Below are 41,317 nucleotides of genomic sequence, written 5' to 3'. Positions count from 1 at the left end.
TCAGCCCGGTCGAGATGGAGCTAAAATCGGCTTGATCCATGTCCACTTTTTTGGGGGAAGATCAGGATTGCTTCGCTTCGCTCGCAATGACGGGGTGGAGGCAGCTTACGCCGCCAGCGCCTTCCCGAGGTTCTCGGCGACCTTGTCGAGGAAGCCGGTGGTCGAGAGCCAGCGCTGGTCGGCGCCGACCAGGAGCGCGAGGTCCTTGGTCATGTAGCCTTCCTCGACTGTGTCGACGCAGACCTTCTCCAGGGTGTTCGCGAACTTGGCGAGCTCGGCATTGTTGTCGAGCTTGGCGCGGTGCGACAGGCCGCGGGTCCAGGCGAAGATCGACGCGATCGAGTTGGTCGAGGTCTCCTTGCCCTTCTGGTGCTCGCGGTAGTGGCGGGTCACCGTGCCGTGGGCGGCCTCGGCTTCCACCGTCTTGCCGTCGGGGGTGAGGAGGACCGAGGTCATCAGCCCGAGCGAGCCGTAGCCCTGTGCCACGGTGTCGGACTGCACGTCGCCGTCGTAGTTCTTGCAGGCCCAGACATAGCCGCCGGACCATTTCAGCGCCGAGGCCACCATGTCGTCGATCAGGCGGTGCTCGTAGGTCAGGCCCTTGGCCTCGAATTCCTTCTTGAACTCGCGGTCGTAGATGTCCTGGAAGATGTCCTTGAAGCGGCCGTCATAGACCTTGAGGATGGTGTTCTTGGTCGAGAGATAGACCGGGTAGTTGCGCAGCAGGCCGTAATTGAGCGAGGCGCGGGCGAAGTCGATGATGGAATCGTCGAGATTGTACATCTGCATGGCGACGCCGGCGCCGGGCGCCTTGAACACTTCCCGCTCGATCACGGTGCCGTCCTCGCCGACGAACTTCATCGACAGCGTGCCCTTGCCCGGGAACTTGATGTCGGTGGCGCGGTACTGGTCGCCATAGGCGTGGCGACCGATGATGATCGGCTTGCTCCAGCCCGGAACGAGGCGCGGCACGTTCTTGCAGATGATCGGCTCGCGGAAGATCACGCCGCCGAGGATGTTGCGGATGGTGCCGTTCGGCGACTTCCACATCTGCTTGAGGTTGAATTCCTTCACCCGGGCCTCGTCCGGGGTGATCGTGGCGCACTTGACGCCGACGCCGACCTTCTTGATGGCCTCGGCGGCGTCGATCGTCACCTGATCGTTGGTCTCGTCACGGTACTCCATCCCCAGGTCGAAATAGAGCAGCTCGACATCCAGGAATGGGTTAATCAGCTTGTCCTTGATGTACTGCCAGATGATCCGGGTCATCTCGTCGCCATCGAGTTCGACGACGGGGTTGGACACCTTGATTTTTGCCATGATCGGGGAAGCCTCTTGGGAACGGCGCTTTGGCGCGCCACGGGAATATCCGCCGCCTCTTAGCACCTGATAGCAGCGGGCGAAAGCCAAGGGATTATGCACTTTTAGCTCATCCAGCCCCCGCAGATGGGGGTTCGAGGAGCCCCGTCGCGAGGGCAGGGCTGAAGTTTCAGGCGAGATTCAAAAGTCGAATCCAACCCGTTATTTCCCTTGAGAATTTTGTCAGGACAGGCAAACGACAGGCGAACGGGCAGCCGGCCCGAGAGCAGGTCAAGACCGGGTCGAGACCAGGTCAGGACCGGCCTTGAATCATTTCATCAAGAGGGCCTGTCCAAGGCCTTGAGAACCAGTGTGAAAGCGAAGCGAGATGTCGGGGACTGACAAGAGCAAGGCGGGCCTTTCCCTCGACGGTCCCATCGTCATCCTGGTCGAGCCGCAGCTGGGCGAAAACATCGGCATGGCCGCGCGCGCCATGGGTAACTTCGCACTGAGCCGATTGCGCATCGTCAATCCGCGCGACGGCTGGCCGAACATCGCCGCCCAGCGCGCCGCGGCCGGGGCCGACTATATTCTGGACAAGGTCGAATTGTTCGACACGGTCGGTGAGGCCGTCGCCGACCTCGACTTGCTGTTCGCCACCACCGCGCGCCCCCACGACCAGGCCAAGCCGGTGGTGGGGCCGGAAGCCGCAGCTAGTGAGATTTCCGGGCACGTCGCCGCCGGCGGAAAGGCCGGTATCCTGTTCGGCCGGGAGCGCTGGGGCCTGACCAATGAGGAGGTCGGGCTCGCCAACCGCATCATTACCTTCCCGGTCAATCCGGGCTTTGCCTCGCTCAACCTCGCCCAGGCTGTGCTCCTGGTCGGCTACGAATGGTTCAAGCGGGCGACCTCCGGCCAGCTGCCGCACGCGATGCCGGAGCGCTCCGAGCGCGCCTCGCAGCACCAGATGCAGGCCTTCTTCGACAATTTGATCCGCGAGCTCGACCGGGTCGAATTTTTGCGCCCGGCCGAGAAGCGCGACACCATGCTGGTGAACCTGCGCAACATCTTCACTCGGATGGAGCCGACCAAGCAGGACATGCACACCCTGCACGGGGTGGTGATGGCCATTGCCGAGGGACGCAAGGGCCCGGCCAAGGGCGGCGTGCTCGACGGCGAGCAGGCCACGCGGCTGCGCGCGCTTTTGGCCGAGCACGGGCAGGGCGGCGGGGTGCCCGACAGCGGCTCCACCGTGCGCGGCCTCGCCCGCCTGCTCCGCCGCAACCCGACCGACGCCGAGCGCCTGCTGTGGCAGGCGCTCACACGCGACCGCCGTTTCGCAGGCGGGTTCAAGCGCCAGACCCCTGTGGGGCGGCATATCCCCGACTTCGTCTCGTTCCCGCACCGGATCGCGATCGAGCTGGTGAATGCGGGTGAGGGCGAGACGATCGCGGCTGATCGCGCGGCAAGGCGGGCATGGCTCGAGGCGAGGGATTATCGGGTGATCGAGATGCGGGCCGCAGATGTCGAGCGGGATATCGAGGCGGAGCTGGTGCGATTGCAGGGGATGCTCGAGCAGGGCGTGTAGGTCTCCTAGCGCGTAGGTCTCGTAGGGTGGGCAAAGCGAAGCGTGCCCACCATGTCCATCAATAGCGCTGAGACAGAAAGGTGGGCACGGCGCTGTGCGCCTTTGCCCACCCTACGAGACCGTCATCCACGCCCGAGCTGCACGTCGCGGTCGACCGCAATCCATGTCGCCTTCGCGACCGCCAGCCGCCTCCCGTCCTCATCATGCACCGCAGCCTCGGCGGTGCGTTTCCGGCCGTCGCGGGCGATCGGCCACGCCGTGATGATGCAGCGGTCGCCGGGGCGGGGGCGGGCTTCGATTCGGGCTGACATGCGGCCCAGCAGTAGCGGCGTCCGGTCGAAGCCGCCGGTCTGCTGATCGCAATTGCAGGCAAAACCGGTGGGGCAGTCGAGCGCCGACCAGAGAAATTCGGGGGCGATCAGGCCGTTCTCGGCGGCGAGATTCTTGTCCGGGGTCCAGCTCGCCGCGAGAACGGCATTGTGACCACGGAGCGAGCCGGCGAAAATGCGCAGGCCGTCGCCTTTTGCCCTTGCGGGACCGCACACGAAACATGTCGGCAGGGGATGCTCGTGCGGCTTCACGGGCGTCAATAGCTCGGCGGCGCAGGCGTCCTCGAAGCTGGCTGTCTCCAGCCGCTTGACCTCGACATTTGCCGGCCGCCCGGTGGCCACGACCTTGTCGCCGTCGCGAAGCTCCCATGTGCCGTCGTTCGTCGCGACCGCATCAAGCGGCGTGTCCAGCGGCGGCGGTGCGCGCAGCGTCACCTCCGCAGCCCCCGGGATGTGGCGGGCCAGCCGCCCACAGACATAGCCGCCGTTGCCGGAGTTGGGAGGACCGCAAAAGCGTTTGTCGATGATGATCTGTGTCATCGGTTTTGTTCTCTCTTCCCCGTGCACTTTACCTGATCTTGAGGACAATTCGCCCCTGAACCGTTCGGTTGGCCACGGCACGCATGGCTTCGCCGGCCTCCTCCAAAGGGAGGACGCGATCGATATGCGGGCGGATTTTTCCGCCGGCCAGCAATTGCATCAGCGTGGCATTCATACGCGCGGCGTCCGCGGGAAATTTCTCCGCCCAGGCGCCGACGAAGACTCCGAGGATGGAATAGTTCTTCAGCAGCGGAAGGTTCATCGGGAGCTGGGGAATCTCGCCGCTGGTGAAGCCGATGGGCATCAGCCGTCCGCCCCACTTCATCGAGCGGGCCATCTGCTCGAATATCGCGCCACCGACAGTGTCGAAGCCGATATCGATGCCGTCTGCCGTGATCGCCTTGATCCGGCCGCGCAGATCTTCGCTGCGATAGTTGACGACTTCGCTGGCGCCGTAACTCTGGACCAGGGCTGCCTTGTCGTCGGAGCCGACACCGGCGACGACACGCAGTCCCAGATGGCGGCCGAGGTCGACGGCGGCAAGGCCAACTCCGCCAGCAGCACCGGTGACGAACAGCGTTTCGCCGCGCTGCGCCCGGGCCCGTTCGACCAGCGCATAATAGGCCGTGCCGTAATTATGCAGGACCGTCGCCGCGGCTTCGAACGCGACGCCTTCAGGCAGACGCACGCACTTTGAGTCCTTCGCTATCATCCGCTCGGCGTAGCCGCCGGTCCAGGCGCTGCACGCCACGCGGTCGCCAGGCGCGAATCCCGTGACCTCGTCGCCGACCGCGACGACGACACCGGATGCTTCCGTGCCAGGCACGAAGGGCGTCGGCGGCCGCATCTGATAGAGCCCCGAGACCACCAACTGGTCCATGAAACTGACTGAAGCCGCGTGGACGTCGATCAGGATCTCGTCGCCGGCCGGCTTCGGCTCGTCGATCTCGCCGAGGCGCAAATCGCCGGGTCCGGTGAACGATGTGCACAGAATCGCTTTCATCGGGGCGCTCCGAAAGGACGCGGCAGCAGCATGGGAACGCGTCGGCGATAGTCCTGATAGGTCGCGCCGAATTCGGCGATCAGGTCGCGCTCCTCGAACTGAAGCGCGGCCAGGATGTAGGCGGTGTTTGCGAGCGCAAACAGAAGGTGGCCAATGGTCATCTCGGGCGTGGCCCAGAACGCGAGCAGGAAGCCGAGCATGATGGGATGCCGCACGATCTTGTAGAGCAGCGGCGTCCTGAACGATTGACCTGGTATCGCGCTCCCGCGGAACGCAACGAAGGCCTGGCGCAGGCCGAACAGATCGAAATGATCGAGCATGTGGGTCGAGGCGAACGCGATCAGCCAGCCGAGCCAATGTACGCCGATCAGCAACCAGGCCGCTATTCCGCTCGTTTGCCAGACCGGCGTCGGGATCGGACGCCACTGCCAAAACAGCAGCAGCAAGATCAGGCTGGAGAGCAGCACATAGGTGCTGCGCTGGCAGGCTGCGGGGAGGAATTTGACCAGCCATCGCTTGAAGCCCGGGCGCGCCATGACGCTGTGCTGGATTGCAAACAGGCTCATCAGCAGCAGGTTGACGACGATGGCCACGCTCAGGTCCGTCGGGCTGCCGACGCCGATCGGCATGTCGATCGACTTATCAATCGACTTGGGCACGACATAATTGCCGACGAAACCGAGCGCATAGAGAAATGAGACCGTGAAGATGACGTAGCTCACGATGGCGTAGAGCAGGATCAGGAGGCGCGAGATCATGTTTTTTCCTATTGTGCCTGATGCAGCCGTGCCGCATGCAGGAGCCTGAGTTGCTCGCCGGCGAGCAGGCTCGATCTGCCCCGACTGCTATCGCTGGACCGTCCCCTGTGCGTCCCCCGGGGGCGCCGCGAGGGGAGGGAGGACTTTCATGACGGTTTTTTCGCTGGGGACGTTCGGGTTCCCGGAGGTCCACGCCGACGGCCGCCCGATCAAGTTGGCCCTGCGCAAGGGCCTCGCGCTGCTGGTCTATCTCGCGGAAGCCAAGTGCGCTGCGGCCCGCGACGTGGTGGCCACGCTGCTGTGGCCGGAGGCCGACCGCGAGACCGGCCTTGCGCGATTGCGGCGGCTGCTTCACCGCATCGAGCTGACGCTCGGTCAGCAGGTGTTCGAGACCGATCGGACCAGTCTGCGGTGGTCTCCGGCAGTCGCGCTGCAAGTCGATGCACATCTGTTCGAGAGCGCCTGCGATCGCGGTGACTTTGACGAGGCCTGCCAGATTTATCGGGGAGATTTCCTCGCAGGCTTCTCGCCGGAGGACTGTCCGGAATTCGACGACTGGGCGTTCTTTCGCCGCGAGGCGCTGCGCGGGCGTCTCGTTCACGCGCTGGAGCGTCTGGTGCAGGACAAGACTGCTGCCGGAGACTACTTTGCCGCGACCGCACATGCGACCCGTCTGGCCGAGCTCGATCCTTTGAGCGAGGTCTACGGCCGGCATCTGATCCGCAGCCTGCTGCTGGCGGGCGACCGCAGCGCGGCAGAGCGGCACCACGCGGCACTGACGCAGCGGCTGCGTGACGAGCTTGGTGTTGCGCCCGAAGCCGAGACCGAGGCGCTAATGAGTCCTGCGGCGGCACATGCGATTCCAGCGACGCGCTATGTCAAGGGCGCCGGCGTGCATCTGGCGTATCAGACCTATGGCAGCGGTCCGGTCGACATCCTGGTCATGCCGGGCTTCGTGTCGCATGTGGAACGCGCCTGGGAGCATCCCGCGAGCCGGAGGTTTCTGGCCTCACTGATGAAGCTGGGGCGGCTGATCGTGTTTGATCGTCGCGGCATCGGGTTGTCCGACCGGGTTGGATCTGCGCCCGGTATCGACCTCACTGCGGAGGATATCGGTACCGTGTTGCGGGCGACGGATTCGCGCCGTGTCGTGCTGTTCGGCGCATCCGAGTGCGGGCCGGCCTGCATCAAATTTGCGGTCGACGAGCCGCGACTCGTGGCCGGACTCATTCTGTTCGGTGCATTGGCCAAGGGCTGCTGGTCGCAGGACTATCCGCACGCGTTGCGCGCCAGCCAGTACGACGCCTGGAGCAAGCACCTCATTGCGCAATGGGGAGGACCGGTAGAGATTGAAACCTTCGCGCCCAGCCTTGCCGGCGATCCCCAGGCCCGCGCCTGGTGGGCGGGGCTATTGCGCGCGGCCTCCAGTCCCGGCGGCATCTCGGCCGTGCTCGAGGCGTTTCGCGACGCCGACGTGCGGCAGCTTTTGCCGCAGATTGCCATGCCGACATTGGTGCTGCATCGTCGGGACGACAAGGCCGTACGGATTGCGGCCGGCCGCGATCTCGCGAGCCGGATCAAAGGTGCGCAATTCGTCGAGCTCGACGGCCATGATCACTGGTTCTTTGCAGGCGATCAGGGACCGGTGCTGGGGGCGATCAGGCGGTTCATTGCTGCGTTACCGCGCGAGCGGCTGCGAGTGCTGTAGCCCGGATGAGCGACGCGACATCCGGGGACGGTCGTCCCGCATCTCGCTGCGCTCATGCGGGCTACGGGATGGGAGCGATCACACCGCCTCGAGCTGATCCGCCGCGCGCGTCTTCTTTGCCTTGGACTGGCTGAGCAGGGGACCTGCCGTCAGCGCCGCCGTATCCGCCACACCCGGATCGCGCGACACCATCGCCGCGACGATCGCGCCGTCGATCAACAGGCCGAGCTGGTGCGCGAGCACGACGGGCTCGTTCGATCCGAGCTCGCCGGCGAGCTTCTCGATATGGCCGAGCACGATCTTCTTGTGCTTCAGCGCGATGTTGCGGAATTGCTTGGCGTCCTTGTCGTGCTCGCCGACCGCGTTGATGAAGGGGCAGCCGTAGAAGCGTTCTTCCGCGAACCAGCTCTTCAGGGCCGGGAAGATGCGCGTGAGTTTGGCTTGCGCGTCGCCGCCGCCTTCTTCCATGGCGCCGATGAACCATTCGCGCCACTGCTTGCCTTCGCTCTCCAGCACCGCGTTGACGAGATTGGTCTTGGAGCCGAACAATTTATAGAGCGTGGTCTTCGCGGTGCCGGCTTCCGCGATGATCGCGTCGATCCCGGTGGCATTGATGCCGTTCTTGCAGAACAGATGCGTCGCCGCGTTGAGCAGGCGCCCGCGCGCGGACTCGTCTTCGCTGGTGCCGCCGTGCGGCAAATGAGACATCTTCTTCGACGTCTTCTTGGGTAAGGGCTTGACCATGGATGCAACTTAATCGCAGCCGCGCTGCATCAGCAAGCCGCATCTGTCCGCGCTGAAAAGATTCGCACGGGAAAGCCGGTCTGCATCGCCTTTGAGCAAACGGCGGCTGATCAATCCGCAGGCAGCGTTCGCTAAGCGGCTCCAATGCTTCGCCTTTTGATTTTGGCCTGGTCTGGCACGCTCCATGCAAGGAAACAGACCGTTCGGTATCCTACCGATTTCCACTTCTGCCAGGGAGAAGATGATGACTGCCGTCGTTCAGAAGACAGTGCTGACGGGTTGCCTCGCACCCATCGACAAGAATGGCCTCGAGCAACTGATCGCCAACGGCAAGGCCAATCCGAAGGTCATCAAGACCTTGAAGTGCAAGACGGTCGCGGAAGGAAAATTCCGCCACGCCAACTATATCCGCAATCTGCCGCCCTACATCGTCGACGAGCCGCCGGGGCTTCTGGGCGACGACACTGCGCCCAATCCATCCGAAGCCTCGCTCGCCGCGCTCGGGTCCTGCCTCGCCGTCGGCCTGCACGCCAACGCCGTGCATCGCGGCTGGATCGTCAACAAGCTCGAGCTCGAGCTCGAGGGCGATCTCAACATTACCGCGGTCTGGGGCACCGGCGATGTCTCCGACAAACCCGTTGGATTTACGGATGTCCGCGTCAAGGTCGACATGGAATGTGAGGGGATCTCGCCGGACGAGATCAATGCGCTGGTGGCCCATGTGAAGCAATGGTCGCCGGTCGCCAACACCTTCACCCGCCCGGTCAATCTCGAGGTCGGCATCTGAGCTGACGGCAACAGGACAAGGTGCGGAGACGATCATGGGTTCACTGGCTTTATCACGGACCGAAGTTTTGGATCAGCCCGCACCGTCCATTGCAGGAGAGGTGGCGCGAATCGCGCGGGAGCAGCTCGCGCCGCTCGCCGCCGGCATCGACGACGGCTCGGTCTATCCGGCCGAAGTGCTGCGCAAACTTGGCGAGGTCGGTGCCTGGGGCAGTCACATGCCCCACGAAGGTCCCGCCGATTTGCGCTGTGCCATCCAGGCGATGTCGGCGATCGGCGAGGTCTGCGGCAGCACCGCCTTCATGGCGTGGTGCCAGAACACGCTAGTCTGGTACGCCGCCAACTCGACCAACATGAAGCTGGCAAAGCGCTTTGGCGATGCGTTCTCGACCGGCCGCGTGCTCGGCGGCACCGGGCTCTCCAATCCGATGAAGAGCTTTTTCGGCATCGAAAAGCTCAAGCTGAAGGGGCGCAAGGTCGATGGCGGCTACATCGTGCGCGGCGCGCTGCCCTGGGTCTCCAATCTCGGACCCGACCATTATTTCGGTACCATCTTCGAGCGCGAGGACGAGCCGGGCACTGTCATGTTCCTGGCCGACTGCGCCGATCCCGCGATCTCGCTGACGCCATGCAAGCCGTTCCTCGCCATGGACGGCACCGGCACCTATGGCGTGCAGTTCCGCGACGCCTTCGTGCCGGACGAGCTGATCCTGGCCGATCCCGCCGCGCCGTTCGTCAAGAAGATCCGCGCCGGGTTCATCCTGCTGCAGGCCGGCATGGCGCTCGGGCTCATCAAGGACTGCATCAACATCATGGACGAGGTCGACAACCCGCTCGGCCACATCAACCGCTATTTGCCGCAACAGCCGGTGCACTTCCGCGATCTCGCCGCCGAGCTCGAGGCCGAGACCATGGCGCTGGCGCGCGATCCCTACAATGAAGAGGAGACCTACTGGCGCAAGGTGATCGCGCTCAGGCTTCGCGCCGGCGAGGCCAGCGTCGCGGCGGCGCATGCGGCGATGCTGCATTGTGGCGCGCGCGGCTACCTCAAGTCCCACCGCGCGCAGCGCCGCCTGCGCGAGGCCTATTTCGTCGCGATCGTCACGCCTGCCACCAAGCAGTTGCGCAAGATGCTTGCCGATTCCTGAGTTTTACGAGCCCACCCACCATCTAACCTCAACGGAGAGGCTGCCAATGACGGACGTTCTGATCTCTGCCAGCGAACTTGCCGATCTCTTGAAGACCGAGCCCTGTGTCGTGATCGACACCCGCAACCCCGACGCCTATGGCGCCGGGCACCTTCCCAATGCCGTGAACGTGCATGAGATATTCACGTTTCTTGCGACCTCGACGCCGGAGGGCATGGCCGAGCTGAAGACCAAGTTCGCCGACGCCTTTGGCGGCGCGGGCCTGTCCGGCAAGGAGACCGCCGTGATCTACGAGCAGTCGATGAACTCCGGCTTCGGCCAGTCCTGCCGCGGCTACTACCTGCTCACCATGCTCGGCTATCCCAAGATCAAGGTGCTGCATGGCGGCTTCGATGCCTGGGCGGCCGCAGGTCTTCCGGTGACGAAGGATGTGCCGGCGCCGGCGAAGGCGTCGTTCGGAATCGTGCCTGAAGCGGGCGATATCCTGATCGACGCCAAGACCATGCTGGCGGCGGTCGGCAAGCCGGGCGTCGCCATTCTCGACGTGCGCGACGTCGACGAATGGATCGGCGACAGCTCGTCTCCGTACGGGAAGGATTACTGCCCGCGCAAGGGTCGCATCCCCGGTGCGGTGTGGCTGGAATGGTATCGCATGATGAAGCCAACCGCCGAGGGCCCGCGCTTCAAGTCCAAGGACGAGATTTTGGCGGAATGCGCCACTGTCGGCATCTCGCCCTCCACGCCGGTCTATCTCTACTGCTTCAAGGGCGCGCGCGCCTCGAACACGTTCCTGGCGCTGAAAAACGCCGGCGTGAAGGACGTGCGGATGTATTTCGGCTCCTGGAACGAATGGTCGCGCGATCCGTCGCTGCCGATCGAGCAGGGATTGCCGATCGCATCGGAGGTGACGACCAAGGCGGCGTGATCGCCGCTAACCGAGGGCACGCGGACGGGGCGCGATTCCCAGCGCCTTGATCCGCGAGGCCAGCGTGGTCGGCTTGATATCCAGCATCTCGGCCGCGCCACCGGGGCCGAACACTTTTCCGGCGCAGCCCTCGAGCGCGGCCAGGATGTTGGCGCGCTCGTGATCGCGCATTTCGGATGACGTCATCACAGCGGGCCGTGCGTCAGCCTTCTGCCGCGTGGCGCCAACCGGGGCCTGCGTGCCCGAGGGGTCGGGCAGATCGATCCGCAAACGGCCGTTCTGCGACAGGATCGCGGCGCGCTCGATCACGTTCTGCAGTTCGCGGACATTGCCCGGCCAGTCATAGCGCGTCAGCCGCCGCGCATCGCCTTCCGACAAGCGCAGATTCGATTTCAGCGCCTTGCTCTCGCGGGTCAGAAAATGCTGGGCGAGCAGCGCAATGTCCTCGCGCCGTTCGCGTAAGGGCACCGTCTCGATCGGAAACACGTTGAGCCGGAAATAGAGATCCTCGCGAAAACGCCCGCGCTGCACCTCCTGCTTGAGGTCGCGATTGGTAGCCGCGATGACGCGGACGTCGACCGCGCGGGTGCGTTCCTGGCCGACCCGCTCGAAATTGCCCTCCTGCAACACGCGCAGCAGCTTGCCTTGCAATTCGAGTGGAATCTCGCCGACCTCGTCGAGGAACAGCGTGCCGCCATCGGCGAGCTCGAAGCGGCCGATGCGGTCGCGCGTCGCGCCGGTGAAGGCGCCGCGGACATGGCCGAAGAACTCGCTTTCGAACAATTCGCGCGGGATCGCGGCGCAATTGACGCGGATCAGCGGCCGGTCGCTGCGGGTGGAATCCTCGTGAATGGCGCGCGCGATCAGCTCCTTGCCGGTGCCGGATTCCCCGGTGATCATTACCGCCGCGCTGGTCGGCGCCACCAGCTTGACCTGGCGCAGCGTCGTCTGGATCGCCTCGCTGCCACCGATGATGCCGCGCGGATTGGTCTCGATGCGGATTTCTTCCTGGAGATAGGCGTTTTCGAGCTCGAGACGTTCGCGCAGGCGATCGACCTCGGCGAGCGCGGCGTGCAGCTTCTCGTCGGCCTCGCGGCGCTGGCTGACGTCGCGAAACACCACGACGGCACCGACCACCACGCCGCGATCGCGGATCGGCGTGGAGGTGTATTCGACCCAGGCCGGCGAGCCGTCCTTGCGCCAGAATACCTCGCCATCGACCTGGTGCACGGCGCCGTCGCGGAACGCCGCGTAGATCGGGCAATCATGGTTGTGATAGTGCCGCCCGTCATGGTGGGTGTGGTGCATGATGGGATGGATTTCCTTGCCGACCAGCTCCTCGGCAGTCCAGCCCAGCATCCGCTCGGCGGCGGGGTTCACGAAGGTGGTCTTTCCTTCCGCGTTGACGCCGTAAATGCCTTCGCCGGCGGCGCGCAGGATCAGTTGGTTCTCGCGCTCGATGTCCTGGAACACGCGCTCGACCCGCTGCCAGGTCGAGATGCCGCTGCGCATGTGGTCTTCAGCGGCGGCATCGACATTGCGGCGGCGGCGTGCTTCGAGATCGGTCAGGGTGAGCTGGACCAGCGTGCGCCCGTCATGGGGCAGGACGCAGCCGGCATATTCGAGCCGGAGATTTTGCCCGGTGGCATGGCGCGGGTTGAGCGCCGTGGTCCAGTAGGCGCCCTTGTGCAGCACGGCCTGGGTGAACACGGTCAGCGCCGGAAGTTCGCCGGCATGCAGCGTGCTCGGCCTGGTCTGGCGCAGCAGCGCGCGGTCGTAGCCGAGCAGGGCGCAGGCGGCGGGATTGGCATCGACGATCAGGTCGCCGAAGGGGTCGATCAGCAGCGTCGCTTCGACCGAGGATTCGAAAGCCGCGACGCGCGGATCGATGGTCGGGGCCACGTCGTCGTGGGCGAGCATTGGCGTCGTTGCCATTACGAAATCTCGTTATTCAACTACGAAATCTCGTTTATCACGAATTTTCGTAATGACCAAGTGCAGGCGAAAGTGCTGCGTCATCAAGGCACTGGTGGGCGCGAAGGTGGTGGCATGCTCCTTGCGTAATTCTCCTCGCAACGACGCGCAGGAGGTCCGATGTCCACTTTCGACAATCCGTTTGATCCCAATCGCAACCTGCGAGCCGGCTGTGCCTGTGGTCAGCATCAATCCGCGGCGGAGCATGAGCAGGCCACCGCGTTGCGCTGTGATCCCGTCGAGAGCGAGGAGAAGCGCTACGAGGGCGTGGTCGCCTCTGCCGTGATGCGCGCGATGTTTCCGCAGGACGTGGCGCGGCGAGCATTCCTGAAGTCGGTCGGGGCCTCCACCGCGCTGGCCGCGCTGTCGCAGTTCTTCCCGCTTCAGACCGCGACCGAGGTTTTTGCGCAGGCCGGCACGCCGGAAAAGAAGGATCTCAAGGTCGGCTTCATCCCGATCACCTGCGCCACGCCAATCATCATGGCGGCGCCGCTGGGCTTCTATGCCAAGCACGGCCTCAACGTCGACGTGGTCAAGACCGCCGGCTGGGCCGTGATCCGCGACAAGACCATCAACAAGGAATACGACGCCGCGCACATGCTGGCGCCGATGCCGCTCGCGATCTCGCTTGGCCTAGGTGCCAACGCGATTCCGTTTGCCGTGCCCGCGATCGAGAACATCAACGGGCAGGGCATCGTGCTGGCGAGCAAGCACAAGGACAAGCGCGACCCGAAGGATTGGAAGGGCATGAAATTCGCCATCCCCTTCGACTATTCCATGCACAATTATCTGCTGCGCTACTATCTCGCCGAACACGGGATCGACCCCGACACCGATGTGCAGCTGCGTTCGGTACCGCCGCCGGAAATGGTGGCAAACCTGCGCGCCGACAACATCGACGGCTTCCTCGCGCCCGACAATATCTGCCAGCGCGCGATCTATGACGGCGTCGGCTTCATGCATCTCTTGTCCAAGGAAATCTGGGACGGCCATCCCTGCTGCAGCTTCGCGGCCAGCCGCGAGTTCATCACGACGGCGCCGAACAGCTTTGCCGCGCTGACGCGCGCGATCGTCGATGCCACGGCCTATGCGTCGAAGGCGGAGAACCGCAAGCAGATCGCGGAAGCCATCGCGCCGGCGAACTACATCAACGCGCCGGTCACGGTGCTGGAACAGGTCTTGACCGGCACCTATGCCGACGGCCTCGGCGGCGTGAAGACGGATGAAAAGCGCGTCGATTTCGACCCGTTCCCCTGGCAGTCCTTCGCGGTGTGGATGCTGACGCAGATGAAGCGCTGGGGCCAGATCAAGGGCGACGTCGACTACAAGGCGGTCGCCGAGCAGGTCTATCTCGCCACCGACACCAGGAAGCTGATGACCGAGATGGGCCTGGCGCCGCCGGCCGGCAGCTACAAATCGTTCGCGGTGATGGGCAAGACTTTCGATCCGGCCAAGCCCGAGGATTATTTGGCGGGCTTCAAGATCAGGAAGGCGTCGTGAGGGGCCGCGCTCTCTTTTCACCTCGCCCCGCTTGCGGGGAGAGATCGGATTGCATCGTTAGATGCAATCCGGGTGAGGGGGCCTCTCCGCGAGTTCGTCTCTCACCGAATATGTGGAAGCATGCCCCTCACCCCGACCCTCTCCCCGTAAGAACGGGGAGAGGGAGATGACCACCGCCTCCCTCCGTATCCGCGCCGGCCTGGTCTCGATCGTGCTGCTCGCCGCCTTCCTGGGCGTCTGGCATCTCGCCGTGCGCTCGACGGCGCCGGTGGCCACGATGAGCGCGGAATACGCCAAGCTGATGGGCCTGACCGCGACCCAGGGCAAATCTGCCATGCCCGGGCCGCTCGATGTCGGCGCAAAACTCTGGGAGCATGTGAGGAGGCCGTTCTACGACAACGGGCCGAACGACAAGGGGCTCGGCATCCAGCTCGGCTACTCGATCGCGCGCGTCGGCACCGGCTATCTGCTTGCCGTGCTCGTCGCCATCCCGCTCGGCTTCCTGATCGGCATGTCGCCGCTGCTCAGTCAGGCGCTCGATCCCTTCATCCAGGTGCTGAAGCCGATCTCCCCGCTCGCGTGGATGCCGCTCGCGCTCTACACCATCAAGGATTCCTCGATCTCCGCGATCTTCGTCATCTTCATCTGCTCGATCTGGCCGATGCTGCTCAACACCGTGTTCGGGGTCGCGAGCGTACGCAAGGAATGGATCAACGTCGCGCGAACGCTCGAGGTCGGAACGATCAGGCGCGCCTTCACGGTCATCCTGCCGGCAGCGGCACCGACGATCCTGACCGGCATGCGCATCTCGATCGGCATTGCGTGGCTGGTGATCGTTGCGGCCGAAATGCTGGTCGGCGGCACCGGCATTGGCTATTTCGTCTGGAACGAGTGGAACAACCTCTCGATCACCAACGTCATCATCGCGATCCTGCTGATCGGGGTCGTCGGCATGCTGCTCGACCAAATCCTTGCGCGTTTCACGCGCATGGTCACGTTTCCGGAGTAGGGCCGTGACCGAAAAATTCATCTCCATCGAAGCCATCGCAAAGCGCTATCCGGGCGCGGACGGCGCGACGACGGCGGTCTTCGAGAATCTCTGGCTGTCGATGGCGCGCGGCGAGTTCTGCTGTGTGATCGGCCATTCCGGCTGCGGCAAGACCACGGTGCTCAACATCCTCGCCGGCCTCGATGCGCCGAGCGAGGGCGCGGTGATCGTTGACGGGCAGGCCATTTCAGGCACCAGCCTCGATCGTGCCGTGATCTTCCAGAGCCATGCGCTATTGCCCTGGCGCACCGTGCTCGGCAACGTCGCTTACGCCGTGAGCTCGAAATGGCGAAAGTGGGATCGCGCCAAGGTGAAGGCGCATGCGCAGACATTTATCGATCTCGTCGGCCTGACGGGTTCGGAACACAAGCGACCTTCCGAGCTTTCCGGCGGCATGAAGCAGCGCGTCGGCATCGCGCGTGCGCTCTCCATTACGCCAAAGATGATGCTGATGGACGAGCCGTTCTCGGCACTCGACGCGCTGACGCGCGGCACGCTGCAGGACGAGGTGCGGCGCATCTGTCTGGAGACCGGGCAGACCGCGTTCATGATTACCCATGACGTCGACGAGGCGATCTACCTCGCCGACAAGATATTCCTGATGACCAACGGACCCGGCGCGGTGCTGGCCGAAGTGGTCGAGAACCCGTTGCCGAGGGACCGCGGCCGCACCGATCTGCACCGCCATCCGCTGTACTACGCGCTGCGCAACCACATCGTCGATTTCCTGGTGACGCGCAGCAAGACCTTTGCCGTCGAGACGCCCGCTCACGATCCGCGCAATGTGCCGGTGGTGCATATCGGCAAGCCCGGACTGACCGTCGCGTCCGGTGGCGACGAGCAACGACAGACCTGGATACCCGGGACGAGTCCCGGGCTGACTGCTTGAAAAAGGAGACCCTCACATGAAACGCGAAGACCTCACCGAGAAGCTGCTCGACATCAAGCGCGAGAAGGGCTGGACCTGGAAATACATCTGCGAGCAGATCGGCGGTTATTCCGAGGTGCTGATTACGGGCGCGATCCTCGGCCAGATGAAATTGACCAAGCCGCAGGCCGCGAACGCCGCTGAACTATTCGGCCTGACGAAGGCCGAGACCACGATGCTGAACGAGACGCCGATGCGCGGCATGCCGATGCCCCCGACCGATCCCCTGATCTATCGTTTCTACGAGCTGGTCATGGTCAACGGTCCGGCCTGGAAGGCGCTGATCGAGGAGGAGTACGGCGACGGCATCATGTCGGCGATCGATTTCGACATGGTGATGGAGCGCCTGCCCAATCCGAAGGGCGACCGCGTCAAGATCACCATGAGCGGCAAATTCCTGCCGTATAAATATTACGGCGCCAGCGGCAACGTGCCGGAATATGGGTTCAAGGAGGGGTGATCGATCCCTCCGTCATTCCGGACGCCGCGAGCGGCGATCCGGAATCTCGAGATTCCGGGTTCGGTCCTGCGGACTGCCCGGAATGACAGTGCGTGCGGATGCCTCTTCGCCTTATTTCCCGGCCTTCACCTCGGCCGCCGCCACCGCGATCAGTTCGCTCATCTTGGCCCGAATCGCCTGTTCGGTGACGGCGACGTTCTTGGCGGCGAAATCAGCTGCGACCTTGCGCAGGACGTCGGCGTCACCGGCTTCCTCGAAATCGGCCGCGACGACCTCCTTGGCATAGGCCGCGGCGGCATCGCCGGTGATGCCGAGCTTTTCGGCTGCCCACAGACCGAGCAGCCGGTTGCGGCGGGCTTCCGCCTTGAATTTCTGCTCCTCGTCGAGGGCGAACTTCTTCTCGAAGCCTTCCTCGCGCTTGTCCAACGTGCTCATGCCTTTTCCAATTCCCTGCTGACTGGACCCGGCTGGCCCTCGTTGCGAGAGCCCCGGTGCATGCCTAGATAGGGGGCACGAATCGGCAAAACAACGAGCCGTTAAGCCGCAGGCAAGGCGGTATAAGTTTGATGCCGGACGCCCGGATCGATTGTGCTTGGACAGCCAATCGGATAGGTTGCCTCAGGCTGGGTTCCCGTTCTGTTTCTAGGGGTTCCGGGCCGTTCACGGCAGCTCCGCTGTGGGTCGTAGTCTCGTCAACCGGAGCACACCAGATACATGGATTTCAACAAAACACGGTACATCCCCATGAGCCGTCGGCGTCGCATTTATGAAGGCAAGGCAAAGGTTCTTTACGAAGGCCCGGAGCCCGGTACCCTGATCCAGCACTTCAAGGACGACGCCACCGCGTTCAATGCGAAAAAGCATCAGGTGATCGAGGGCAAGGGTGTCCTCAACAACCGGATCTCGGAGTACCTGTTTCAGCACCTCAACGACATCGGGGTGCCGACCCATTTCATCCGCCGCCTCAACATGCGCGAGCAGTTGATTCGCGAAGTCGAGATCGTGCCGCTCGAAGTGGTGGTGCGGAACGTTGCCGCCGGTTCGCTGTCGCAGCGCCTCGGCATCGAGGAGGGCACGCAGCTGCCCCGTTCGATCATCGAGTTCTACTACAAGAACGACCAGCTCAACGACCCCATGGTGTCGGAAGAGCACATCACCGCTTTCGGCTGGGCGACACCGCAGGAGATCGACGACATCATGGCGCTTGCCATCCGTGTCAACGACTTCCTCACCGGTCTCTTCCTCGGCATCGGCATCCGCCTCGTCGACTTCAAGATGGAGTGCGGCCGACTGTTCGAGAACGACATGATGCGGATCATCGTCGCCGACGAGATCTCGCCGGATAGCTGCCGTCTGTGGGACATCAAGTCGAACGAGAAGCTCGACAAGGACCGTTTCCGCAGGGATCTCGGTGGGCTGCTCGAGGCCTATACCGAAGTCGCCAAGCGTCTCGGCATCCTCATGGAGAACGAGCGTCCGGCGGGCTCCGGCCCGGTGCTGGTGAAGAGCTAAGAGGAATCTGACGTGAAGGCACGTGTTACCGTGACGTTGAAAACGGGCATCCTCGATCCGCAGGGCAAGGCGATCGAGGGTGCGTTGAAGTCGCTCGGCGTCGACGGCGTCGCCAGCGTCCGCCAGGGCAAGGTGTTCGACATCGAGCTCGCCGGCGCGGACAAGGCGAAAGCGGAGGCGGCGTTGAAGGACGCCGCCGACAAGCTGCTGGCGAACACCGTGATCGAGAATTATCGGGTCGAGCTGATCGGGTGAACGGGATGGCTCACAGCCACCCGACCCGACGAAAACGCCAGTACAGCGCCCCGCACGAGACCAGCATCACGCCGAGCAGCGTGTAATAGCCGTACTCCCAGTCCAGCTCCGGCATGTGCTTGAAGTTCATGCCGTAGATGCCGGCGAGCGCGGTCGGGATCGCGATGATCGCGAGCCACGAGGCAAGCTTCTTGGAGACCGCCGTCTCCTGGGCCTGGCCGACCAGCAGGCTCGCTTCGAAGGCGAACGCCAGCACCTCGCGCATCGAATCGATCCGCTCCTGGATGTTGCGGACGTGGTCGGTGACGTCGCGGAACAGCGGCTGCATCGTCGCGCGCACCATCGCCAGCTCGTCGTGCTCGAGCCGGCGGCAGACCTCGACCAGAGGGCCGATCGCGGTCCGGAGCCGCAAGAGGTCGCGGCGCAGCATGTAGAGCCGTTCGATCTGCGCCTTGCTGATCGACTTGGAGAGCACGTCATCCTCGATGCTCTCGACCTCATCGTGAATGCTCTCGAGCACGGGCGAGTAGTTGTCGACGATGAAATCGAGAATGGCGTAGAGGATGTAGTCCTCGCCGCGCGCGAGCGCTCGCGGGCAGCTTTCGCAGCGTTCGCGCACCGGCGTGTAGGACGTCGACGCACCGTGGCGCACCGAGACCAGATAGCCTTCGCCGACGAAGATGTGCGTCTCGCCGAAGGCGATCCGGCCCTCGATCAGTTGCGCCGTGCGCGCCACGATGAACAGGGCCTCACCATATTGCTCGATCTTCGGTCGCTGATGGGCATGGTTGGCGTCCTCGATGGCGAGCTCGTGCAGGTCGAACTGCTTCTGCACCGCGCTGAGCAGCGCCATGTCGGGCTCGTGCAGCCCGATCCAGACCACGTGGCCGGGCTTCGCCCGCCAGCTCGAGGCTTCGCTAATGGCGATATTGGCGACGCGCCGGCCGTCGACATAGGCACCGGCGGCGATGACGCCCTCGGTGGACACCGGCTCGGAGAGGGATGCGGGCAGCGAGGGGACATTCATGGCTTTGATCCCGGGCGAATCGATCGGCCGAATGGCGGGCTATGGCCTGTGCACAACGCTCGCGGGCAAGGCTAGCACTGGTAAAATCCCCGTCAAATGGTTATGTCTGCTGCCGATTTGGCAGCCGTGCCAGCCCCATTCAATCCTCGTTCGGAACCTCTGCCATGAAAGCCGCCATCCTCGTCTTTCCCGGAATCAACCGCGAGCGCGACATGGCGCGTGCCTTGAGGCTGATCTCGGGCAGCGAGCCCACAATGGTCTGGCATGCCGAGACGTCGCTACCTGATGGTACCGACCTCGTGGTGGTGCCCGGCGGGTTCTCCTATGGCGATTACCTGCGCTGCGGCGCGATTGCGGCGCGGGCGCCGGTGATGGACGCGGTGCGCGATTATGCGGCCAAGGGCGGCCTCGTGCTCGGTGTCTGCAACGGATTTCAGATCCTCTGCGAATCCGGCCTCTTGCCTGGCGTCCTGATGCGCAATGCGCGGCTGAAATTCATCTGCCACGACGTGCATCTGCGCGTCGAGCGTTCCGACACGCCGTTCACGCGCGGCTACAATGCAGGGCAGGTGATCCGCGTGCCCATCGCGCATGGCGAGGGCAATTATGCGGCGGACGCCGAGACCATCAAGCGGCTCGAAGGCGAGGGTCGCGTGCTTTACCGCTATTGCTCGGCCGACGGCGCGATCGACGATATCAGCAACATCAATGGCGCCGCGCAATCCATCGCCGGCATCGTCAACGACAAAGGCAACGTGCTCGGCATGATGCCGCATCCGGAAAACCACGTCGAAGACATCATGGGCTGCACCGACGGCCGCGGCCTGTTCGCCGGCCTCACCGCGCATCTGGAAAAAGCCGCGTGATTGCGTTCGTGCTGAAGCGGCTGCCGGCCGCTGTCGCCGTCGTTGCGTTCGCGACGGCCGCGTTCGCGCAGGATTTTCCCAAGCGTCCCGTCACCATGATCGTGCCGTTCGCCGCCGGCGGCACTTCCGACGTGATCGCGCGCACCGTTGCCGAGCAGATGGGCATCGCGCTCGGCCAGACTATCGTGATCGAGAACGTCGCCGGCGCTGGCGGCTCGACCGCACTGGCGCGCGCCTCCCGCGCCGAGCCCGACGGTTACACCATTGCGATCGGCAATGCCGGCACCAACGCCGCGACCTATACGATCTATCCAAAACTGCCGTTCACGCCGGACTCCTTCGTGCCGATCGCCATGGTGGCGAAGACGTTCGGCATCATCGCCGTGCGCAAGGATTTTCCGGCAAAGGACCTGAAAGAGTTCATCGCCTATGCCAAGGCCAATCCCGGCAAGATCAATCTCGGCCATGCCGGCGTCGGCTCCTCGAACTATTTAATTTGCAAGAGCTTCGTCACCGCTGCGGGTATCGACGCGACGCTGGTCGGCTATCGCGGCGCCGCGCTCGCGCTCACCGATGCGATCGGCGGCCAGATCGACGGCGTCTGCGATGCGGCAGCCTCGGTCTCGCAGTCGATCAACGAGAAGTTGGCGCGCGGGCTCGTGGTCGGCTCGACCGTCCGGCTCGCCACAGTGCCCGACCTGCCGACGTCGGCCGAAGCCGGCCTGCCCGAATTCGAGGCGCAGGGCTGGAACGGCCTGTTCGCGCCCAAGGGCACGCCTACGGCAATCATCGCCAAGCTAAATGCAGCTGCTCGCACGGCGGTCGAAACCGACGCGGTGAAGAAACGGTTCGCCGATCTTTCGACCGTTGCACCCGATCCCGACGAGCACACGCCCGAGGTGCTGCAAAAGCTCGTGACGCGCGACGTCGAGAAGTATCGCAAGATGCTGGCGGACGACGCCAAGTAATAGCTAGCGTCGTTTCAGCCGTTCCGTCGGCACCGTCATCGCGGCGACGCCCGCCATGACCAGCACCAGGCCCAGCGCCAGGTTCGAGGGCACGCTCTCGCCGAGCAGCAGCACGGAGAGGCCGACGCCGATCGGGATGCGCAAATAGCCTTGCGCGTTGGTCGTCAGCGTGCCGAGCCTGCCGAGGCACATGTAGAACAGCATCAGCCCCAGCGCGCTGGAGACGATGCCCATGACGATGGTGGCTGTGATCGCGGTCGGTGTCGGGTGCAGCGTCCAGGGCTGATCGATGATCAGCGAAGGCGGCAGCAGCACGAGGCCGCCGAACAGCAGCGAGCCGGCTGCCACCACCATCGGATCGTATTCGGACAGCCGCAGGCCGAAGATGGTTGCGCAGGCGAACGAGATGGTGGCGAGCAGGATGGCGATCTCCGCCACGATCTCGCTGCCGACGCCGCGCAGTGCGTCGAGCCCAACGATGACGATGGTGCCGGCAAGGCCGAGGATCGCGCCCAAGAGCTTCAGCAGCGTTGCCGCTCGTGCCGCGTGATCAGCGAGGTGATCAGGAAGGCGAAGATCGGCGTGGTCGAGGCCAGCACCACCGTGTTCGACGCCGGCACATATTGCTGCGACCAGGTGATGATCAGGAACGGAAAGGTCGAGTTGATCAATTGCTGGGTCGCGAACAGCTTCCAGGCCTTCGCATCGGTCGGAATCCTGACGCCGCGCATCCACAGGATCGCGAACAGGAAGGCGGCCGCGATCAGCGAGCGCGCCGAGATGAAGGTCACAGGCGGGATCGTATCCAGCGCGAGCTTGGCCAGCGGATAGGTTGAGCTCCAGCAGCAGGCCAGCGCGACCAGCAGCGCATAGTCACGCCAGTTGCGCGCGCTGGTGGCGGGCATGGACGGCAGCGGCGAGGCCGAGGCGCGACCCGTCGGCGGTGTGCTCTGCGGCACCTTGGTGTTGCTCCCGGCGCGACAGCGCTGGACCCAAGTCTGGGCGACGGGGCGCCAAAAGGGAAGGCGGCGAGCTATGCGTTTGGCTGTGGTGCCGGCTTCCGCTTCACCCGCTTGATCGTGCCGGAGAAGGTGAACAGGGGCCGCCCGCCTGATGTCAGCTTGCCGCGCAGGAAGATCAACGAGCCGCCGGCGCGGGAGACCTCGCCGACGCATTCGATCAGCTCGCCTTCGCGTGCCGCGTCGAGGAAGTCGCAGGCGAAATTGGTGGTCACGGCCGGCCCATCCAGCTCGTGGGTGGCGATCGCGAACAGACAATAGTCGGAGAATGCCATGAAGCAGCCGCCATGGACGTTTCCGGAGCCGTTGAGGTGCTTCTTCTCGACCCGGAACGCCGAGCGGACGCTGCCGTCGTCCTCGATCCTGTGCCAGAACGGGCCGATATGGCTCTCAAAACTGTCGCGAATCCAGGTTCGCCAGCCCTGGAATTCCCCATCGGTGGCGACGTGGAGGTCGGGGCGGCGGGGCGGGGGCGCTTTGGTCAATTCGTGCAAGGAAATGGGCCTTCAATTGCGAGTCGTTTGCCCTTAAATCCGATCTGTCCACGCTGTGCAATTCCTGTTCCCGCAGCCCCCGGCCGCAAAACGTGGGACAGCGGGAAAATGCGCCATAAAGGGCTTTTCCAAGCCGTCCGATGTTCCTAAGAACGGCCCACCGCCGTCGAAAGCCTCGAATCCATGAAGAACGAACCCAAGATCACTCCCGAGCTTATTGCCGCCCACGGGCTCAAGGCGGACGAGTATGAGCGCATTCTGAAGCTGATCGGGCGGGATCCAACTTTCACCGAGCTCGGCATCTTCTCGGCGATGTGGAACGAGCACTGCTCGTACAAATCCTCGCGCCTCCATCTGAAGGGCTTGCCGACCAAGGCGCCCTGGGTGATCCAGGGCCCGGGCGAGAATGCCGGCGTGATCGACATCGGCGACGGCCAGGCCGTGGTCTTCAAGATGGAGAGCCACAACCACCCGAGCTACATCGAGCCTTACCAGGGCGCGACCACCGGCGTCGGCGGCATCTTGCGCGACGTCTTTACGATGGGCGCGCGCCCGATCGCCTGCCTCAATGCGCTGAGCTTTGGCGCACCGGAGCATGCCAGGACGCGGCATCTCGTCTCCGGCGTCGTCGCCGGGGTCGGCGGCTATGGCAATTCCTTCGGCGTGCCGACGGTCGGTGGTCAGGTCCGCTTCCACACCCGCTATGACGGCAACATTCTCGTCAACGCGATGGCGGTCGGCCTCGCCGATACCGACAAGATCTTCTATGCCGCCGCCTCCGGCGTGAACATGCCGATCGTCTATCTCGGCTCCAAGACCGGCCGCGACGGCATCCACGGCGCCTCGATGGCCTCGGCCGAGTTCGACGACAAGTCCGAAGAGAAGCGCCCGACCGTCCAGGTCGGCGATCCCTTTGCCGAAAAGCTGCTGTTAGAGGCCTGCCTCGAGATCATGGAGAAGGGCTGCGTCATCGCGATCCAGGACATGGGCGCGGCGGGTCTGACCTGTTCGGCGGTCGAGATGGGCGCCAAGGGCGATCTCGGCGTCGATCTCGATCTCGATGCGGTGCCGACGCGCGAGATCGGCATGAGCGCCTACGAGATGATGCTCTCGGAGAGTCAGGAGCGCATGCTCATGGTGCTCAAGCCCGAGAAGGAGAAAGAGGCCGAGGCGATCTTCAAGAAGTGGGGCCTCGATTTCGCCGTGGTCGGCTACACCACGCCGAGCAAGCGCTTTGTGGTCAAGCATGGCGGCGACGTCATGGCCGATTTGCCGATCAAGGAACTCGGCGACGAGGCGCCGCTCTATGACCGCCCGCATGTCCCCTCCGCCGCTTTGCCTGTCGTGCATGCGCGCGAAGTGGCGGCGCCGATGAATCTCGGTGCCGCGCTCGAAAAGCTGATCGGCACGCCCGACATGTGCAGCAAGCGCTGGGTCTGGGAGCAGTACGACCACGTCATTCTCGGCAACACCATGCAGCGTCCCGGCGGCGATGCCGCGGTGGTGCGCGTGCAGGACGGCCCGAAGGGCCTCGCGCTGACCGTCGACGTGACGCCGCGCTATTGCGAGGCCGATCCTTATCAAGGCGGCATGCAGGCCGTGGCGGAAGCCTGGCGCAACATCACTGCGGTCGGCGGCAAGCCGCTTGCGATCACCGACAATCTCAATTTCGGCAATCCCGAGCGGCCCGAGATCATGGGCCAGTTCGTCGGCTGCCTGAAGGGCATCTCGGAAGCCTGCCGCACGCTCGACTTCCCGGTCGTCTCCGGCAATGTCTCGCTCTACAACGAGACCAACGGCCGCGCGATCCTGCCGACGCCCTCCATCGGCGGCGTCGGCCTGCTCGACGACTTCACCAAGTCGGCCTCGCTCGCCTTCAAGGCCGAAGGCGAGGCGATCCTCCTGATCGGCGAAACTCACGGCTGGCTCGGTCAGTCCGTTTACCTGCGCGACATCTGCGGTCGCGAGGAGGGGGCGCCGCCGCCGGTCGATCTCGCAGCCGAGAAGCGCAACGGCGACTGCGTGCGCGGCATGATCCATGCGGGCACTGCGACCGCCGTGCACGATCTCTCCGACGGCGGTCTTCTGATCGCGCTGGCCGAGATGGCGATGGCGAGCGGCATCGGCGCAAAGCTGCTGGCGGCGCCGACCGCGTTGGTGCCTCAGGCCTATTGGTTCGGCGAGGACCAGGCGCGCTATCTCGTCACCGTGCCTGAGACGGAAGCCGGCCGCGTGCTCGCCAAGATGCGCGGCTGCGAGGTGCCCTGCGTGCGGATCGGTACCACCGGCGGCGACGCGATCGCGATCGCGGGCGAAGCGCCTGTTGCGATCGACACGCTCAGGGCATCGTTCGAGCGCTGGCTGCCGGAGTATATGGGCGGGAAAGCGGCCTGAGGCGCTGAACCGGTAGCCCGGATGAGCGAAGCGACATCCGGGTCTTTGTCGTGAGGTTTCCCGGATATCGCTACGCTCATCCGGGCTACGGGTATCGTGCCTCACAACACCTGTGACGCCCCCGGAATCTTCCGCAAGCCCGCCGTCAGTCCCCAGCTCAGGATCACCGTGAGCACGAAGCCGATCGTGGCTTTCACGATCGCAGGCCAGCTGTAGTCGTACAGCGCGTACTGGATCCACAACGCGATCGGGTAGTGCACCAGGAAGATGCCGTAGGCATCCGCCTGCATGCGGTCGAGCAGGTTCGAGCCCGGCGACTTCTGGTGCAGGAAGAAGGCGAGGATCGCGAGCAGGATCGAGCCTGAGAACAGCACGAAGAACGTGCCGTAGATCGCCTGATACCAGTGCGGCTGCGGGTCTGGATTGCCCAGAACTTCGCGCTTGATGTAGATCATGCCCCACATCAGGCAGTAGGGGATCAGCGTGGCGATCACCCAGAGCCAGCGTTGTTTCGGCAACTGGCCGCCGGCGCTGAGGATGCCGCGATCGAAGTTCGCCGCTCCAACGCTGACGCCGATGAAGAAATAGGCGAAGTAGAGCAGGATGCGGCTCGCCTGCACCGAGAACGGCCCGAGCTCGAACCATTTGCTTCCGCCGAAATAGAGCAGCGCCGGCACGTAGGCGATTGTCGTCACGACGACGAGCAGCAGCCAGAATACGGCCGGCTGGTCGAATCCGCGTAGCGACACGCGGTTGCCCGGGTCGACCAGATGCGCGGAGACCCGGTAGAGCAAGCTCGCGGTCAGGTCGAACGCCAGCAGCACCCACACGAACCAGATCGGGCCGCTCGGCCACGGGCCAACCGTGATCGTCTTCCACCAGAACGCCGTGAAGCTCAGCCCGGGATCGTGCCGCAGCGCGATCGCGTAATAGGCGAGGGGAATCACGGTGAACGCCGCGATCGCGAACGGCAGCCCGAGCCGCAACAGGCGGTCGCGGAGAAAAACTGACGGCGCCTTGCGCGCGATGCCCGGCCAGGTGAACAGTCCTGACAGGAAGAAGAACATGGCCATGAAGAAGCTGTCGGTGGCCAGCACGACGATGTCGAAGCCGATCCAGGACGCCGGATCGGTGTGCCCGAAATAGGTGTAGGGAATGACGGCGTGGTGCAGCAGCACCACCAGCGTGAGGAAGGTGCGGGCGCGATCGAGCGACAGATTGCGCGCCTTGGCCTTCGGCACCGCGTGCGCCTCTGCGCCGATCGTCGCTGAATGTGACATCGTCATCGTGGCCGCCCCGGTCGCGCTTTCCGTCCCGGCCGGACTTTGCCGCCGGGAACCGGATTCAGCAAGGGTCGTTTGGGACGCCCGCAGGTCTCGAGACCGCTAGGAACCAGTTCCCTGCGACGAAGTTAGCGTTCGCCAAAAGGGCTTGGGACCGCGGCAAGCGGTACAATTTCGGAGCTGGCGATGACGATCCTGAAATGGGCGCTGATCTTCCTACTTGTCTCGATCGTGGCCGGCGTGCTCGGCTTCACCGGCATCTCGGCCGCCTCCGCCGACATCGCCCGCTTCCTGTTCTACGTGTTCGTCGCGATTTTCCTGGTGCTACTGATCCTGGGGCTCACGATATTCAGGGCGTAGCGGGGCTCGCGTCAGCATTCCCAGTCGTCGTGCCCGCGCTTGTCCCGGGCATCCACGTCCTTTGTATCCGCGGCAGCCAAGAACGTGGATGGCCGGGACGAGCCCGGCCATGACAGCAGGCCCTATGTGGGCTTACCCCACTTCCTCGATCTTCACCTTGTCCGGATAGAAGGCGAGATGGCCCGAAATCTCGGTCATCGCGGGAAAGGGCGCCTCATAGGTCCAGATCGCGTTATCCAGCGTCTTGCCGTCGGCCTTGACGCTGTAATAGCTCGCATCCCCTTTGTAGGGGCAATGGGTGACACGGTCGGTGCGCTCCAGCAGCGCCATATTGGCGTCCTGTCGCGGCACATATTGCACCGCCGGATATTTCGCCTCTTTCAGCGTCAGCGCCTTGGTGGTCTCGGCGATCACGATATCGCCGGCCGTGACGCGGACGCGCCGGGGATTTGGGGTGATGGTGATGGGGTGGTCGGGCCCTGGAAGCTTCATGATTTCACGCCTTTTTCGATCGCTCTGCCGCGCGCGGCACTTTGTCGTGGCTTTATCCAGATCGGATCACCGATATAGTGCCGGAAGGCGTGACGTAGAAGGCCGTTCACGCTAAGTTTGGGCCCGCCGGCTTTGCATATCCGGACCCCGGCAGCGATTCGACGACAAGGCTGATTGCAGCCGAGACAGGAGCACGACCCGAATGCCAATGGACGCCCACGATATCGAGGCGATGATCAAGGCGGCGATCCCCGATGCCGAGGTGACCATCCGTGACCTCGCCGGGGACGGCGATCACTATGCCGCGACCGTGATCTCGGAAACCTTCCGCGGCAAGTCCCGCGTCCAGCAGCACCAGATCGTCTATCAGTCCCTGCGCGGCCAGATGGGCGGCGTGCTGCATGCGCTGGCGCTGCAAACCGGTGTGCCGGGCGCCTGATCTGCTCGTGACGGGGGGATGACGATGGCTGCGGACAATCCGCGCGGCGCGATGTTTCGCGTCATCCTGCCAAACCAGCACAGCCGCGTCACCAATGCCGAGCTGTTCTTCGACCTGGTCTTCGTCTTCGCGATCACGCAGGTCTCGCACACATTGCTGCACCATTTCACGCCGCTCGGTGCGGTGCATGTCGCGGTGCTGTTTCTCGCGGTATGGTGGGTGTGGGTCTACACCGCCTGGGTCACCAACTGGCTCGATCCCGAACTGACGCCGGTCCGGATCCTGATCTTCCTGATGATGCTGGGCGGTCTCGTGCTGTCCACGACGATCCCGACCGCGTTCGAGGGGCGGGGCCTGTGGTTCGCGATCGCCTACGCAACGATGCAGGTCGGGCGCACAGCCTTCTGGATGTTTGCAACGCCGCGGCATCGAACTGCGGTCCGGCACAATGCGATCCGCATCCTGACGTGGCTCTCGGTCTCCGCGATCTTCTGGATTCTCGGCGGCCTCGCCCATGACGAGGCGCGACTATGGTTCTGGATCGTGGCGCTGACGATCGAATACATCTCGCCGGCGGTCCGCTTCTGGGTGCCGAAGCTTGGCTTCTCGTCGGTCGAGGCCTGGGCCGTCGAAGGCGGCCACATGGCCGAGCGCTGCTCGCTGTTCGTCATCATCGCGCTTGGCGAGGCCGTCGTCGTCAACGGCGCGACCTTTGCCGAGCTGGACTGGACCGCGGACAACGTTTTGGCCTTCGTCTCCGCGCTGGTCGGCAGCATTGCGATGTGGTGGGTCTATTTCCACAAGGGCGCCGAGGCCGGCGCCGAGCGCATCTCGAAATCCGCCGAATCCGGCCGGTTGGCGCGGCTCGCCTACACCTATCTGCACATGCCGATCGTCGCTGGCATCATCCTGACCGCGGTCTCCGACGAGCTCGTGCTGAAGCATCCGTTCGGGCATTCAGATATCCGGACCATCGTGAGCACGATCGGCGGTCCCTTGCTGTTCCTGGTCGGCACCATCCTGTTCAAGCACGCGATCCGCGGCTTCCTCCAGCTCTCGCATGGGATTGGCATCATCGCGCTCGCGGCGCTGTCGTGGTTCGCCGCCGAGCTGTCCCCGCTATGGCTGTCGGTCGCCGCGACGGTGATCATGATCGTTGTTGCGGTATGGGAGTCGGTTTCGCTGGGATCGACGCCGGAAGAAGCCGAGGAGCATCAGAGCACGGACCGCGGTAGCGCCTGACTTGAACGCCTCGTCCTTCGAGACGACCGCCCCGCGGTCTCCTCAGGATGAGGCTAATCAGCGCCGGTGCCCGTCGAAACTGCTGCCACGGATACCGTCCTCATCCTGAGGAGCCCGCCTAAGGCGGGCGTCTCGAAGGATGCGCCGCAGGAAACGGAGGAATTTCTACTCCGCCGCCTCCAGCGCGTGCACCGAGAACATCTTCGCGGCATCGGTCCAGCTCTCACGCACACGCCAGCCCGCGCCCTGCGCCAGCGCGGCAAAACGCTCGAGGCTGTATTTGTAGCTGTTCTCGGTGTGGATGCTCTCGCCCGCGCGGAACGAAAAGCTGGTGCCGAGCAGGCGCACGGTCTGGCTCTTCTTGCTGATCAGGTGCATCTCGATGCGGTGCCGCTCGCGATTGTAGATCGCGCGATGGGTGAAGGCGGAGAGGTCGAAATTGCCGCCGAGCTCGCGGTTGATCCGCACCAGCACATTGAGGTTGAAGCGCGCGGTGACGCCGGCGGCATCGTTATAGGCGTCGTGGAGCAGACGCTCCTCCTTCTCGAGGTCGGCGCCGATGATCATCTGCGCACCCCGGCCCAGGATGGCGCGCGCGCTCTTCAGGAAGGCCTGCGCTTCATGCGGCTCGAAATTGCCGATGGTCGAGCCCGGGAAGAACCCGACCTTGGGCATCGTCGCCACCGCCTTGGGCAGCTCAAACGGCGTGGTGAAGTCGGCCGCCACCGGGTAGATGCCGAGTGACGGAAAATCCCGCTTCAGGCCGTTTGCCTGCGCCGTGAGGAAGTCGCCAGAGATGTCGACGGGCACATAGGCCGCGAACTTGCACTGGTTGAGCAGCAGGCGGACCTTTGTGGTCGCGCCTGCGCCGAATTCGACGAGGGCGGCGTGCTCCGGAATGATCTTTGCGATCTCGCTGCCCCGCTCCTTCAGGATCGCCAGCTCCGTGCGCGTCGGGTAATATTCCGGCAGCCGTGTGATCGCTTCGAACAATTCCGATCCGGCCGCATCATAGAAATACTTCGGCGACAGCTTTTTGGGCTGCTGCGAGAGGTCCTCAATGGCCTCGCGCGCGAAGGCGGTGGTTTGTTCGTCGGGAAGATGGGCTTCGGCCAAAGCGCTGGCGTGCACATTCATGATACTCTCCTGAACGCGCTGTCCGGCGCGCATTTGTCGTCGGATGAGAATTTTACTCGTAGTCGGCGAGCCGCAGTCCCGTGAATTGCCAGCGGTGGTGCGGATAAAAGAAGTTGCGATAGGTAATACGGCTGTGCCCCTCCGGGGTTGCAAGCGAAGAGCCGCGCAGCACCAGCTGGTTGACCATGAACTTGCCGTTGTATTCGCCGAGCGCGCCTTCGATGGCGCGATAGCCGGGGTAAGGCGAGTAGGACGATCGCGTCCACTGCCAGACGATGCCGAAGGCATCGTTGAGCTGGCCCGCGCGGGCCGCGACCTCCCACTCCATCTCGGTCGGCAGATGTTTTCCGGCCCAGCGCGCAAAGGCGTCAGCCTCGTAATAGCTGACGTGGCAGACGGGCGCGTCAGGATCGACCGGCTTGAGGCCGGCCAGCGTCATCACATGCCATTGGCCGTCGATCTCGCGCCAATGGCCGGGGGCGTCCCAGCCCTCGTTGTTGACGGCTGCAAAACCGTCCATCAGCCACAGCGTTGCGGTCCGGTAGCCGCCGTCGCGCATGAAGGCGAGCCATTCGCCATTGGTGACGAGATTGCGCGCGAGCTTGACCGGGCCGACGAGGGCGCGATGCGCCGGCTTCTCGTTGTCGAAATGAAAACTGTCATCCACGTGACCGACGGTGTGGATGCCTTCGTTCAGCGTCAGCCAATCCTCACTGGCCGGCGTCGCGGCCGGGAAGCGCCAGTCCGGATCATAGGCCGGCGGGATCGGGTTCTGCGCGAAAGCGTGCAGGATGTCAGTGACCATCAATTCCTGATGCTGCTGCTCGTGATTGAGGCCGACCTCGACCAGCGGCGCGATCTCGCGAAGCTTGTCCTCGCCGGCGTCGCGGAAGAATTTCACGACGGCAGCGTCGACATATTTTCGATAGGCGCCGACCTGATCGGCGCTCGGGCGGGTGATGTCGCCGCGGTGATTGCGGGAATGGCGCGGACCGGCGCTGACGTAATAGGAATTGAACAGGAAAGCGAAGTCAGGGTGAAAGGGCTGGTAGCCCGCACAGTGCTCGCCGAGCACGAACTGCTCCCAGAACCAGGTGGTGTGCGCCCGGTGCCATTTCGTCGGGCTCGCGTCCGGCATGGACTGGATCTGCTGGTCCTCCGGCGACAGCGGCGCGGCCCTGCGCTCGGTCTCGTCGCGGACGGTGAGAAACGCGTCCTCCAGCCTCTGGGCAAGGCCGCCCAAATCGGCCGACGGTGACGGGGCGGGGGCCGTAGCGGAGGCTTGTTTCGTCACGTTTTTCTCCAGACAGGACAAGAGAACGTTGTTGGCGTTGCCGGGTTCCAAAACGCCGGGTTCGTCCTAGATAGGGGCTCCGGGACGGTATGAAAGTCCTCCCTGACGATGATATTCGTGGCATCATGCAATGGGCCGGCGGTGCCGAGAGTGGTCCGCCCAGCGGCCGCTCGCCGCCATTTTACTTTGGATGCACAACGGTTTGGGCTACATATATACCCAGGTATCGGGTTAGATCGGTGGAGCCAGCCCGAAGCGATTGGAGTGGGCTCCGCCCCATAAGGACACGGATATGAGCATCGAGGAATTCATCGCCAACGAAGTGAAGTCGAACGACGTGGTTCTGTTCATGAAGGGCACACCGCAATTTCCGCAATGCGGGTTCTCCGGCCAGGTCGTCCAGATTCTCGACCACATCGGCGTCGGCTATAAGGGCCTCAACGTTCTCGAATCCGCCGAACTGCGCAACGGCATCAAGGACTATTCGAACTGGCCGACCATTCCGCAGCTCTATGTGAAGGGCGAGTTCGTCGGCGGCTGCGACATTGTCCGCGAGATGTTCCAGGCTGGTGAATTGCAGCAGCTCTTCTCCGAAAAGGGCGTCGCTGTCGCGGCCTGATACATGACCCAGCTGACGCGCCGGATCGGCGGCGCGGAGCTCAAGGTCATCGTTGCTGACATCACCACGCTGAGCGTTGACGCCATCGTCAACGCGGCCAACACGTCGCTCCTGGGTGGGGGCGGCGTGGATGGCGCGATCCATCGGGCGGCCGGGCCCGAGCTTCTCGCCGAGTGCCGGAAGCTCGGAGGATGCCCGACCGGCGATGCCAAGATCACCAAGGGCTACCTTCTCCCTGCGCGCCATGTGATCCATGCGGTCGGCCCGGTCTGGCACGGGGGCACTCGCGGCGAGGCAGAGGCGCTGGGCTCCTGTTATCGCCGTGCGCTCGAGCTCTGTGAGGCCAATCAGCTGACGTCCGTGGCGTTCTCCGCGATTTCGACCGGGGTTTACGGCTTTCCGGCCGACCAGGCCGCGAAGATTGCGGTCCATGCGACCATTGAAGCCCTGCAGGCCGCGCCGCTGGTCGTCGACGTCATATTTTGTTGTTTCTCGGAAAAGAGCGCGGCTCTGCACGCGGACGTTTTGGCGCGGTATGGCGGCCCTTGTGCCTGATGACGCGGTCGGTACACTCCGCCGGGCCATGTTCCGGGGAGGGGATATGATTTCACAGTCTGGACTGCGCGCGCTGGTCTGCGCCGCGCTTGTATCGTTGGGTACGATGTCGTTCGCGCGGGCGGAGGGCACCTACGAGATTCCGGCCGGCGCGCATTTCAACCAGGACAAGCTCGCCAAAGTCACCGAGTTCTTCAAGAACGAGGTCGCGACCGGCAAGATCGCCGGCGCAAATGTGCTCATCAAGCAACATGGCAAGCCGGTCTACCACGAAGTCTTCGGCGTGCAGGACGCGGTCAGCAAGGCGCCGATCACCGACAAGACGATCTTCCGCCTGTTCTCGATGAGCAAGGCGATCACGTCCGTCGTCGCAGTGAAGTTGATCGAGGAAGGTACGATCAAGCTCGACGATCCCGTCTCGAAATACATTCCGTCCTTTGCCAATGTGAAAGTCGGCGTCGAGAAGAAAGCCGAGGACGGCACCAAGTCGCTCGAGCTCGTGCCGCCGAACCGGCCGATGACGGTGCACGATTTGATGACGCACACCTCGGGCGTCACCTACGGCTTCTACGGCGACAGCCTGGTCCGCAAGGCCTATCGCGAAGCCAACATCTATGCCGGCGATTTCGACCTCGCCGAGTTCGCCGAGCGCATCGCAAAACTTCCGCTGCACAACCAGCCGGGCGCGCTGTGGCAATACGGCCATTCCACCGACATCCTGGCGCGGGTCATGGAAGTCGCGGCCGGCAAGCCGCTCATCGAGATCGAGCGGGAGAAGCTGCTCGACCCCCTCGGCATGGTCGACACCGGCTTCTTCGTCACCGATCCTGACAAGCAGAAGCTGCTGGCGCAGCCGGTGCCGAACGACAGTGATTTCCGGGTCGGGCGGATCAATGATCCGACGGTCGTCAAAAAGATCCAGTTCGCCAGCGGCGGTATGGTTACGACCATGGTGGATTATGAGCGCTTTACGCAGATGTTGCTCAACGGCGGCAGCCTCGACGGCAAGACCATTCTCAAACCCGAGACGTTCAAGCTGATGGCCACCGACCAGATTGGCCCCAAGTCGGGCGTCGATCGCGATTATTTCTACTTCCCCGGCGATGGCTTCGGCTTCGGTCTCGGACTTGCGGTCCGCACCGATCCCGGCAACGCAAAACCGCCGCCGCCCGGCGATCTCGGCGAATTGAAATGGGACGGCGCCTCCGGCTGCTATTTCGTGATCGATCCCAAGCAGGACATGTTCTTCGTGCTGCTGGAGCAGACCCCGACCGAGCGCCAGCGCGTGCAGCGGACATTGAAGCAGCTGGTCTATGAAGCGATGGAGAATTGACATGTTCGGGCGCCGCGCATTGATCGCGGCGCTCGTTCTTCTCGCCGGCGGCATCGTTGCGAAGGCGGGTTCCGAGAGACCTGCGGTCCGGACGCTCTCGCCCGCGGGGCTGGCGAAGGTTTCCGACTACATCCGCAACGAGGTCGCCACCGGCAAGATCCCCGGCGCCATCCTGCTGCTTCAGCAGCACGGCAAGCCGGTGTATTACCAGAATTTCGGCGTCCGCGACGTCGCGACCGAACTCTCGATGAGCGCGGACACGATCTTCCGCCTCTACTCGATGTCGAAGCCGGTCACCTCAGTCATGGCGATGATGCTGGTTGAGGAGGGCAAGCTGTCGCTCGACGATCCCGTCTCGAAATACATTCCGGCCTTCGCCGGCATGAAGGTCGGCATCGAGAAGAAGGCCGAGGACGGCAAAGTCGCCCTGGCGATGGAGCCGCCGGAGCGACCCATCACAATCACGGATCTGCTGCGCCACACCTCAGGGCTGCCTTACGGCTATTACGGCGGCGGCATGGTGCGCGAGCTCTATGCGGACGCCAATCTCTTCAACAGCAATCTGACCAACGCCGAATTCGCCGCCAAGGTCGCCACGCTGCCGCTGGTCGAGCAGCCCGGCACGGTGTGGGATTATGGCTATTCCACCGACGTGCTCGGCCGCGTCGTCGAAATCATTGCCGGAAAGACGCTGCTGCAATTCGAGAAGGAGCGGCTGCTCGATCCGCTGGGCATGACCGAGACGGCTTTCTTCGTCGCAGATCCTGCCAAATTCCCGCGCATCGCCGAGCCGATGCCGGAGGATCGCTACATCAATCCGACGACGCAGCTCCGCGACATCAGGCGGCCCGCGACCTGGGAATCGGGCGGCGGTGGCATGGTCGGCACGGTAGGCGACTACGCCCGCTTCGCCCAGATGCTGCTGAATGGCGGAATTTATGAGGGCCGACGCTATCTCAAGCCGGAGACCATCGCGCTGATGGCCTCGGATCATATCGGGCCGGAGACGAAGATCGCGCGCGACCAGAACTATTATCCGGGTGGATCTTCCGGCTTCGGACTCGGCTTCGCCGTGCGCACCTCGGTGCCCCCTGGGACGGCGTGGCCGCTCGGCGAATATCGCTGGGACGGCGTCGGCGGCACGTTCTTCTTCATCGATCCCGAGGACGACCTGTTCGGGATCTTCATGGTGCAGACCCCGACGCAGCGTGGCCGGATTCAGCTGGCGCTGAAGACGCTGATCTATCAGGCGATGGGGCGGTAGAGTCTTTTTGCGGTTTGCGTAGCCCGGATGAGCGCAGCGACATCCGGGACCCTGCGAGTGAAGTCCCGGGTATCGCTGCGCTCACCCGGGCTACGGGGCCTACGCTCCGCGCACGATCTCTCGGACGTAGCCGATCGTTTCCTCGACCTGGGCCGCATTGACGTCGAGATGGGTGCAGGCGCGGATGCGGCCGTCCATCATCGCAAGCGTGACGCCGCGCTGGCGCAGCGCCGCGACCATCTTGTCGCCGGGAATGCCGGCACCATCGGGCTTGAAGAACACCAGGTTGGTCTCGGGCTCCTGCACCTCGACGCCTGCGATCTGCGACAATCCGCGGGCGAGCGCGCGCGCATTGGCGTGATCGTCGGCAAGCCGCTCGACGTGATGGTCGAGCGCGTAGATGCAAGCCGCCGCGCAGATTCCGGCCTGTCGCATCGAGCCGCCGAGCCGCTGCTTCCATTGCCAGACCGCATCAATGAAAGCGCGCGAGCCCGCCAGCACGCCGCCGATCGGCGCGCCCAAGCCCTTCGAGAAGTCGATCCAGGCCGAATCCCAGCCCGCGGTCATGTCGCGCGGCGAGATGCCGCTCGCGACAGTGGCGTTGAGCAGGCGCGCGCCGTCCATGTGGGTGACGAGGCCATGTTGTTTCGCGATCGCGACGATCTCGTCGAGCGCGGCCTTCTTCCAGATCGTGCCGCCGCCGATATTGGCGGTCTGCTCGACGCTGACCACGGTCTGCGGCGGTTGGTAGCGGGTGCGCGGATGCAGCGCTTTGCGGAACGTCTCCGGCGTGAACTGGCCGTCGGGTCCCTTCAATTGCGTGACCTGGAAGCCGCCGATCGCGGCATGCGCCCCGCCTTCGCGCGCGATGATGTGCGCGCTTTCATGCGCGAGGATCTCGTCGCCGGGGCGGCAATGCACCAGCGTCGCGGTGACGTTGCACATCGTGCCTGACGGCATGTACACCGCGGCTTCCTTGCCGAGCAGCTCGGCGACGCGCGCACACAGGGCGTTCACGGTCGGATCGTCGCCGACCTGCTCGTCGCCGACCTCCGCCCGCGCCATCGCCTCGCGCATCGCAGGTGTCGGCTTGGTCTGTGTGTCCGAGAGCAAATTGATGCGCACCGGCGGCGCCTTGGGATCGATCGGGGAAGGGGTGTAGAGCATGGCTGGTCTCGTCATTTCACCTAGTCGAATCGTTGCGACGTATTGCGTGCGTTTCTCAAGGACCTGAACTAGCCACGAGAACGTTGAGTGACGCGCTGCCGCGCGGCGAGAAGGATTTCGCCTGGCGTGTCGGCCGTAAAGATATTGCAATCAGGCAGAGCGAGCAGCCCCTGATATCGGCAGATCTGCTCGTCGCGGGAGAGGGCCTCCCATGCTCGAAGCGCCGCTTTAGTCGGCGCTGCCGAAGGCAGAGTGTTGGCGAACTGGTCGGCCGTGCGAGACATCGAAGGCATGCTATCAAACAAAAAGGCCCCGGAGAACCGGGGCCTTTGAGCGATTGATCTGCCGACTATCAGCGCGAATAGAATTCGACGACCAGATGCGGCTCCATCTGCACCGGGAACGGCACGTCCGAGAGGTGCGGGATGCGAATGTATTTCGCGGTCATCTTGCCGTGGTCGACTTCGAGATAGTCGGGGGTGTCACGCTCGGAGAGCTGGCTGGCTTCGAGAACGTGAGCGAGCTGCTTGGAGGATTCCTTGACCTCGATCACATCGCCGAGCTTGACCAGATAGCTCGAGATGTTGACCTTGCGGCCGTTCACCTTGACGTGGCCGTGATTGATGAACTGGCGCGCGGCGAAGATCGTCGAGACGAACTTGGCGCGGTACACGACCGCGTCGAGACGGCGCTCGAGCAGGCCGATCAGGTTCTCGCCGGTATCACCCTTGAGGCGGCTGGCTTCGACATAGATGCTGTGGAACTGACGCTCGGAGATGTTGGCGTAGTAACCCTTCAGCTTCTGCTTGGCGCGCAGCTGCACGCCGAAGTCGGAGAGCTTGCCCTTGCGGCGCTGGCCGTGCTGGCCGGGGCCGTATTCGCGGCGGTTCACGGGGCTCTTCGGGCGGCCCCAGATGTTCTGGCCCATACGGCGATCGAGTTTGTACTTCGCCTCACTGCGCTTAGTCATCGCGTCCTCTTCAGGTACTTGGTTTGAGGAAACGCGCCCTCCTGTGTGACGGGCTAGCCCGGCACTGACAGGTCCGATCCCCAAAGCTTAAGGGACAGGACCACGGGTCGCGAAACGCTTCGCGGGCCGAAATCGGCCCGCGAGCAAGCGGCTTTTAGGGGGATTTGGGGCTCGCTGTCAATGCGAATGGCCTGGAATCACGTTCCGACCGCCCGGATCGGCTTCGACCCGGCCGCCCGCAATTCGGCAGCGATTTCAGTGTTCAGCACCTGTTCCAGCCGCGTCAGGACCCGGGCGATGGGGGCGGCGTCGGTGACCCGGTGATCCCAACGAATCACGACATGGATGGTCTGGTCAGGCCCGACCACCCCATAGCTGACGATGAAGGGTCCGGGCGTGATGGGGTGAAGCTCGCCACCGCCATAGGCGGCCACCGAGCTCACCGCGAAGCTGCCGAACCAGTTGCCGCGCTGCCGGCCGAAATTCAGTCCTATCGCCCAGGACAGCCGCCGCAGCGGCAGCGGCAGGCGGGTCGCCCGCATGATCTTGCGGAACATGGGAATTTCGTCGATGGGGGCGGTCTTGGCGTGCCGGATCTCGGCATCGACCGCAGCCAGCGTCATGGCCTCGGGAGCGACGATTCGCTGCGGGATCACGCATTCCTCGCCGCCCTCGACCCGGGCAATGGCCACCGACGCCACGCTCTTCGGCAGTTCGTAAAGCGACGGCCAGGGCCATTTGGCGTAGACGGTACGCAGGACCGGCTCGTCCCTGGCGACCAGGGCAAAAGCCTTGACGAACATGGCCGCCCAGCCGGCTGGCGCCATCGCGCCCGCGCGGGCCTCCAGCAGAGGGCCGATATCGAGCGAACGGGACAGGGACACGAAGGGCACGCCCATCGAGGCGTGCATGAGGTCGACAATCAGGCGACGCGGCAGCGAAATGGTCTTGGGCGTCCCGCGCATCGCTCTTTGGTTTCCCCTGATTAAAGTTTGTGCATCGAGCGGGGTTCCCGCTCGCCGCCTGCTCTAGCACGAACCAACCCGCGTGGGGCCCGTCGGTTCGCCGCATCAGGGTGCCGGCGAGGCCAGCGGCTTGGTCTTATCGACGATGTAAACCCCAAGCACTTTCATAGCCTTATCGCCGTGGGCTTTGGCGTCATGCACGACGCCTGCCGGGATCTGGTAGGAATCGCCAGCTTTCAGCGTCTTTTCCGGCTGCCCGTCGATAAGGAGATTGAGTTCGCCTTCGAGCACGTAACCGGTCTCGATGCCCGGATGGGTATGGCGACCGGCCGCGCCGCCCGCCGGGACCTCCGCGATGGCCGTGATGGTGTTGTAGCCATCCGCCTAGCAGCGCAGCAGTTCCCGGCAAGGTGGCAATCGGCTTTGCCGTCAGCGCTTGATCCCCTCGAACGCCGCCATGATGCCGCGCTGGAATAGCGACCAGTCGAAGCCGAGCGCGATCGCGCGGTAGCCGCGGTCGACCAAGGCGTTGGCCTGGTCTGCGGTGCGCGCCACGCCGCCGATCGGCACGCCGCTTCTGAGGATGCCGGCCTCGGCCCGCGCCACCAGCTCCAGCAATTCCGGATCGTCCATCTGGCCGCGCTTGTTGATGGAGGTGGCGAGATCGCCGGGGCCGATTACGGCGACGTCGATGCCGGGCGTGGCCATGATCTCGTCGATGCGGTTGACGGCGTCGACGTGCTCGATGGTGATCATGCAGATCATCTCGTCGTCGGCACTGGCCATGTAGTCCGGCATCGACTGGCCCCAGCGGAATGGCGCATGGAACGGACCCCAGAGCCGATCGCCGCGTGGCGGATAGCGCACGCTGCGCACCGCTTTCTCGGCTTCAGTGCGATTGGTAATCATCGGGAAATTGATGCCGAAGGCGCCGATGTCCATCGGTGCCTTCGCAAGCCATGGCTCGTTCGCCGCGATCCGCACCAGCGGTGTGCACGGTGTGCCGGTGGTGGCCGCGATCATCGCATGTGCTTCGGTCAATCCAATCGGCCCATGCTCGAGATCGACGATGATCCAGTCGAGTGAGCGCGCCATGATCTGCACGGTCTGCACGCTCGGGATCGTCGCGATCGCGCCGAAGGCGGGACGACCCTCGCGCCAGAGCTGGCGGAGACGGTTGAGCGGAGTTGCGGGGACCGACATGTTATGCCTGCGAAGGGATGACGACGGAGCCTAGCAGCGCGTCGCCGAGGCGCAAGGTCAGGCCGGAATGCGGCCGCCGAAGAACGGCGTCAGCACGGCCGAAAGGCCATGCACGCGATTCGAGGTGAAGATCATCTCGGCGCCGGATTGCGCGATGCCGCCGGTGTGCGGGCCGAGCAGATCCGAGACGCGGCGGGCGATCGCGGGCGCCGGATCGATCCAGTCGACCGGCCAGGGCGCGAGCTGTTTCAGCCGGTCGAGCAGCAGCGGGTAATGCGTGCAGGCGAGCACCACGGTGTCAGTGCGTGCGCCTGCGTCCCCGGCATCGCCGACGAAGCACGGGGCGAGCTCGGCGAGGATGGCGTCGTCGCTGACGGGAGAGCCGCTGAGCTCGGCTTCAGCCAGCGCGGCCAGCTCGGGCGAGCCGACCAGCGTCACCTCGCAGCCTTGCGCGAAATCGCGGATCAGTGCCTTGGTGTATTCGCGCTTCACCGTGCCCTTGGTGCCAAGCACCGACACCCGCCGGCTTCTCGACTGCGCGCAGGCCGGCTTGATCGCCGGCACCGTGCCGACGAAGGGCAAGGAATAAGCGGCGCGTAAGTGCGATAGGACCAGGGTAGACGCCGTGTTGCAGGCGATGACGACGAGGTCAGGATCGTGCGTGCCGATCAATTCCCCCATCAACGGCACCACGCGGGCGATGATCGCGTCCTCGCTGTGGTGGCCATAGGGGAAGAAGGCGTCGTCCGCGACGTAGACGTAATGCGCGTCGGAGCGCGCGGCCACGACCTCACGCAGGACCGTGAGCCCGCCAAGGCCGGAATCGAACACCAGAATCGTCGGAGAATTGGTCACGTGATCACTCTAGCCGGACATGGTTACCATTCGGTTTTTGGGGCGGTTTTGCGGCAGGGGCGCTGAGGGCCAATTTGGATGGATTCAATTTCGCGATTGCCGCATGGTCCCGGTATCAGCTGCCGTACTGCGGTGCGGATAGGGACAGGCCCGCAAAACTCCGGAGAGCCGACATGATCAGAAATACCAGCAACGGCTGGGGCAGCATTTCCCGATGGCTGCACTGGAGTCTGGCGCTGACCATCATCGGCATGATCGGCTTCGGGTGGTGGATGAACCACATGCCGGCGCGTCCCGACCGCTTCTTCTACCGTTCGATCCACGCCGATATCGGCTATGTGATCCTGCTGCTCACCGTGCTGCGCCTGGTCTGGCGCCTCCTCAACCCGACGCCCGCCATGCCGGCCGAGACCTCGCGCTGGCAGAAGGTCACGGCCCATGTCAGCCACGGCGCGCTCTATCTTGCCGTCATCGTCGTCACCATGCTCGGCTGGGCGCATTCCGGTGCGCACGCGCCTGATTATTCGGACTTCTTCGGCCTGTTTCACGTGCCGCAATTCACCGCTCCCGACCGCGCGGCAGCGGGCGTCTATGAAGACCGCCACATCCTCTTTGCCTATGTGCTGCTCGCCTTGATCGCGTTTCACGTGATCGCCGCCCTGTGGCACCATTTCATCCGCCGCGACCGCGTCGTGGCGCGGATGGTGACGGACGAGGCGGGGTAGGGCGGTCTCTCCACATCGTCATTGCGAGCGCAGCGAAGCAATCCAGAGTCCCTCCGCGGAAAGTTTCTGAGCCTCCCCTAAATCGGTGGACACCTATAGCTTAGACAGCAAGAGGTGTCAGATGACGAAACGGCAGCGACG

General features: G+C 64.1%; 40 protein-coding genes and 2 pseudogenes. 22 read left to right on the top strand and 20 right to left on the bottom strand.

Annotated elements, in window-relative coordinates; genetic code table 11:
• Positions 1-105: 105 nt before the first annotated feature.
• On the bottom strand, positions 106-1,320 hold the full coding sequence (locus tag AC0L3A_RS31460; protein WP_007602224.1) for an NADP-dependent isocitrate dehydrogenase: 1,215 nt from the start codon (positions 1,318-1,320) through the stop codon (positions 106-108).
• Positions 1,321-1,687: 367 nt separating this feature from the next.
• Between AC0L3A_RS31460 and AC0L3A_RS31455 the strand changes: the two genes are divergently transcribed.
• Positions 1,688-2,887 (top strand): TrmJ/YjtD family RNA methyltransferase, encoded by a 1,200-nt coding sequence (locus AC0L3A_RS31455; protein ID WP_473255832.1) that lies wholly within the window; start codon positions 1,688-1,690, stop codon positions 2,885-2,887.
• A gap of 122 nt (positions 2,888-3,009) precedes the next feature.
• Here AC0L3A_RS31455 and AC0L3A_RS31450 read toward each other — a convergent pair whose 3' ends face one another.
• Genes AC0L3A_RS31450 through mddA form a run of 3 tightly spaced genes read right to left on the bottom strand, consistent with a single transcriptional unit; the run spans position 3,010 to position 5,517 of the window.
• A complete protein-coding gene (locus AC0L3A_RS31450; protein ID WP_354128065.1) occupies positions 3,010-3,756 on the bottom strand; it encodes a hotdog family protein in 747 nt (248 codons plus the stop codon).
• A gap of 28 nt (positions 3,757-3,784) precedes the next feature.
• Positions 3,785-4,759 carry an NADPH:quinone oxidoreductase family protein gene (locus tag AC0L3A_RS31445; RefSeq protein WP_007602236.1) on the bottom strand — a complete coding sequence of 325 codons (975 nt, stop codon included), beginning with the start codon at positions 4,757-4,759 and terminating at the stop codon, positions 3,785-3,787.
• Entirely contained in the window at positions 4,756-5,517 is a 762-nt protein-coding gene (mddA, locus tag AC0L3A_RS31440) for a methanethiol S-methyltransferase (RefSeq protein WP_473255831.1), read from the bottom strand. Before mddA ends, AC0L3A_RS31445 begins: the two co-directional genes overlap by 4 nt.
• 148 nt (positions 5,518-5,665) lie before the next feature.
• On the opposite strand from mddA, the gene AC0L3A_RS31435 reads away from it, so the two are divergent.
• The gene (locus AC0L3A_RS31435; protein WP_473255830.1) at positions 5,666-7,225 is read left to right on the top strand and encodes a bifunctional AfsR/SARP family transcriptional regulator/alpha/beta hydrolase; all 1,560 of its coding nucleotides are present in this window, start codon (positions 5,666-5,668) and stop codon (positions 7,223-7,225) included.
• Between the two features lie 78 nt (positions 7,226-7,303).
• Here AC0L3A_RS31435 and AC0L3A_RS31430 read toward each other — a convergent pair whose 3' ends face one another.
• Complete coding sequence (locus tag AC0L3A_RS31430; RefSeq protein ID WP_473255829.1) at positions 7,304-7,969, bottom strand: TetR/AcrR family transcriptional regulator; 666 nt, start codon at positions 7,967-7,969, stop codon at positions 7,304-7,306.
• A gap of 244 nt (positions 7,970-8,213) precedes the next feature.
• On the opposite strand from AC0L3A_RS31430, the gene AC0L3A_RS31425 reads away from it, so the two are divergent.
• From AC0L3A_RS31425 to AC0L3A_RS31415, 3 genes are read left to right on the top strand one after another with little or no spacing between them, the layout of a single operon-like run.
• Complete coding sequence (locus tag AC0L3A_RS31425) at positions 8,214-8,756, top strand: OsmC family protein (RefSeq protein ID WP_473255828.1); 543 nt, start codon at positions 8,214-8,216, stop codon at positions 8,754-8,756.
• Positions 8,757-8,790: 34 nt separating this feature from the next.
• Positions 8,791-9,903, top strand: a complete 1,113-nt coding sequence (locus AC0L3A_RS31420) for an acyl-CoA dehydrogenase family protein (protein WP_007602246.1) — start codon at positions 8,791-8,793, stop codon at positions 9,901-9,903.
• A 46-nt stretch (positions 9,904-9,949) separates the two neighbouring features.
• Positions 9,950-10,828 (top strand): sulfurtransferase, encoded by an 879-nt coding sequence (locus AC0L3A_RS31415; RefSeq protein ID WP_007602248.1) that lies wholly within the window; start codon positions 9,950-9,952, stop codon positions 10,826-10,828.
• Between the two features lie 6 nt (positions 10,829-10,834).
• Here AC0L3A_RS31415 and AC0L3A_RS31410 read toward each other — a convergent pair whose 3' ends face one another.
• A complete protein-coding gene (locus tag AC0L3A_RS31410) occupies positions 10,835-12,763 on the bottom strand; it encodes a sigma-54 interaction domain-containing protein (protein WP_473255827.1) in 1,929 nt (642 codons plus the stop codon).
• Between the two features lie 159 nt (positions 12,764-12,922).
• On the opposite strand from AC0L3A_RS31410, the gene AC0L3A_RS31405 reads away from it, so the two are divergent.
• The 4 genes from AC0L3A_RS31405 (at position 12,923) to cynS (ending at position 16,738) form a co-directional block, all read left to right on the top strand.
• Entirely contained in the window at positions 12,923-14,302 is a 1,380-nt protein-coding gene (locus AC0L3A_RS31405; RefSeq protein ID WP_473255826.1) for a CmpA/NrtA family ABC transporter substrate-binding protein, read from the top strand.
• 166 nt (positions 14,303-14,468) lie between these two features.
• A complete protein-coding gene (gene ntrB, locus AC0L3A_RS31400) occupies positions 14,469-15,311 on the top strand; it encodes a nitrate ABC transporter permease (RefSeq protein ID WP_473255825.1) in 843 nt (280 codons plus the stop codon).
• Between the two features lie 4 nt (positions 15,312-15,315).
• Positions 15,316-16,239 (top strand): ABC transporter ATP-binding protein, encoded by a 924-nt coding sequence (locus tag AC0L3A_RS31395; protein ID WP_473255824.1) that lies wholly within the window; start codon positions 15,316-15,318, stop codon positions 16,237-16,239.
• Between the two features lie 16 nt (positions 16,240-16,255).
• The gene (gene cynS / locus AC0L3A_RS31390; protein ID WP_007612142.1) at positions 16,256-16,738 is read left to right on the top strand and encodes a cyanase; all 483 of its coding nucleotides are present in this window, start codon (positions 16,256-16,258) and stop codon (positions 16,736-16,738) included.
• Positions 16,739-16,849: 111 nt separating this feature from the next.
• On the opposite strand, the gene AC0L3A_RS31385 is transcribed toward cynS, so the two are convergent.
• The gene (locus AC0L3A_RS31385) at positions 16,850-17,173 is read right to left on the bottom strand and encodes a DUF1476 domain-containing protein (protein ID WP_473255823.1); all 324 of its coding nucleotides are present in this window, start codon (positions 17,171-17,173) and stop codon (positions 16,850-16,852) included.
• A 309-nt stretch (positions 17,174-17,482) separates the two neighbouring features.
• Between AC0L3A_RS31385 and purC the strand changes: the two genes are divergently transcribed.
• Both purC and purS read left to right on the top strand, forming a co-directional pair.
• A complete protein-coding gene (purC, locus tag AC0L3A_RS31380) occupies positions 17,483-18,250 on the top strand; it encodes a phosphoribosylaminoimidazolesuccinocarboxamide synthase (protein WP_171944915.1) in 768 nt (255 codons plus the stop codon).
• A 12-nt stretch (positions 18,251-18,262) separates the two neighbouring features.
• Complete coding sequence (purS, locus tag AC0L3A_RS31375) at positions 18,263-18,505, top strand: phosphoribosylformylglycinamidine synthase subunit PurS (RefSeq protein WP_007602264.1); 243 nt, start codon at positions 18,263-18,265, stop codon at positions 18,503-18,505.
• 10 nt (positions 18,506-18,515) lie between these two features.
• Here the strand turns inward: purS and AC0L3A_RS31370 are convergent, their stop codons facing one another.
• A complete protein-coding gene (locus AC0L3A_RS31370; protein ID WP_473255822.1) occupies positions 18,516-19,532 on the bottom strand; it encodes a magnesium and cobalt transport protein CorA in 1,017 nt (338 codons plus the stop codon).
• Positions 19,533-19,696: 164 nt separating this feature from the next.
• On the opposite strand from AC0L3A_RS31370, the gene purQ reads away from it, so the two are divergent.
• Entirely contained in the window at positions 19,697-20,398 is a 702-nt protein-coding gene (purQ, locus tag AC0L3A_RS31365) for a phosphoribosylformylglycinamidine synthase subunit PurQ (RefSeq protein ID WP_473255821.1), read from the top strand.
• Entirely contained in the window at positions 20,395-21,366 is a 972-nt protein-coding gene (locus AC0L3A_RS31360; RefSeq protein ID WP_473255820.1) for a tripartite tricarboxylate transporter substrate binding protein BugD, read from the top strand. Before purQ ends, AC0L3A_RS31360 begins: the two co-directional genes overlap by 4 nt.
• Before the next feature lie 3 nt (positions 21,367-21,369).
• On the opposite strand, the pseudogene AC0L3A_RS31355 reads toward AC0L3A_RS31360, so the two are convergent.
• Together AC0L3A_RS31355 and AC0L3A_RS31350 are read right to left on the bottom strand one after the other, a co-directional pair.
• A pseudogene (locus AC0L3A_RS31355) lies at positions 21,370-22,325 on the bottom strand (DMT family transporter).
• A gap of 74 nt (positions 22,326-22,399) precedes the next feature.
• Positions 22,400-22,879, bottom strand: a complete 480-nt coding sequence (locus AC0L3A_RS31350) for a PaaI family thioesterase (RefSeq protein WP_007602274.1) — start codon at positions 22,877-22,879, stop codon at positions 22,400-22,402.
• Between the two features lie 183 nt (positions 22,880-23,062).
• Between AC0L3A_RS31350 and purL the strand changes: the two genes are divergently transcribed.
• Positions 23,063-25,273, top strand: a complete 2,211-nt coding sequence (gene purL / locus AC0L3A_RS31345) for a phosphoribosylformylglycinamidine synthase subunit PurL (RefSeq protein ID WP_473255819.1) — start codon at positions 23,063-23,065, stop codon at positions 25,271-25,273.
• Between the two features lie 101 nt (positions 25,274-25,374).
• Here the strand turns inward: purL and AC0L3A_RS31340 are convergent, their stop codons facing one another.
• Positions 25,375-26,553 carry an acyltransferase family protein gene (locus AC0L3A_RS31340; RefSeq protein WP_473255834.1) on the bottom strand — a complete coding sequence of 393 codons (1,179 nt, stop codon included), beginning with the start codon at positions 26,551-26,553 and terminating at the stop codon, positions 25,375-25,377.
• Between the two features lie 189 nt (positions 26,554-26,742).
• Here AC0L3A_RS31340 and AC0L3A_RS31335 point away from each other — a divergent pair, with 189 nt between their 5' ends.
• Positions 26,743-26,916, top strand: a complete 174-nt coding sequence (locus AC0L3A_RS31335) for a DUF1328 domain-containing protein (protein WP_007602280.1) — start codon at positions 26,743-26,745, stop codon at positions 26,914-26,916.
• Positions 26,917-27,048: 132 nt separating this feature from the next.
• Here the strand turns inward: AC0L3A_RS31335 and AC0L3A_RS31330 are convergent, their stop codons facing one another.
• A complete protein-coding gene (locus tag AC0L3A_RS31330) occupies positions 27,049-27,408 on the bottom strand; it encodes a DUF427 domain-containing protein (RefSeq protein ID WP_027567668.1) in 360 nt (119 codons plus the stop codon).
• A 202-nt stretch (positions 27,409-27,610) separates the two neighbouring features.
• On the opposite strand from AC0L3A_RS31330, the gene AC0L3A_RS31325 reads away from it, so the two are divergent.
• Together AC0L3A_RS31325 and AC0L3A_RS31320 are read left to right on the top strand one after the other, a co-directional pair.
• Positions 27,611-27,847, top strand: coding sequence for a BolA/IbaG family iron-sulfur metabolism protein (locus AC0L3A_RS31325; protein ID WP_007602284.1), 237 nt, complete (start codon positions 27,611-27,613; stop codon positions 27,845-27,847).
• Positions 27,848-27,871: 24 nt separating this feature from the next.
• Positions 27,872-29,089 (top strand): low temperature requirement protein A, encoded by a 1,218-nt coding sequence (locus tag AC0L3A_RS31320; RefSeq protein WP_473255833.1) that lies wholly within the window; start codon positions 27,872-27,874, stop codon positions 29,087-29,089.
• Between the two features lie 165 nt (positions 29,090-29,254).
• Here AC0L3A_RS31320 and egtD read toward each other — a convergent pair whose 3' ends face one another.
• A complete protein-coding gene (gene egtD / locus AC0L3A_RS31315; RefSeq protein WP_007602290.1) occupies positions 29,255-30,226 on the bottom strand; it encodes an L-histidine N(alpha)-methyltransferase in 972 nt (323 codons plus the stop codon).
• 52 nt (positions 30,227-30,278) lie between these two features.
• Complete coding sequence (egtB, locus tag AC0L3A_RS31310) at positions 30,279-31,571, bottom strand: ergothioneine biosynthesis protein EgtB (protein ID WP_354128077.1); 1,293 nt, start codon at positions 31,569-31,571, stop codon at positions 30,279-30,281.
• 241 nt (positions 31,572-31,812) lie between these two features.
• Here egtB and grxD point away from each other — a divergent pair, with 241 nt between their 5' ends.
• The 4 genes from grxD to AC0L3A_RS31290 are packed head-to-tail and all read left to right on the top strand — an operon-like array spanning position 31,813 to position 35,291.
• Positions 31,813-32,139, top strand: a complete 327-nt coding sequence (gene grxD / locus AC0L3A_RS31305) for a Grx4 family monothiol glutaredoxin (RefSeq protein WP_007602294.1) — start codon at positions 31,813-31,815, stop codon at positions 32,137-32,139.
• A gap of 3 nt (positions 32,140-32,142) precedes the next feature.
• Positions 32,143-32,694, top strand: coding sequence for an O-acetyl-ADP-ribose deacetylase (locus tag AC0L3A_RS31300; RefSeq protein ID WP_354159124.1), 552 nt, complete (start codon positions 32,143-32,145; stop codon positions 32,692-32,694).
• Positions 32,695-32,740: 46 nt separating this feature from the next.
• Positions 32,741-34,027 (top strand): serine hydrolase domain-containing protein, encoded by a 1,287-nt coding sequence (locus tag AC0L3A_RS31295; protein WP_473255818.1) that lies wholly within the window; start codon positions 32,741-32,743, stop codon positions 34,025-34,027.
• Position 34,028: 1 nt separating this feature from the next.
• Positions 34,029-35,291, top strand: coding sequence for a serine hydrolase domain-containing protein (locus AC0L3A_RS31290; RefSeq protein WP_473255817.1), 1,263 nt, complete (start codon positions 34,029-34,031; stop codon positions 35,289-35,291).
• A 99-nt stretch (positions 35,292-35,390) separates the two neighbouring features.
• On the opposite strand, the gene AC0L3A_RS31285 is transcribed toward AC0L3A_RS31290, so the two are convergent.
• The 6 genes and pseudogenes from AC0L3A_RS31285 to murI all read right to left on the bottom strand — a co-directional run bounded on the left by AC0L3A_RS31285 (position 35,391) and on the right by murI (position 40,451).
• Positions 35,391-36,458 carry a threonine aldolase family protein gene (locus AC0L3A_RS31285; protein WP_354128081.1) on the bottom strand — a complete coding sequence of 356 codons (1,068 nt, stop codon included), beginning with the start codon at positions 36,456-36,458 and terminating at the stop codon, positions 35,391-35,393.
• Between the two features lie 352 nt (positions 36,459-36,810).
• Complete coding sequence (gene rpsD, locus AC0L3A_RS31280) at positions 36,811-37,428, bottom strand: 30S ribosomal protein S4 (RefSeq protein ID WP_007602315.1); 618 nt, start codon at positions 37,426-37,428, stop codon at positions 36,811-36,813.
• A gap of 197 nt (positions 37,429-37,625) precedes the next feature.
• Complete coding sequence (locus AC0L3A_RS31275) at positions 37,626-38,393, bottom strand: acyltransferase (protein ID WP_473255816.1); 768 nt, start codon at positions 38,391-38,393, stop codon at positions 37,626-37,628.
• Positions 38,394-38,498: 105 nt separating this feature from the next.
• Positions 38,499-38,774: pseudogene (locus AC0L3A_RS31270) on the bottom strand (cupin domain-containing protein); the annotation flags it as partial.
• A gap of 48 nt (positions 38,775-38,822) precedes the next feature.
• Positions 38,823-39,596 (bottom strand): HpcH/HpaI aldolase family protein, encoded by a 774-nt coding sequence (locus tag AC0L3A_RS31265; protein ID WP_473255815.1) that lies wholly within the window; start codon positions 39,594-39,596, stop codon positions 38,823-38,825.
• A gap of 57 nt (positions 39,597-39,653) precedes the next feature.
• Positions 39,654-40,451 (bottom strand): glutamate racemase, encoded by a 798-nt coding sequence (murI, locus tag AC0L3A_RS31260; RefSeq protein WP_219684976.1) that lies wholly within the window; start codon positions 40,449-40,451, stop codon positions 39,654-39,656.
• A gap of 173 nt (positions 40,452-40,624) precedes the next feature.
• Here murI and AC0L3A_RS31255 point away from each other — a divergent pair, with 173 nt between their 5' ends.
• Positions 40,625-41,176, top strand: a complete 552-nt coding sequence (locus AC0L3A_RS31255; protein ID WP_473255814.1) for a cytochrome b — start codon at positions 40,625-40,627, stop codon at positions 41,174-41,176.
• Positions 41,177-41,317: the final 141 nt, after the last annotated feature.

The organism is Bradyrhizobium sp. MI1.3 (assembly GCF_055811695.1).
The sequence above is the reverse complement of the archived record's forward strand: the minus strand, read 5'-3'. Positions and strand labels throughout refer to the sequence as shown.

Bases quoted from the DNA above. Each gene is read 5' to 3' on its own strand.
- AC0L3A_RS31325 (WP_007602284.1), top strand. From the start codon at position 27,611: ATGCCAATGGACGCCCACGATATCGAGGCGATGATCAAGGCGGCGATC.
- AC0L3A_RS31340 (WP_473255834.1), bottom strand. From the start codon at position 26,553: ATGTCACATTCAGCGACGATCGGCGCAGAGGCGCACGCGGTGCCGAAG.
- AC0L3A_RS31445 (WP_007602236.1), bottom strand. From the start codon at position 4,759: ATGAAAGCGATTCTGTGCACATCGTTCACCGGACCCGGCGATTTGCGC.
- AC0L3A_RS31385 (WP_473255823.1), bottom strand. From the start codon at position 17,173: ATGAGCACGTTGGACAAGCGCGAGGAAGGCTTCGAGAAGAAGTTCGCC.
- AC0L3A_RS31265 (WP_473255815.1), bottom strand. From the start codon at position 39,596: ATGTCGGTCCCCGCAACTCCGCTCAACCGTCTCCGCCAGCTCTGGCGC.
- AC0L3A_RS31285 (WP_354128081.1), bottom strand. From the start codon at position 36,458: ATGCTCTACACCCCTTCCCCGATCGATCCCAAGGCGCCGCCGGTGCGC.
- AC0L3A_RS31295 (WP_473255818.1), top strand. From the start codon at position 32,741: ATGATTTCACAGTCTGGACTGCGCGCGCTGGTCTGCGCCGCGCTTGTA.
- AC0L3A_RS31460 (WP_007602224.1), bottom strand. From the start codon at position 1,320: ATGGCAAAAATCAAGGTGTCCAACCCCGTCGTCGAACTCGATGGCGAC.
- AC0L3A_RS31430 (WP_473255829.1), bottom strand. From the start codon at position 7,969: ATGGTCAAGCCCTTACCCAAGAAGACGTCGAAGAAGATGTCTCATTTG.
- AC0L3A_RS31335 (WP_007602280.1), top strand. From the start codon at position 26,743: ATGACGATCCTGAAATGGGCGCTGATCTTCCTACTTGTCTCGATCGTG.
- purL (WP_473255819.1), top strand. From the start codon at position 23,063: ATGAAGAACGAACCCAAGATCACTCCCGAGCTTATTGCCGCCCACGGG.
- AC0L3A_RS31415 (WP_007602248.1), top strand. From the start codon at position 9,950: ATGACGGACGTTCTGATCTCTGCCAGCGAACTTGCCGATCTCTTGAAG.
- AC0L3A_RS31330 (WP_027567668.1), bottom strand. From the start codon at position 27,408: ATGAAGCTTCCAGGGCCCGACCACCCCATCACCATCACCCCAAATCCC.
- AC0L3A_RS31275 (WP_473255816.1), bottom strand. From the start codon at position 38,393: ATGCGCGGGACGCCCAAGACCATTTCGCTGCCGCGTCGCCTGATTGTC.
- AC0L3A_RS31410 (WP_473255827.1), bottom strand. From the start codon at position 12,763: ATGGCAACGACGCCAATGCTCGCCCACGACGACGTGGCCCCGACCATC.
- AC0L3A_RS31450 (WP_354128065.1), bottom strand. From the start codon at position 3,756: ATGACACAGATCATCATCGACAAACGCTTTTGCGGTCCTCCCAACTCC.
- purQ (WP_473255821.1), top strand. From the start codon at position 19,697: ATGAAAGCCGCCATCCTCGTCTTTCCCGGAATCAACCGCGAGCGCGAC.
- AC0L3A_RS31370 (WP_473255822.1), bottom strand. From the start codon at position 19,532: ATGAATGTCCCCTCGCTGCCCGCATCCCTCTCCGAGCCGGTGTCCACC.
- purC (WP_171944915.1), top strand. From the start codon at position 17,483: ATGAGCCGTCGGCGTCGCATTTATGAAGGCAAGGCAAAGGTTCTTTAC.
- AC0L3A_RS31420 (WP_007602246.1), top strand. From the start codon at position 8,791: ATGGGTTCACTGGCTTTATCACGGACCGAAGTTTTGGATCAGCCCGCA.
- ntrB (WP_473255825.1), top strand. From the start codon at position 14,469: ATGACCACCGCCTCCCTCCGTATCCGCGCCGGCCTGGTCTCGATCGTG.
- AC0L3A_RS31455 (WP_473255832.1), top strand. From the start codon at position 1,688: ATGTCGGGGACTGACAAGAGCAAGGCGGGCCTTTCCCTCGACGGTCCC.
- egtD (WP_007602290.1), bottom strand. From the start codon at position 30,226: ATGAATGTGCACGCCAGCGCTTTGGCCGAAGCCCATCTTCCCGACGAA.
- AC0L3A_RS31425 (WP_473255828.1), top strand. From the start codon at position 8,214: ATGACTGCCGTCGTTCAGAAGACAGTGCTGACGGGTTGCCTCGCACCC.
- rpsD (WP_007602315.1), bottom strand. From the start codon at position 37,428: ATGACTAAGCGCAGTGAGGCGAAGTACAAACTCGATCGCCGTATGGGC.
- AC0L3A_RS31405 (WP_473255826.1), top strand. From the start codon at position 12,923: ATGTCCACTTTCGACAATCCGTTTGATCCCAATCGCAACCTGCGAGCC.
- mddA (WP_473255831.1), bottom strand. From the start codon at position 5,517: ATGATCTCGCGCCTCCTGATCCTGCTCTACGCCATCGTGAGCTACGTC.
- cynS (WP_007612142.1), top strand. From the start codon at position 16,256: ATGAAACGCGAAGACCTCACCGAGAAGCTGCTCGACATCAAGCGCGAG.
- AC0L3A_RS31320 (WP_473255833.1), top strand. From the start codon at position 27,872: ATGGCTGCGGACAATCCGCGCGGCGCGATGTTTCGCGTCATCCTGCCA.
- AC0L3A_RS31300 (WP_354159124.1), top strand. From the start codon at position 32,143: ATGACCCAGCTGACGCGCCGGATCGGCGGCGCGGAGCTCAAGGTCATC.
- grxD (WP_007602294.1), top strand. From the start codon at position 31,813: ATGAGCATCGAGGAATTCATCGCCAACGAAGTGAAGTCGAACGACGTG.
- AC0L3A_RS31290 (WP_473255817.1), top strand. From the start codon at position 34,029: ATGTTCGGGCGCCGCGCATTGATCGCGGCGCTCGTTCTTCTCGCCGGC.
- AC0L3A_RS31255 (WP_473255814.1), top strand. From the start codon at position 40,625: ATGATCAGAAATACCAGCAACGGCTGGGGCAGCATTTCCCGATGGCTG.
- AC0L3A_RS31435 (WP_473255830.1), top strand. From the start codon at position 5,666: ATGACGGTTTTTTCGCTGGGGACGTTCGGGTTCCCGGAGGTCCACGCC.